General features: G+C 63.3%; 48 protein-coding genes and 2 pseudogenes (2 of these 50 cut by a window edge). 35 read left to right on the top strand and 15 right to left on the bottom strand.

Annotated elements, in window-relative coordinates; genetic code table 11:
* The 10 genes and pseudogenes from JD971_RS00470 to JD971_RS00425 form a co-directional block, all read left to right on the top strand.
* Positions 1-1,702 (top strand): annotated as a pseudogene (locus JD971_RS00470) (chemotaxis protein CheA) (it extends 299 nt beyond the left edge of the window).
* Positions 1,703-1,852: 150 nt separating this feature from the next.
* Positions 1,853-2,200 carry a chemotaxis protein CheW gene (locus JD971_RS00465; RefSeq protein WP_236672180.1) on the top strand — a complete coding sequence of 116 codons (348 nt, stop codon included), beginning with the start codon at positions 1,853-1,855 and terminating at the stop codon, positions 2,198-2,200.
* Between the two features lie 58 nt (positions 2,201-2,258).
* Complete coding sequence (locus JD971_RS00460; RefSeq protein WP_202085170.1) at positions 2,259-3,959, top strand: methyl-accepting chemotaxis protein; 1,701 nt, start codon at positions 2,259-2,261, stop codon at positions 3,957-3,959.
* Complete coding sequence (locus tag JD971_RS00455) at positions 3,956-4,435, top strand: chemotaxis protein CheW (RefSeq protein WP_202085168.1); 480 nt, start codon at positions 3,956-3,958, stop codon at positions 4,433-4,435. The genes JD971_RS00460 and JD971_RS00455 overlap by 4 nt, the downstream gene beginning before the upstream one ends.
* 87 nt (positions 4,436-4,522) lie before the next feature.
* Positions 4,523-5,380 carry a protein-glutamate O-methyltransferase CheR gene (locus JD971_RS00450; protein WP_202085166.1) on the top strand — a complete coding sequence of 286 codons (858 nt, stop codon included), beginning with the start codon at positions 4,523-4,525 and terminating at the stop codon, positions 5,378-5,380.
* Between the two features lie 4 nt (positions 5,381-5,384).
* A complete protein-coding gene (locus JD971_RS00445; RefSeq protein ID WP_202085164.1) occupies positions 5,385-6,467 on the top strand; it encodes a chemotaxis response regulator protein-glutamate methylesterase in 1,083 nt (360 codons plus the stop codon).
* Positions 6,464-8,245: a hypothetical protein gene (locus JD971_RS00440; RefSeq protein WP_202085162.1), complete on the top strand. Its 1,782-nt coding sequence runs from the start codon at positions 6,464-6,466 to the stop codon at positions 8,243-8,245. Before JD971_RS00445 ends, JD971_RS00440 begins: the two co-directional genes overlap by 4 nt.
* A 684-nt stretch (positions 8,246-8,929) precedes the next feature.
* Positions 8,930-9,124 (top strand): hypothetical protein, encoded by a 195-nt coding sequence (locus JD971_RS16365; RefSeq protein WP_236672179.1) that lies wholly within the window; start codon positions 8,930-8,932, stop codon positions 9,122-9,124.
* A 349-nt stretch (positions 9,125-9,473) separates the two neighbouring features.
* Entirely contained in the window at positions 9,474-10,802 is a 1,329-nt protein-coding gene (locus tag JD971_RS00430; protein ID WP_202085160.1) for a TrkH family potassium uptake protein, read from the top strand.
* Complete coding sequence (locus JD971_RS00425; protein ID WP_236672178.1) at positions 10,792-11,451, top strand: TrkA family potassium uptake protein; 660 nt, start codon at positions 10,792-10,794, stop codon at positions 11,449-11,451. The genes JD971_RS00430 and JD971_RS00425 overlap by 11 nt, the downstream gene beginning before the upstream one ends.
* Before the next feature lie 163 nt (positions 11,452-11,614).
* Here JD971_RS00425 and JD971_RS00420 read toward each other — a convergent pair whose 3' ends face one another.
* From JD971_RS00420 to JD971_RS00405, 4 genes are all read right to left on the bottom strand, one after another.
* Positions 11,615-11,803 (bottom strand): hypothetical protein, encoded by a 189-nt coding sequence (locus tag JD971_RS00420; RefSeq protein WP_202085158.1) that lies wholly within the window; start codon positions 11,801-11,803, stop codon positions 11,615-11,617.
* Positions 11,804-12,544: 741 nt separating this feature from the next.
* Positions 12,545-14,914: a TonB-dependent receptor gene (locus JD971_RS00415; RefSeq protein ID WP_202085155.1), complete on the bottom strand. Its 2,370-nt coding sequence runs from the start codon at positions 14,912-14,914 to the stop codon at positions 12,545-12,547.
* Between the two features lie 3 nt (positions 14,915-14,917).
* A complete protein-coding gene (locus tag JD971_RS00410; RefSeq protein WP_202085153.1) occupies positions 14,918-15,874 on the bottom strand; it encodes a FecR domain-containing protein in 957 nt (318 codons plus the stop codon).
* A gap of 37 nt (positions 15,875-15,911) precedes the next feature.
* On the bottom strand, positions 15,912-16,412 hold the full coding sequence (locus JD971_RS00405) for an RNA polymerase sigma factor (protein ID WP_236672177.1): 501 nt from the start codon (positions 16,410-16,412) through the stop codon (positions 15,912-15,914).
* A gap of 341 nt (positions 16,413-16,753) precedes the next feature.
* On the opposite strand from JD971_RS00405, the gene JD971_RS00400 reads away from it, so the two are divergent.
* The 11 genes from JD971_RS00400 (at position 16,754) to JD971_RS00350 (ending at position 28,801) form a co-directional block, all read left to right on the top strand.
* Entirely contained in the window at positions 16,754-17,992 is a 1,239-nt protein-coding gene (locus tag JD971_RS00400; protein WP_202085149.1) for a glycosyltransferase family 1 protein, read from the top strand.
* Positions 17,993-18,006: 14 nt separating this feature from the next.
* Entirely contained in the window at positions 18,007-19,119 is a 1,113-nt protein-coding gene (locus JD971_RS00395; protein WP_236672176.1) for a hypothetical protein, read from the top strand.
* A gap of 2 nt (positions 19,120-19,121) precedes the next feature.
* Positions 19,122-19,928, top strand: a complete 807-nt coding sequence (locus JD971_RS00390; protein WP_236672175.1) for an ABC transporter permease — start codon at positions 19,122-19,124, stop codon at positions 19,926-19,928.
* On the top strand, positions 19,925-21,322 hold the full coding sequence (locus JD971_RS16950) for an ATP-binding cassette domain-containing protein (protein WP_202085145.1): 1,398 nt from the start codon (positions 19,925-19,927) through the stop codon (positions 21,320-21,322). The genes JD971_RS00390 and JD971_RS16950 overlap by 4 nt, the downstream gene beginning before the upstream one ends.
* Positions 21,319-22,623, top strand: a complete 1,305-nt coding sequence (locus tag JD971_RS00380; protein WP_202085143.1) for a glycosyltransferase family 1 protein — start codon at positions 21,319-21,321, stop codon at positions 22,621-22,623. Before JD971_RS16950 ends, JD971_RS00380 begins: the two co-directional genes overlap by 4 nt.
* A complete protein-coding gene (locus tag JD971_RS00375) occupies positions 22,623-23,783 on the top strand; it encodes a polysaccharide biosynthesis/export family protein (protein WP_202085141.1) in 1,161 nt (386 codons plus the stop codon). The genes JD971_RS00380 and JD971_RS00375 overlap by 1 nt, the downstream gene beginning before the upstream one ends.
* Positions 23,784-23,787: 4 nt before the next feature.
* Complete coding sequence (locus tag JD971_RS00370; protein ID WP_202085139.1) at positions 23,788-24,945, top strand: glycosyltransferase family 1 protein; 1,158 nt, start codon at positions 23,788-23,790, stop codon at positions 24,943-24,945.
* A gap of 60 nt (positions 24,946-25,005) precedes the next feature.
* Entirely contained in the window at positions 25,006-26,100 is a 1,095-nt protein-coding gene (locus tag JD971_RS00365; protein WP_202085137.1) for a CDP-alcohol phosphatidyltransferase family protein, read from the top strand.
* Positions 26,101-26,102: 2 nt separating this feature from the next.
* Positions 26,103-26,927: a CDP-alcohol phosphatidyltransferase family protein gene (locus tag JD971_RS00360; protein ID WP_202085135.1), complete on the top strand. Its 825-nt coding sequence runs from the start codon at positions 26,103-26,105 to the stop codon at positions 26,925-26,927.
* A 64-nt stretch (positions 26,928-26,991) separates the two neighbouring features.
* Positions 26,992-28,083, top strand: coding sequence for an inositol-3-phosphate synthase (locus JD971_RS00355; RefSeq protein ID WP_202085133.1), 1,092 nt, complete (start codon positions 26,992-26,994; stop codon positions 28,081-28,083).
* On the top strand, positions 28,049-28,801 hold the full coding sequence (locus JD971_RS00350; protein WP_236672174.1) for an NTP transferase domain-containing protein: 753 nt from the start codon (positions 28,049-28,051) through the stop codon (positions 28,799-28,801). Before JD971_RS00355 ends, JD971_RS00350 begins: the two co-directional genes overlap by 35 nt.
* A 202-nt stretch (positions 28,802-29,003) precedes the next feature.
* Here JD971_RS00350 and JD971_RS00345 read toward each other — a convergent pair whose 3' ends face one another.
* On the bottom strand, positions 29,004-29,237 hold the full coding sequence (locus JD971_RS00345; protein ID WP_202085129.1) for a hypothetical protein: 234 nt from the start codon (positions 29,235-29,237) through the stop codon (positions 29,004-29,006).
* Here JD971_RS00345 and JD971_RS16945 point away from each other — a divergent pair.
* Entirely contained in the window at positions 29,208-29,414 is a 207-nt protein-coding gene (locus tag JD971_RS16945; protein ID WP_371809681.1) for a hypothetical protein, read from the top strand. The genes JD971_RS00345 and JD971_RS16945 overlap by 30 nt on opposite strands.
* Before the next feature lie 281 nt (positions 29,415-29,695).
* Here JD971_RS16945 and JD971_RS00335 read toward each other — a convergent pair whose 3' ends face one another.
* Positions 29,696-30,781, bottom strand: a complete 1,086-nt coding sequence (locus JD971_RS00335) for an aldose epimerase family protein (protein ID WP_202085127.1) — start codon at positions 30,779-30,781, stop codon at positions 29,696-29,698.
* Between the two features lie 589 nt (positions 30,782-31,370).
* Here JD971_RS00335 and JD971_RS00330 point away from each other — a divergent pair.
* The 6 genes and pseudogenes from JD971_RS00330 (at position 31,371) to JD971_RS00310 (ending at position 38,674) form a co-directional block, all read left to right on the top strand.
* Positions 31,371-33,062 (top strand): bifunctional diguanylate cyclase/phosphodiesterase, encoded by a 1,692-nt coding sequence (locus JD971_RS00330; RefSeq protein ID WP_202085125.1) that lies wholly within the window; start codon positions 31,371-31,373, stop codon positions 33,060-33,062.
* Positions 33,063-33,206: 144 nt separating this feature from the next.
* Positions 33,207-33,575 (top strand): annotated as a pseudogene (locus JD971_RS16940) (TonB-dependent receptor plug domain-containing protein); the annotation flags it as partial.
* Positions 33,576-33,665: 90 nt separating this feature from the next.
* The gene (locus JD971_RS00325; protein WP_371809760.1) at positions 33,666-35,144 is read left to right on the top strand and encodes a TonB-dependent receptor plug domain-containing protein; all 1,479 of its coding nucleotides are present in this window, start codon (positions 33,666-33,668) and stop codon (positions 35,142-35,144) included.
* Positions 35,145-35,154: 10 nt separating this feature from the next.
* Positions 35,155-35,682: a YfiR family protein gene (locus JD971_RS00320; RefSeq protein ID WP_202085123.1), complete on the top strand. Its 528-nt coding sequence runs from the start codon at positions 35,155-35,157 to the stop codon at positions 35,680-35,682.
* Positions 35,682-37,955 carry a response regulator gene (locus JD971_RS00315; RefSeq protein ID WP_236672415.1) on the top strand — a complete coding sequence of 758 codons (2,274 nt, stop codon included), beginning with the start codon at positions 35,682-35,684 and terminating at the stop codon, positions 37,953-37,955. Before JD971_RS00320 ends, JD971_RS00315 begins: the two co-directional genes overlap by 1 nt.
* Complete coding sequence (locus JD971_RS00310) at positions 37,952-38,674, top strand: PleD family two-component system response regulator (protein ID WP_202085121.1); 723 nt, start codon at positions 37,952-37,954, stop codon at positions 38,672-38,674. Before JD971_RS00315 ends, JD971_RS00310 begins: the two co-directional genes overlap by 4 nt.
* A gap of 107 nt (positions 38,675-38,781) precedes the next feature.
* Here the strand turns inward: JD971_RS00310 and JD971_RS00305 are convergent, their stop codons facing one another.
* From JD971_RS00305 to JD971_RS00280, 6 genes are all read right to left on the bottom strand, one after another.
* Positions 38,782-38,970 carry a hypothetical protein gene (locus JD971_RS00305; protein WP_202085120.1) on the bottom strand — a complete coding sequence of 63 codons (189 nt, stop codon included), beginning with the start codon at positions 38,968-38,970 and terminating at the stop codon, positions 38,782-38,784.
* Between the two features lie 14 nt (positions 38,971-38,984).
* On the bottom strand, positions 38,985-39,260 hold the full coding sequence (locus JD971_RS00300) for a hypothetical protein (RefSeq protein ID WP_202085119.1): 276 nt from the start codon (positions 39,258-39,260) through the stop codon (positions 38,985-38,987).
* Between the two features lie 358 nt (positions 39,261-39,618).
* Entirely contained in the window at positions 39,619-39,768 is a 150-nt protein-coding gene (locus tag JD971_RS00295) for a hypothetical protein (RefSeq protein ID WP_202085117.1), read from the bottom strand.
* Positions 39,765-42,905, bottom strand: coding sequence for an MBG domain-containing protein (locus tag JD971_RS00290; protein WP_202085115.1), 3,141 nt, complete (start codon positions 42,903-42,905; stop codon positions 39,765-39,767). Before JD971_RS00290 ends, JD971_RS00295 begins: the two co-directional genes overlap by 4 nt.
* On the bottom strand, positions 42,815-43,582 hold the full coding sequence (locus JD971_RS00285; RefSeq protein ID WP_202085113.1) for a filamentous hemagglutinin N-terminal domain-containing protein: 768 nt from the start codon (positions 43,580-43,582) through the stop codon (positions 42,815-42,817). The genes JD971_RS00290 and JD971_RS00285 overlap by 91 nt, the downstream gene beginning before the upstream one ends.
* A 196-nt stretch (positions 43,583-43,778) precedes the next feature.
* Positions 43,779-45,266, bottom strand: coding sequence for a ShlB/FhaC/HecB family hemolysin secretion/activation protein (locus JD971_RS00280; protein ID WP_202085111.1), 1,488 nt, complete (start codon positions 45,264-45,266; stop codon positions 43,779-43,781).
* Positions 45,267-45,750: 484 nt separating this feature from the next.
* Between JD971_RS00280 and JD971_RS00275 the strand changes: the two genes are divergently transcribed.
* From JD971_RS00275 to JD971_RS00245, 7 genes are all read left to right on the top strand, one after another.
* Positions 45,751-46,329, top strand: a complete 579-nt coding sequence (locus JD971_RS00275) for an ANTAR domain-containing response regulator (protein WP_202085109.1) — start codon at positions 45,751-45,753, stop codon at positions 46,327-46,329.
* On the top strand, positions 46,329-47,543 hold the full coding sequence (locus tag JD971_RS00270; protein WP_202087177.1) for an ABC transporter substrate-binding protein: 1,215 nt from the start codon (positions 46,329-46,331) through the stop codon (positions 47,541-47,543). Before JD971_RS00275 ends, JD971_RS00270 begins: the two co-directional genes overlap by 1 nt.
* Before the next feature lie 323 nt (positions 47,544-47,866).
* A complete protein-coding gene (locus JD971_RS00265; RefSeq protein ID WP_202085107.1) occupies positions 47,867-48,814 on the top strand; it encodes an alginate export family protein in 948 nt (315 codons plus the stop codon).
* Between the two features lie 61 nt (positions 48,815-48,875).
* Positions 48,876-49,028 carry a hypothetical protein gene (locus JD971_RS00260; protein WP_202085106.1) on the top strand — a complete coding sequence of 51 codons (153 nt, stop codon included), beginning with the start codon at positions 48,876-48,878 and terminating at the stop codon, positions 49,026-49,028.
* A gap of 16 nt (positions 49,029-49,044) precedes the next feature.
* Positions 49,045-50,529 carry a NarK family nitrate/nitrite MFS transporter gene (locus tag JD971_RS00255; RefSeq protein WP_202085103.1) on the top strand — a complete coding sequence of 495 codons (1,485 nt, stop codon included), beginning with the start codon at positions 49,045-49,047 and terminating at the stop codon, positions 50,527-50,529.
* 41 nt (positions 50,530-50,570) lie between these two features.
* Positions 50,571-51,041, top strand: coding sequence for a PP2C family serine/threonine-protein phosphatase (locus tag JD971_RS00250; protein ID WP_202085101.1), 471 nt, complete (start codon positions 50,571-50,573; stop codon positions 51,039-51,041).
* Positions 51,042-51,139: 98 nt separating this feature from the next.
* Positions 51,140-52,354, top strand: coding sequence for a protein kinase (locus tag JD971_RS00245; RefSeq protein ID WP_202085099.1), 1,215 nt, complete (start codon positions 51,140-51,142; stop codon positions 52,352-52,354).
* On the opposite strand, the gene JD971_RS00240 is transcribed toward JD971_RS00245, so the two are convergent.
* The 3 genes in view from JD971_RS00240 to nirB are tightly spaced (each overlapping or abutting the next) and all read right to left on the bottom strand, a layout consistent with a single transcriptional unit that may run on beyond the window.
* On the bottom strand, positions 52,334-54,970 hold the full coding sequence (locus tag JD971_RS00240) for a nitrate reductase (protein ID WP_202085097.1): 2,637 nt from the start codon (positions 54,968-54,970) through the stop codon (positions 52,334-52,336). The genes JD971_RS00245 and JD971_RS00240 overlap by 21 nt on opposite strands.
* Entirely contained in the window at positions 54,970-55,302 is a 333-nt protein-coding gene (nirD, locus tag JD971_RS00235) for a nitrite reductase small subunit NirD (protein ID WP_202085096.1), read from the bottom strand. The genes JD971_RS00240 and nirD overlap by 1 nt, the downstream gene beginning before the upstream one ends.
* Positions 55,299-57,671: the 3' portion of a nitrite reductase large subunit NirB gene (gene nirB, locus JD971_RS00230; RefSeq protein WP_202085094.1), read on the bottom strand. The gene runs 63 nt beyond the window's last position; the window shows 2,373 of its 2,436 coding nt (coding positions 64-2,436); its start codon lies off the right edge, out of view — the gene reads right to left on this strand; it ends in the stop codon at positions 55,299-55,301. The genes nirD and nirB overlap by 4 nt, the downstream gene beginning before the upstream one ends.

Raw genomic sequence — 57,671 nt, 5'->3', positions numbered from 1 at the left:
CGCGCTTGTGGACGGCAATGTCGACGAAGAGCGGCAGAACGCCATCATTGCGCAGCTCACCGCCGCCGTGGAGGCCGCGTCGGGCGATGGCGGTGCTGGCGGGGGCGGTGCTGACGTGCCGCCTCCCGCGCAGGACGACGGGTGGCGCGTGATGTTCCGCCTCCCGCCCGAATGCATGGCGAACGGCACCAATCCGTTATTCCTCCTCGACGAACTGCGCGACCTCGGCGCGTGCGAGATTACTGCTTCCACCGACAAGCTTCCCTCCCTCGCCGACCTCGATCCGCGGGAATGCCATATTGGCTGGGATGTCGTGCTTCGGGGCGCGATCGATAAAGACGATATCGAAGATGTGTTCATTTTCGTGATGGACGACATGGAACTGTCGATCCAGCCGCTCGCCTCTCACGCCACCGACGGCACGTAGGCCGAAGCAGGAAATGCGCTGACCGCACCGACGCCGGAGGAGGCTGGACCGTCGGCGCAGATCGGCGGCACCGATGGCAGGACGGCGTCGGGAAAGCCGGCGAACGACACGCTTCGCGTCCCGGCGGAGCGGCTCGACGAATTGATGGACCGTGTGGGCCAGCTGGTCATTGCACAGAGCCGCCTTTCGCAAATCGCGCATAGCGACGTCAATCTCGCCCTCCGCTCGGTTTCCGAGGAGATCGAACGCCTGTCCGGCGAATTGCGGGATACCATGATGGTGCTGCGCATGGTGCCTGTCTCGACCCTGTTCGGACGGTTTCGCCGCCTCGTCCACGATCTTTCGCAGGAGACCGGAAAGGCGATCACGCTGACGACCGACGGGGAGGGCACCGAAGTCGACAAGACCGTGATCGAGCGCCTTTTCGATCCGCTCGTTCACATCATTCGCAATTCCTGCGATCACGGGCTCGAACCGCCCGAGGAGCGCATTGCCGCCGGCAAGCCGGAGTCCGGCAATGTCACGCTTTGCGCGCATCAGGCGGGCGGCGAGGTGGTCATCACCATCCGCGACGACGGACGCGGGATCGACCGGAACCGCGTTCGTGCCAAAGCCGAGGAAAATGGCCTGATCAAACCCGATCAGGTGCTGAGCGATCAGGAACTCCTTCAGCTTATCTTCCACCCCGGATTCTCCACCGCGGCAAAGGTCAGCAACCTGTCCGGGCGGGGCGTCGGCATGGATGTGGTCAAGCGCACGATCGACAGCCTGCGCGGAACGATCGAGGTGGCGAGCGAGCCGGGCGCGGGATCGACGATTGCATTGCGCATACCGCTCACGCTGGCGATCATCGAAGGGCTGCTCGTCCGGGTCAGCGAGGAACGCTATGTCATCCCGCTTTCCAGCGTGGAAGAATGCATCGAACTCTCGCTCGAGGACGATCTGCGCCATCGGGGGCGAAGCCTCATTTCCCTTCGCGGTACGCTTGTGCCCTTCCTTCGGCTTCGCGAACTATTCGCGAGCAGGATGAGGCCCGATCGCTTTCAGAAGATCATCGTGGTCTCCACCGGATCGGAAAGGGTCGGATTGGTGGTGGATCAGATCATCGGCAACCATCAGACGGTCATCAAATCGATGTCCGCCTTTCACCGGGGCGTGGCCTCGTTCGCCGGTGCGACCATTCTTGGGGACGGCACGGTCGCGCTGATCCTCGATGTGCCGCAACTCGTCGCGCTGACCCAGAATACGGAGGAGCGGCTTCAGGCCGCGGGATAGACCGATGACCGGACAAACCATCAAAACAGACAATGGCGAGGAATTTCTCCACTTCGAGCTTCAGGGCGAAATCTTCGCACTGGAAGCGATCGTGGTGCGCGAAATTCTCGACGTCATTTCCGCGACGGCCGTACCGGCGCGCCGGCGCTCGTGCACGAGGTCATCAATTTTCGCGGCAAGATCATCCCGCTCGCCGATTTGCGGCTGGCGTTCGACATGGAGCCGACCGCGCCGACCATCGAGAGCCGGATCGTGGTGATCGAGATCGAGCTCGACGCAGAAGAGATCTGGCTCGGCTTCCGCGCCGACAAGGTGCTCGAAGTGGCGAGCATCGCACCGTCCTCCTGCGAGGAGCCGCCGATGGTCGGGCTGCGCTGGAACCGCGATCATGTCCGTTGCCTGGCTCAGCGGGGCGACGACGTCATCATCATCCCCGACCTTCGGGCAATCTTCGAAAAAGCGTTGCACGCATCCTCCGCCAGCATCGCCGCCGCCTAGCCGGCCCAGTTCCTGAACCCGCTTATACCCGTTTTCTCTTTCGATCAGGTAGAAACCCATGAACATGTCACTGAAGATGAAGTTGGCAGCCGCCTTTTCTGCCATCCTTTTGCTGACCGCCACCCTCGGGTGGATCGGCGTCACGCAAATGCGCAATATCAACGACCAATCGACCATCATGGCCGAAAACTGGATGCCCAGCATCGATCGCATCCACAGGATCAACACGGGTGTCGCGGATCTGCGAATTCGCGAATATCGTTATGTCGAGGCTGGCGATGCTGCGAGCAGGGCCGACGACGAACGGCGCATTTCCCAAGGGCTCGAACAGCTTCAGGACCTGAGGACCGACTACGAGGCGCTGATTTCCTCCGCCGAAGAGCGGGCGGCCTATCAGGAATTTTCGAGCGATCTTGACCGCTATCTCAACATGCACGAGCAATTGATGGCCCTGTCCGCGCAAGGCCAGCAGGAGAGGGCTTCGACCGTGCTGAAGAACTCGGTCGAAATGTATCGCGAACTTGGCGATACGCTCGATACCATGGTGACCATGAACGTCGAGGGCGGGCGCGCCGCCAGCGACGCCGGCGACAGCACCTATGCCAGCGCGCGCACCCTGTTTCTTGCGCTGATCGCCATTGCTCTTGCGGTGGGCGTCGGCGCGGCGCTGCTGGTGATGCGCTCGGTGCTCAAGCAACTCGGTGGAGAGCCCGCCGCGGTTCGCGACGTGGTGCGCCAGGTTGCGGATGGCGATCTGACCATCAAGGTCGATCTCAAGGCGAACGATCGGGACAGCCTGCTCGCGTCGGTGGCCATGATGATCGACCGGCTGCGAAAGGTGATCGGCGACACGACCACCGCCGCCGATACGGTTGCCTCGGGTAGCCAGCAGATGTCGGCGAGCGCAGAGCAGGTCTCGCAGGGCGCGACCGAGCAGGCCGCCGCCGCAGAAGAGGCGTCCGCCTCGATGGAGCAGATGGCGTCGAACATCAAACAGAACGCCGATAACGCCGCACAGACCGAGAAGATCGCGCGTCAGTCTTCGACCGATGCGCAGGAAAGCGGCGTCGCAGTGGAGAAGGCGGTCGGCGCGATGCGCACCATCGTCGAGAAAATCGAAATCGTTCAGGAGATCGCACGTCAGACCGATCTGCTCGCGCTCAATGCCGCGGTCGAAGCGGCACGGGCCGGTGAGCACGGTCGCGGCTTCGCCGTGGTCGCCTCCGAAGTCCGCAAGCTGGCCGAGCGAAGCCAGGCCGCTGCGGCGGAAATCGGCTCCATGTCGACCGAAACCGTCACCGCCGCCACCGAAGCGGGCGAGATGCTGACCAAGCTGGTGCCGGACATTCGCCGCACGGTCGAACTCGTCTCCGAAATCAGTGCCGCCTGCCGCGAACAGGACATCGGGGCGAGCCAGATCAACGAAGCGATCCAGCAGCTCGATACGGTGACGCAGCAGAACGCCACCGCATCGGAGCAGATTTCCAACACCTCCGAGGAGCTGGCCAGCCGGGCCGAAAGCCTGCAAACGGCGATCGCGTTCTTCCACGTGGCCGCGGACGATGCAGCCGCTGCCATCGCCGCGCCGAAAGCGAAAAAGACCGCCCCCAAGGTCTCCGCACCCAGGGCAAAGGCGCAGGTCCGCAAGTTCAAGCCGAACAGCGTAGCCGACCAGCAGGACCGCGCGCGCGGCTTCGCGCTGGACCTGTCGAGCGGCGGGCCGGACGAGGACGACGCCAATTTCGGTCAGGCCGCATGACCGCCGCGGCCGAAACGCAGGTCGTCACCTTCGGCCTGGGGGATGAGATCTTCGCCGTTTCGGTCGGCATGGTGCGCGAAATACTGGACTATGCTCCGGTGTTTCGCGTGCCTCAGGGGCCGGAATGGCTCCTGGGCCTGACCGAGGTGCGCGGGACGGGCATTCCGACCGTGGACCTGAGGACGCGAATGGGGCTCCCGGCGCAGGATCCTACGCTTGCCACCCGCATATTGATCGTCGACCTCGCTCTGGCGGACCGCGCGGTCACGATGGGGCTTGTCGTCGATCGCGTTCTGGCCGTTCGCGCGCTTGCGTCCGAACAGATCGAGCCGGCCCCCGATATCGGGATGCGATGGCGGTCCGATTATATCCAGGGGGTGGTGAGGCTCGACGAAGGCTTCGTCATCCTGATGGACCTGGCCGCAGTCTTCTCGAACGCGGATACCGCCATGCTTCCGGGGCTTCAGATGGCCTGACCTGACTGTCCTCCTTTCGTCGACTTCGACAATTCCTGACCCGGCGGCCTTGAGGGCTCGTCGTCCGTCACCTTCGGATTTAGCGCCATGTCAACAGCAGCTCGCGCAGAACAACCGGTCTTCGACGACCAGATATCGTCGCGCAATTTCGCGCGGCTCTCCGCTCTTATCCATCAGCTTGCGGGCATCAAGATTCCGCAGACGAAGAAAACCATGCTCGAGGGTCGCCTGCGCCGCCGCGTGCGGGCCATTGGCGCATACAATCTCGATGCCTATTGCGATGCCCTGTTCGACGGCGCCGCGGGAGAGGAGGAGACGGAGCACCTCCTGAACGCCGTCACGACGAACAAGACCGACTTTTTCCGCGAGCCCAAGCATTTCGAATACATGCAAAGCACCATTCTGCCCGCGATCGGAGCGGCGGGAACGCGGCGCCTGCGGGCATGGAGCGCGGGATGCTCCACCGGTGCCGAACCCTATACGATGGCCATGGTGTTCGACGATTACGCAACGCGGAACGGTGGCCCCGAATATGGCATCCTGGCGACCGACCTCGACAGCGGCGTCCTCGAAATTGCGCGCCGCGGCATCTATCCGCGCGCGCAGGTGCAGCCGGTCCCGCCCGCCATGCGCCTGCGCTACGTGATGGAACCGCTCGACCCCGCAGCCCCGGATGTCCGGATCGTTCCGGCGCTACGGTCCGCAGTCGGTTTTGCGCAACTCAACTTCATGGATGCCTCCTATCCGGTGGGTGATCCGATGGACATCATCATGTGCCGCAACGTGCTGATCTATTTCGACCGGCCAACACAGGAGGCGGTGCTGAACCGCCTTTGCCGCAAGCTGAAGCAGGGCGGATGGATCATGATCGGTCATTCGGAAACCATTGCCGAAATGGATCTGCCGCTTCGCCAGGTCGGCAACACCACGTTTCAGAAGGTCTAGCGCAATGCCCAGCAAACGGATTCGCGTTCTCGTCATCGACGATTCGGCCAGCGTCCGGCAGGCGATGACATCCATCCTCGCCGCCGACCCGGAGATCGAAGTGATCGCCGCGGCCTCCGATCCCTTCGCCGCCGCACGCCATATTCAGGCAGAGATGCCCGATGTGGTCACGCTGGACGTCGAGATGCCGCGTATGGACGGCATCACCTTCCTGCGCAAATTGATGAGCCAGTGCCCGGTGCCGGTCGTGATGTGCTCCTCGCTGGTCGAGGAAGGGTCCGAAACCCTGCTGCAGGCGATGGAAGCGGGCGCCGTCGACGTGATTTTGAAGCCGCGCATGGGGGTGGCCGATCATCTTGTGGAATCGCACATGCGCATCCGCGAAACCGTCAAGGGCGCGGCGCAGGCGCGTCTGCGGCGCCGCTCCGCCCATCGCAAGGATGAAGGCACACAGCCGAAACTGACCGCCGATGCCATGATGCCGCCGCCGGGCGCGGGCGCGATGCGCCGCACAACCGAGATGGTCGCGTGCATTGGCGCCTCCACCGGCGGAACGGAGGCGTTACGCGAAGTGCTGGAGGCGTTGCTTACCAATTCTCCGGGCATCGTGGTGGTGCAGCACATGCCGGAAAGCTTCACGAAGGCTTTTGCAAAGCGGCTCAACACGCTCTGCAAGGTCGATGTGAAGGAAGCGCAGGACGGCGACACGGTCATGCGCGGCCATGTCCTGATTGCGCCGGGCGGCCTGCGCCACACCATGCTGGAGCGTCAGGGCGCGCGCTATTACGTTTCGGTGCGGGAAGGGCCGCTGGTGTCGCGCCACCGGCCATCGGTGGACGTGCTGTTCCGCTCCGCCGCCCGGACCGCCGGTTCGAACGCGGTCGGGATCATCATGACCGGCATGGGCGACGATGGCGCGCGCGGCCTGCTCGAAATGAAGGACGCCGGAGCGCGCACCATGGCACAGGACGAGGCAACCTCGATCGTGTTCGGCATGCCGAAGGAAGCCATCAGCCGCGGCGGCGCGCAAAAAATCGTGCCGCTCGGCCATATCGCCGGTGAATTGCTACGGGCGTGCGAACGATGACGCCCCAGATGTCCACTCTCGACGTCGAAACCCTGCCCCAGAGCGCCAGCGTCGCCGACGGAACGGGGGCGGTTTTGCGCGTGTCGAACGAGCTGGCGGCCCTTGCGGCAGGTATGGACGCCCGCTTTCTCGACGCGGGCAAGACCCTGATGAAAGCAATCGAGACGATCGATCGGCTGGTTGCGATCCTAAAGGGAATCAGCGGTGCGCTCGACGGCAATGCCGTGGTCGATGCCGTGACCACGATGAGCAGCTTGGCCGAACGGCTGAGCGGTCTGCCGGAGGCGCTGACGATACGGGAAGGCGACCTCGACGCGGCGCTGACCAATTCCGCCATGCTCAAGGATCGGGTCGACGAGGTACAGAAACTCTTCGATGTGCTCCAGATCTACGGCGTCAATACGAAGATCGCGGCCGCAGGCGAAGCGGCGTTCGTCAATTTCGTCGACGATATTGACGGACGGGTCGATCACGGCCGCGGCAATCTTCGTGAAATCTCGAACATGGTGACGGCACTGGTCCCGAGCCTTTCGGAAGCGGGCGAGGCGGTCGGGCCGCTTCGCCGCGAATGCGCGCGCATCCCGCCCACCGTTCCGGAACGCCTCGCCGAAAACGCGTGCATCCTTCGCGACCATATGGACGCCATGGGGAAGCTGGCCGAAAGCGTCCTGACCATCGCACAGGAAATACAGGGCCAGGTCGCTCTCGTTCTCGGTGCGCTTCAGGTCGGCGACAGCACCCGCCAGCGTATCGAACACGTGGTGGAAGGGCTAGGAATTCTCGATGCGCATCTCCGCCGGATGGAGCTGGATAGCGCGACGGAACGCGCAGTAAGAGCGCATGTTTACGCGCTTCTGGCCGACTTGCTGGGCCGGGCCGCGGAAGACTTCGCAGAGGGTGCCAATACGCTGCTACAGGCCCTGCGCGGTATCGGGCCCCATACCGAACGTCTCCTGTCGCTCATCGATGATCAGGCCGCAACCGAGGCGGATAGCGCCGAAGAGCGTACGATCCTGCAGAATGTCGAGCATAATATCATCGAGATGGCGGAACTCACCGACCGCCTCCATGCAACGGACCAACAATCGAACCGCCTCATCGATACGATCGCCAGGACGCTCGTCGAACTCGGGCGGAAGCTTGAAATGTTCGCCGATCTGCGGATCGACGTGCGCAACATCGCCATGAATACCTTGCTCCTGTGCCGCCGCATGAACAGCACGGGGCGCGCCGTGTTCGTAATCGCAAAGGAGATCGACCGGCTCTGCAGCGATCTCGGCATGGTTCTCGATGGCATGATCGCGTTGATCGACGATCTGTCCGAAAACAGCGTGGCGATCCAGGCCACGACCGACATGGGGGCACATCCCAGTCTCGAAGATGCACTGGCGATTGTGCGAAAGGGGTGCGACACGAACGAAACCGGGATTGAGCATGGACGCAGCGAAGCGCGCGAGTTGATCGACCTGCTTGGTCGTACCGGGACCGAACTCGCGAATGAGCTTGCGCTGGAACGCGACATGATCGCCGCGAGCGAGACACTGGCCACGGCGTCGCCGGCCGTGTCTGCCATCGATGTGGCGGAATTGTGCCCCGAAGCGCAGGACGGGTTGACCGCGATCCTTGCCGAACTCGCGCAACGCTACTCCATGGCGCAGGAACGCGAAATTCACCGCCGCCACGCCCTGCGGGGAGCAGAACATGGCGATCTTCAGATCGACACCTGCGATCCCGTAGCCGAAGAGGAGGACGATGATGATGATGACGGCCTGTTCTGACGCTCTTTAGGATGTGTTCCGGCCCGACCGGTACGGAGCCCATTGGGTATAAAGACGGCACAAGCGTATTGCGGGCGCTGTCGGCGTCCCGCTGCCGCCCGGACCATCCGGGACATCGAAGACGGTAGACAGTTCGAATCGAGGCTTTAAAAGCTGCTGAATAAAGGCCTCTAAGTATTTAAAAATATTGAAGCTTATGAAGGGAATAAAACCCTCGTCGTCAGCTTGGGAAGCTACTGCTCCATCATTGAACTACGCCCGCGTCCTATAGGGCTTTGCTGCTTGCGGAACGCCTTTCACGGCGATGGCACTGTCAGAAGGATGGCACCGCCAGCCAACTTAGTGGGCGAGGCTAGATGAGTTGCATGACGCGCCCTCGCGAACCAGCCAACCCGCTCCGGTATTCCATTCGTCGCCGGACGCAATCTGCCTGCGCGTAACGATCTGTGTCCGATTTCCGCGCCAAGAGACGCCGCGGCTTTGCCGGAGCAGGTTCGGCCCGTTGTGCGCACCAGACATTCGTGGTGAGGGGGGCAATCGGATGCGCGGCTTCCGGCATTGGAACTGGTATCTCGATAAGATCTACGTCCGCATAAACGGTGAGATGATGTACCGTCGGCGTACTGTCGATCGCGAGGGTGAGGCGCTTGAAAGCTACGGCGACAAGCCAGCCGCCTGCGCTTCATGAAGAAAAAGCGGAAACGTCACGGATCGCCGGAGGTCATCGCGACTGATGGTCTCCGCGCGTCCAAGGCAGCGATGTTCGACCTTGGCTGCGAGCCGGCGCAAGAGACAGGCCGCTACGCGAACAACAGGGAAAAAACTCACATCCGCCATTCCGAAGACGAGAGCGGGCACTGCTGCGCTTCAGGCAAATGAAGTCATTATACAAGTTCGCCTCGGTTCACAGACCCTTCCACCACCACTTCAATTCCGAACGCCACCTCGTCGACCGTCGGGCTCACAAGACCCGCCGCCCAACCGCACTGGCCCGGCGGCAAAACCTCATGGTCTGAAAAATACGCGAGGAACGGCGCACTCTGCGAAGCGGAGAGCGGTTTGCGTCCGACTGACATCTCCCATCTCGGACAAAACACGGAGAAAACGCCTAGGGAAAGAACCAAATCATGGACCGATTCAGGTGACGAGGAACGGTCACATGGCCTGAACAATAACGGATCGATCATGGCTTGATTGCATTGCAAACCGGGTGCATGGGCCGCTCGCTATGAAGGCGTTACGCAATCCGATCCGGTTGATTCCGTTGCTATTCATAGGCGCGATCGCGTTGGGCACGGCGGTGCTATGCCTGCCCATCGCAACGGCGGACGGGACACCTGCCCCCTTCCTGACCGCGGTTTTCACTGCGACGTCCGCGGTGGCGGTGACCGGGCTTATCGTGGCCGATACGCCGACCTTCTGGTCGCCGCTGGGACAGGCCGCGATCATGATCATGTTCCAGATCGGCGGACTGGGCATCATGACGGCCGCGACCCTGTTCGGCCTGATGGCGGGGCGCGGTTTCGGTCTGCGCGACCGGATGGCGACGCAGGTCGAACGCAGCCGGCTGAACCTGCTGTCGGCCTCGTCAGTCATCAAGATGATCCTGACGATCACGGTCGTCGTGGAAATGGCCGTGGCTATCATGCTGACACTCCGCTTTGCGACGCGGTGGGACATGGCTTTGGGGCAAGCGGCCTGGCATGGCTTGTTCCATTCGGTCAGCGCGTTCAACAATGCCGGGTTCTCGACCTTTTCCGACAGTCTCATGCGTTTTCACGGTGATTGGCTCATTTTGACGCCGATCGCCCTGTCGGTCGTCATTTCCGCGCTGGGTTTCCCGGTGATGGAGGATTGGCGCGAGCATGGCTGGCGCTGGCGGCAATGGACGTTGCACTCGAAGATGACGGTGGCTGGCACGCTCATCCTGCTGGCCTGCGGTTTTGTCGCGTTTGCGGCCATGGAATGGACCAACCCCGATACGCTTGGCCCCATGTCCGTCGGCGACAGGCTGCTTAATGCGGCGTTTCATTCGGTCATGCCGCGAACGGCCGGCTTCAACAGCCTCGACCTCGGTGCTGTTCGGGAACAGACGCTGATGCTCAATTACGTTCTCATGTTCATCGGCGGCGGCAGCGCGGGGACGGCGGGCGGCATCAAGATCACCACTTTCATGGTCCTGCTCGCCATCGTCCTGGCAGAGGTGTTGACGCGCCGCGACGCAGGCATGTTCGGGCGGCGTTTTGGCCATTCGATAGAGCGTCAGGCGCTGACGGTCGCCTCGCTCGCGCTTCTTCTCGTGCTATCGGCGACGGTATTCATCACCTCGGTCACGCCTTTGCCCTTGCAGGACGTGTTGTTCGAAACGATCTCCGCCTTTTCCACGGTGGGACTTTCTACCGGCATTACCGCAGACCTTCCCCCGTCCGCGCTGATCGTCCTCATATTGCTCATGTTCATTGGCCGGGTCGGCACCATCACTTTCGCGACGGCGCTGGCGATCACTGCGGCTGAACGGACCTATCGCTATCCCGAGGAGAACCCGATTGTCGGCTGATCGACGCAAACCCGTTATGGTCATCGGCCTTGGCCGTTTCGGCAGTGCCGTCGCCGGCACGCTCGAACGCATGGGGCACGAGGTGCTGGGGATCGACGTCGATCCCGAACATGTGCGCGAACACAAGGATATTCTCACCCAGGTGGTCGAGGCGGATTCGACCGAGATTTCTACCTTACGCCAGCTTGGCGGGGCGGATTTCGAAACGGCGGTGGTGGCCATCGGCACCAATCTCGAGGCAAGCCTGCTGACAGTGCTGGCGCTGGTCGATATGGGCCTGCCGAACATCTGGGCAAAGGCCAATACCGACCGCCATGGCCGCATCCTGGAACGGACCGGCGCGCACCATGTCGTTTTTCCCGAAAAGACGATGGGCGAACGGGTCGCGCATATCGTGAACGAGCGTTTGCTGGACTTTATCGCTTTCGACGGTGAATTCGCGATTGCCCGGTTGAAAGTGCCCAAGCCGATCGCCGGTCTGTCCCTGATCGGCAGCGAATGCCGCAAGAGGTTCGATGTCACGGTTGTCGGTGTCAAGCGGGCGGGCGAGGACTTTATTCACGCGGTCGCAGACACGATCGTGTTCGCGGATGACGAGCTTGTCGTGTCCGGGCGGATCAGGGACATCGAACGCTTTTCCGCGATCTGACCGGCCAAGGGCGAGCGGGTGGCACCGTCGGGGGGAGCGTACCTCCGGCAGGAGCTGCACTGTCGGAGTCGCAGAACCCCATGGCCTGAAAATAAGCCGGGAAGGGCGCACTTTGCAAAATGGAGAGCGGTTTGCGTCCGAGCTTACAGCTTCCAGACTCTCCCTAATCGGCGGGCTTCTTCCATTGCGGCAGACCAAACGCCAACGCGGCACACGTCCAACCAAAGTGTTCCGGCGTACCCTCGGCCTTGTATTTGACCACGGTGTTTCGGCTCATGCCGAGCAGGCGCGCGGTCGCGGCATCATTCAGCTCCATATGCGCAAGCCATGCGGTAAAATCTTCACCAGTCATGACAATCAAACTCCCTTTTGGTTATTGAGAAGGAGGGCAATGGTCAGTCCAGCGACACTGGCCGTCGATCCGGCGCTATCGACAGGATCGAAGAGCAAATCACGATTTTTCATCCTGCGTTCTCCTTTGCCTTGAGACAGTCGCTTGAAATCCCTTCGAGCCTATACTTTAGGCTCGATTTCGAGCAGTTGTGCAAGTCGCAAATGTTAAAATCGGAGCATTTATTTCGGGGCGATCTGAAGCGGCCCGGCGCTTCATCGCGTTAGACCTTTTCATTTGGCTGGTGCTCTTTCTGAACCAGCAAGCCCACCACACAGGTCACCGACGCAGCCCTTAAGCAGTATAGTGCATCGACCGGTCGGAGCCGTTCGTGCTTCGCAGGTTGGTTGACTATCCCGAGGCAGTAAACCAACCAAACCGGTCCGGTATTTTCGCTCTTCGCCAGACGCGATTCCATTGGTCGTCACGCTTCACCGGATGTCATTACGACAGATGGACTACGTTCCTGCAAAGCTGCGATGTCCGACCTTGGTTGTGCGGAGGCGCAGCACTACGCCAAGACCCGCGCCGAAAACCCTCAGTTGCCGTTCCGACGAAGGAACGGGCAATACTGCGCTTCAGGCGAATGGAGCCGCTACAAAGGTTTGCCTCGGTCCGCTTGGGAGCTGACCGAAGACGGGCGCAGTTAAAAAACGGAGAGCGGTATGCATCCGGTCGATATCTTCAGCCACTACAATACCGTCAGAAGGCGAAATTCACGCCCACCCGAACCGTTCGCGGGCGCAGGGGTGTTTCCTGCGCGCGGATCACCGCAAACGGGGTTCCGAAGGCAAAGCGATTGCCCTCCGTATCGGTCAGATTCGTGATCGACAGCGTACCGGCGATGTCGCCCGAACCCACACGCACGATCAACCCGCTATCGAAATAGTCCCCCTGCAGGTCGCCGAGATCCGGCCCGATTCCGAGCCTGGATTTCCCGACATAGCTGCCCCAGAGCCGCGCATCGAGATCGAGCCGCGCCGTGATCGGCCGGGAAAGCTCAAGGCCCAGCCGGCCCGAGAATGCCGCGATATTGGGGACATGGCGGGTGGCTGACGCGGGCAGGAAATAGGCCTCGTCGATCCGGCTTCGGTTGACGGTGGCCCCGCCATTCAGCCTCAGACCGTCGCCCAGCCTCACGCTTCCCGATCCGCTTGCGCTCCAGACCCGGTAGTCGCCGATATTCGCGGTGCTCGGCAGGCCGGATGCGTCGATGAAATCGGCCTGAATGTCGCTCCACCGCGTATAGGACAGGCTGGCGCCGAAATCGAAGGGGCCGCGGCCCGGTTCCCCGTGCCGTGCACCAATTTCCACGGTGGCGGTATCGTCGCGGCGGAACCGGCGCACGAACTCGTTCTCGATGCTCAGCCCGCCCGTCCGGAACCCCTCTTGATAGCGGATGTAGATACTGTCCCTCGGGGTCAGCTTTGCGAGGAGCGAGGCCGAGGGGAGAAAGGCCGACTGGTTACGGCTGACGGTGATCTGCGCGCGTTCGGCGGTCAGGGCGAAATTGGGGGAAATATCCTCCGCCCCGCCGGCGAGGCGCGCGATGGTGTAGCGTGCGCCGACCGTCCCGATCAGCCTGTCGAGCAATGCGAAGGATTTTTCGCCATAGACGGTCGCCTCGGTCACCGCGTTGGTGACGCCCGCGGTCGGACTGCGTAACGCACGCTGCTGCAACGAACGGCGCAGGGTGGTCTCATTGTCGGTCACGCTGATACCTGCGAGCCATCCTGTGCCGTTCGCCGCCTGATGCCACAGGCGCGTTTCATGCGCGATCATCCGCGTGTCGTTGCTTTGCACGAACAATCGGTCCGGCTCGCCCGGCATGGTCGCGTCGTAACGTTCCTCCAGATCCTGTGTGGCGATGGCGGTTGAGGACCGCAGGCGCGCACCGCCAAGCGTTCCCTCCACAACCGTTTGCGCATGCAGATATTCCGCGTTCGAGCCTTCCTCCACGCGGGCGGCGCTGTCGTATCCGGGGCGGTTCCGCATGGAATACTGGCTGTCGGCGACGTCGGTGAATTGACCGATGCCGATGACATCCACGGTCCAGTCATCGGCGATTTCGCGGCGCATCATCGCCCGGCCCGACAGGATCGACGTGCGGTTCACGTTCTCGCGGTTGAGGAAGGGTTTGTCGATATACCCCCCCTCGCTGATCGCATCGAGCGTCACGCGCAGCGCGGTGCGGTCGTCGATCACGGGCAAATTCGCCATGAGGGCGAGATCGCCGCTTCCCGCGCCGTGGGCGGTAACGGCGGCACCCATTGCGAGGGTTCCCGATGCGATGCCGAATTGCGGGGCGTTGGGCACCAGCCTGATGATCCCGCCGAGCGACCCTGCGCCGTAGAGCGTGCCCTGCGGCCCTTCGAGCACCTCGACGCGGTCGAGATCGGACAGGCGCAGATCGGGATCGGGCGCATTATAGCTGAGCCGGATATCGCCGAAATACTGGCCGACGGTGGCCTGTGTCGGGCCGGTGAAGCTGGAATCCGCGATTCCCCGAATGAAGAGCTTGTTGCGCCCGCTGCCGAGAGAGGTGGAGGAGACCGTCGCGACCCGCTGCGTAATTTCCTCCGTACCGCCCCTGCCGCCCATCGTCAGTTCCTCGCCATCGAGAAGCGAAACCTGCACCGGCGTATTGAGAAGCTGCAGATCGCGTTTCGTCGCGGTCACGATGATCGGGGGGGATGGGGTCGGGGCAGGCTGCACCCGCGGTCGTTGCGGAGCCGCCTGTGGGCGGAGCGCAGGGGTGCGGGGCGCGGCGCGGCGGGTGGGCCGCGGCTCCAGACGCCAGCTTGCCGAACCGATGCGGATCGCGTGCGCATCCGCCGCCTCGGCAAGGCGGAGGACCGCGGCCTCTATGCTCATCCTGCCGCGGATGCGCGGGATGCGGCGGTTGGCAAGGCGGGAGCCGGTGACGATGATGCTTGCATCGGTCTGCCGCGCGAGGGTGATGGCGGATTGCGCGGCGGTGCCCGGCGGTACGTCGACGACGCGTTCGCGCGCCTGTGCCGGGACGGCAACACTGGCGGCGACGATCGCGATAAGGGCGGGCGCGCGCCGCATGATCTAGCTCCGGTCGAGCAACCAGATATCGCCCTCTCGCCGCACGTTCAGGCCGAGAAGCGGGCCCGCCGAAGCAGGATCGCTGCGAAGCGGGTCGATCGTGACGCTCCCCGAAACGACATGGCCGTCCGCACCGCGCCCGACGCGATAGATGTGTCCCGTGGCGCGGGAAAGATCGTCCGCCACGCGGGAGAGGGGGGCGTCCTGAAACGTCAGCCGTCCCGTTGTCCATTCCCCGATCTGCGCGACGGGCATGGTGCCCCTGCGGATCGAATGTCCGTCCCTGGCGAAGACGAGCGTTTGACCGGCCTCGATCCGGGCGCCCTGTCCCGCAGGGTTGTAGATGACCGCGCCCTCAGCCACGGCGACGTCGACCTCCGCGTCCCGGACAGTCACTTCGAAAACCGTGCCGGCATCGACGAGACGTGCGCCGCCGATCTCGACCTCGAAGGGATTGTCCTCGTCATGGCGAATGTCGAAAACGGCCTGCCCCTGTTCGAGCCGGGCATGACGCGTTTCGCCCGCGTCGAGCGCGAGCCGCGTTGCGCCCGCCATCCGGATCGTGCTGCCATCCGCAAGCGCGATGTTCCGCATCTCGCCCGCTTCGGTGTGATAGACGGTGGCCCGGTCGAACCATTGCCACAGCCACAGCGCCGCAACGACAGCGAGGCAAGCCGCCATCGCCGGACCCAGCCAGCGGCGCGGAGCACGGTCGAAGACGGGCTCGAAATCGTTGGCCGGAACCGGGGGCGACACCGATCCCGGTGCGGTGGACCGCAGCTCCGCGGCAAAAGCCTGTGCGCCATCGGCCGCCGCCGCCATCGTCAGATCGTAGGCGCGCGCATGATCGGGCGATTGTTCGAGCCACGCTGTGAACGCGCCCCAATCGTCGAAGTCGTCCTCGACCGTGCGGACCGCCCAAGCCGCCGCCTCGTTCCGCACCGTGTCATCGATCGTCATAGATTGTCGCTCCTGCCATTAGACGGAGTCCCCCCGATCAATCCTCATTCCAATGCTCTTTCAGATCGCTCAGGGCGCGGTAGGCCGCGCGCAGATCGCTTTCGACCGTGCTGATGCTCACGCCGAATTCTTCGGCAATGACGCGCTGCTGAATGCCGTCGACGCGGCTGCGCCGAAAGATCGCGGCGGTTCTTTCCGGCAAGGTGGAAAGCGTGTCTTCGACCTTGCGTGCAAAATCCTGCCCCGTGACGATCCGTTCGATCGAAACGGCACCGCCCGCCGCGAAATCGCCGCCCGTCTGGCTTTCCGCCCAGGCGGCCTCGCGCACCGACGACTGCCGCCGGGAACGGTAACGGTCGATCATGACCGAGTTTGCGGCACGATAGAGATAGGCAAGCGGTGTGCCCACCGGCACCTTCTGCGCCCGGTCGATCCTGAGCCAGACATCCTGAAGCACATCCTCTGCATCATCGCCGGCCCCGCGCGCCCGGAGAAAGCGCAGGATCGTATCGCGATGCGCAATAAAGACCGCTTTCAATCCATTATGAGGATGACCGGAGTTTGCCACCGCCAACTTTCATTCGCTTGCGAACCGAACATCGACCGTGCGCCATGCGCATTCCCTTGCGGGCATCGAACGTCGTGGTGCCGAAACCGCCCTGCACACCGGGCGGCCTTATGAGACATGGCCGATGGGTGCAAGAGCGCAGATGGCTCACCCGCGTGATGGCCGCGTGGCCGCACCGTCGCAAAGTGCATGTCCGCATGTATCGCGATCGTTGAGATTCGCACTGCGCGGTTTTCGCTGCTGGAGATCAAGGCTTTCGGCAGCCGTCTCCGTCATGAGTTTCGATGCTACCGCAAAGATCCCCGAACCGCATGGGCGGTGATGTCCCGCTGCTGTTCGACGTAACACGTCTCGTGGCACTGCGCTGGAGCGGGCGGCCCGCGAACGGGATCGACCGCGTAAGCCTTGAATATCTCCGCCATTTCGGGGGGCGGGCGCGGGCCGTTGTGCAACATCGCGGTGTCGTGCGGACGTGGGACGCGCGAGGTTCGGCGCGCCTGTTCGAATTGCTGGGCGAGCATCGGCCCCGCTCGCCGCGCGGTCGTATCGCCATGCATATGGCCAAAGGTCTCGCACGATCGCACGCCGGTATTGGCGGCGGCGTGTATCTCAATGTCGGCCATACCGATTTCGACCTTCCGGCCCATGTCGCGTGGACCGGGCGACACGGCTTGCATGCGATCTATCTGATCCACGACCTGATCCCGATCCGGTTTCCCGAACATTGCCGCCCCCATGCGGTGCGCCGCCATACGGAACGGGTTCGCATGGCGTTGCGGCACGGGGCGGGGATCATCGTCGGCAGCGCGGCGGTGGAGCATGACCTGCGCGAACAGGCCGCGCGCTGGCGCCTGACGCCACCGCCGATCCTGCGCGCGCCGCTGGCGGGCGCGCCGCTTGCCGCCACGGTGCCGTCAACCGATGCGACTGCCGGTCATTTCCTATGCGTCGGCACCATCGAAAGCCGCAAGAACCATCGTCTGCTGCTCGACCTTTGGGAGCGGCTGCGGGCCCGTTTCGGCACGGCGGCTCCGCATCTGATCGTGGTCGGGCGCTTCGGGCATGGGGCGGAGGCGTTTCGCCGCGGTCTTGCCATGTCGGGCCATGCGGGCGGCCATATCACCATCGTCGAAGATTGCGACGATGCCCGGCTCGCCGCGTTGATGCACGGTGCGCGCGCAATCCTGATGCCGACCCTGGCCGAGGGGTTCGGCCTGCCCATGGCCGAGGCGCTGGCGCAGGGCGTGCCTGTCATCGCCAGCGATCTGCCCGCGCTGCGCGAGGTGGGGCAGGGGCTGGCCTGCCTGATCGCGCCCGACGACCGCGACGCCTGGGAGGCGCGGATTGTCGCCTTTCATACGGATGCGGACGTCCGCAAAAGCCATGCCGATGCCCTGCGCGCCTATCGCCCGACCCGCTGGACCGATCATTTCGACGCGGTGGAGCGCTGGATGCCCATGATCGCGGCGCGTGCGGTTGCAAACCCGTCCGCCGGTCGCGCCGGGATCGGCCCGCGCACCGCTTTCGCGCCCAGCGGCCAACCCTTTTGAACCGAGACCGACACGTGCCCTTTCGTTTGAACCAGCCCCGGCCCTTTTTCCTTGCGCCGCTGTTCCTTGCCGCCGTGGTCGTTCCCACGATGCTGGCGTTCGTCTATTTCGCATTCCTCGCCAGCGATATCTACGTGTCCGAGGCGCGGTTCGTCGTGCGCAGCCCGGCCAAGGTGGCGGCAACCTCGCTCGGCCAGATGCTCAGCGGGAGCGGCCTCGGCGGGGCGAGCGAGGAAAGCAACGCGGTCGTCGAATATCTGGAATCGCGCAGCGCACTCGACGACGCGAACCGCGACGGGCTGCTGAGCCAGGCCTATACCGCCGGCGATATCTTCCTGCTCGATCGGTTCGGCGGGCTTCTGCCGCCCAATCAGGAACGGTTCTTCGATTATTACCTCGATAAGGTGGAGCTTGAACCCGATCCCACGACGCAGGTTCTGCATCTGCGGGTGAGCGCCTTCGGGCCCCAGGATTCGCAGCGCATCGCCGAACGCCTGCTCGAACGTTCCGAGGATCTGGTCAATCGATTATCCGGAAGGGCGCGTGCCGACGCTCTGCAAGTGGCCGAAAGCGACGCGCGCGAGGCGCAGGAACGGGCGCGGGCGGCGGCGGTCGAACTGGCCAATTATCGCAGCCGCACCGGTATCATCGACCCGGAAAAAGAAGCGATCGCAAGGCTTGAAAGCATCGCACGGCTCGAGGACGAGATGATCTCCGCCCGCAGTCAGCTCGACCAGTTGCGGCAATTCACGCCCCAGGCCCCGCAAATCCCCTATCTCCAGAGCCAGGTCGAAACGCTCAACCGGGAAATAGAGCGGCGCCGGTCGGGCGTTGCGGGACGTCGCGGCTCGCTGTCATCGGCGGGCGCCCGTTATCAGGTGCTTCAACTCGACAGCGAGCTTGCCGCCAAGCAACTGGCCGCGGCGATGGTGTCGCTCCGCGATGCGCAGGCCGAGGCGCGGGGCAAGCGCGCCTATGTCGAACGGATCGCCCCGCCCAGCCTTCCCGACTACCCCATCCGCCCGCGGCGGATCGGCGGGGTGCTGGCGGTATTCGTCCTTGGCCTGCTTGCATGGGGCATCCTGACCGTGCTGCTGGCGGGCGTGCGCGAACATCGCGAGGGTTGATCGTGGCGCCGCCTGTATCCCCGCCATCCTCCATTCCGCCGGGCAGCTGGCGCGTGCAGGGCCGCGTGCTGAAGGCATTGCTCCTGCGCGAAATGCTCACCCGCTATGGCCGTCACAATATCGGCTTTCTCTGGCTGTTCGTCGAACCGATGCTGTTCACGCTGGGCGTGGCGGCGCTATGGACCGCGGCGGAGGCGTATCATGGCAGCGACCTGCCCATCGTCGCCTTTGCCCTCACCGGATATTCCAGCGTGCTTTTGTGGCGCAACATGCCCGGACGCTGCATCGGTGCGTTGTGGAGCAATCTTTCGCTGCTCTATCACCGCAATATTCGCGTGCTCGACATCTATGTGGCGCGCGTGTTGCTTGAATTCGGCGGCGCGACGATCTCGTTCGCGGGGCTGTCCCTGCTGTTCATCGCCATCGGGTCGATCGATCCGCCGCGCAATATTCTGGAGGTGGTAGGCGGCTGGCTGCTGATCGCGTGGATCGGGGCGGCCGTCGCGATATTCCTCGGCGCGCTCAGCCATGAAAGCGAGCTGGTGGACAAGTTATGGCACCCGGCGTCCTATCTCATCTTTCCCCTGTCGGGCGCGGCATTTCTGGTCGATGCGCTTCCGCCCGTGGCGCGCGAATACGTGCTTTACATCCCCATGGTCCACGGGACGGAGATCGTGCGCGAAGGGTTCTTCGGCACGCGCATCACCGCCCATTACGATCTCGGCTATGTGGTGCCGTTCTGCCTTGTGCTGACGCTTCTGGCGCTGATGACCACGCGCCGGGTCGCGCGGCGGGTGGTGCCCGAATGATCCGCCTCGACGACGTGACGAAAATCTATCGCACCCGTTCGGGCGACAATGTCGTGCTCGACAAGGTCGGCTTCGAACTGCGCATGGGGGAGCGTCTCGGCATTCTGGGTCGCAATGGCGCGGGCAAATCGACGATGGTCCGCCTGATCAGCGGGGCGGAACGGCCCACGGCGGGGCGGATCGAGCGGGAGATGTCGGTATCCTGGCCGCTGGCGTTCGGCGGCGCGTTTCAGCCGACCTTGTCCGGCATCGACAATATCCGCTTCATCAGCCGCATCTATGCGCAGGATTTCGAGCGAAATCTGGCGTTCGTGGCGGATTTTTCGGAACTGGGCACCTATCTGCGGGAGCCGGTGCGCTCCTATTCGTCGGGCATGCGGGCGCGGCTGGCCTTTGCCATTTCCATGATCATCGAGTTCGACTGTTTCCTGATCGACGAGATCGGCGCGGTCGGCGATGCGCGTTTTCACGATCGCTGCAATGACGAGCTGTTTCGCAAGCGGGGCGACCGGGCAATGGTGCTGATTTCCCACGATCCCGGCTATCTGCGCGATCATTGCAACCGGTTCGCCCTTCTTCACGGCGGAGAGCTGGCGTTGTTCGACGATTTCGATGTGGCCTATGACCGGTTTCGCGACGTCATCGGCCTCAATGCGGCATCGGCGGTCGATCGCGGCGCTGCACCGGACCGCGCCGCCCTTATCGAAGTGGCGCAGCACCGCGCGCTGGCGGACGAGCAGTTCCGCATGCTGGTGCGCGACGGCGACTGGGCGCGGGATGCGGGCAGGTGGGAGGAGGCGGAGCGCCATTACGCCGCGGCCCTCGCGCTCCACCCGTTTCAGCGTTCCTATTGGGTGCAACACGCCCACATGGCCAAGGAAAGCGGGGCGTATGCGCGGGCCGAAAACTCGTATCGCACCGCATGCGCGCTCGGCGAACCTGCGGCGGATGTGGAGGCATTCCTGCGCTTCACAGTGGCACAGGGCGGCGATGATCCGGATGCCTGGCCGATCCACCCCTATGCCAAGGGGGCGGCCAGTGCGCAGGTTCCGGGCCGCGCGGATGCGGAGGCGCTGGCGTGGCTCATAAGGGGCGAAACCGAACTGTCCGACGATATGTTGCGCGACCTGTTGCGCCGCCATGGCAGCTGCGATGCGCTGGCCGCCGCGATGGTCGGTGACGGGCCGAACGCGGCACGGACGGGCGCACGCCCCGCGCCAACCGGCTTCGTTCACAAGGATGCGATCCGGGTTCTCGCCTTTGCACACTTGCCGCCTGCCACCGGCGAGCAGCGTGTCGAGCAATTGAGCGCGCCGGATGACGATGCACCGGACACCGCGATTGCCGATGCCTTTCGCGACTGGCCCATGACGCGAAAGACGTTGGACCGATGAAACATGTTCTGATCGACGGTTATAACCTTAGCCTGGAGAAGGGCACCGGGGTGGCGACCTATGCGCGCAACCTGTGCCGCGAGGCGGGGCAACTCGGCCATCGCGTATCGGTTCTTTATGGCAATGGCGCGGCACCGTCGCGCGATCCCCTGTTGCAGGAAATCGCGTTTTTTGACGAGCAGTCGCGCGCCCGGCGCAGTGCGCTGCGCGACGGGGCGGCGATCCTGTCCCCCCGCGCGACCCGTGCGATGCGCATTCCCATGAGCGGGCAGGTGTTGCGACGGCAATTCGACGCGCGGCTGCCCGCACACGATACGCTCTATAACGCGCTCGATGTCTTTCGCCGCGCGCATGGCCGTTACCATGCATGGGGGCAATTCACGCCGGTTCGCATGGGGGATACGCACGACGCGCCCGATATCGCACACTGGACCTATCCGCTGCCGGTGACGGTGCCGGGGGCGGCCAATATCTACACGCTGCACGATCTGGTGCCGTTGCGGCTGCCCTATACCACGCTTGATGACAAGCGCCGCTATCTCTCGCTCATCCGGCGGATCGCGGGCCGGGCGGACCATATCGTCACCGTGTCCGAATGTTCGCGCCGCGACATCATCGATCTTGCAGGCGTCGCGCCCGACCGCATCACCAACACCTACCAATCGGTCGAGATTCCGGCGCATTATCGCGGCAAGGCCGAAGACGCCGTCGCGCGCGAGGTCGAGGGCGCACTCGATACAGGGTTCAAGGATTATTTCCTGTTCTGGGGCTCGATCGAGCCGAAGAAGAATGTCGGCCGCATGGTCGAGGCCTATCTGGCGAGCGGGGTGACGACGCCGCTCGTCATCGTGGGCGCACGGGCGTGGCGCAGCGAAGAGGAATTGAAGCTCCTCGATACGCTGTCGGCCCGCAAGGAGCGCGGCGCAAAGGCCGCACGGCGCGGGCGCATCATTCAATTGCCCTACGCACCGTTCAGCCTGCTCGTCAGCCTGATCCGCGGGGCGAAGGCGGCATTGTTCCCCTCGCTCTACGAAGGGTTCGGCCTGCCCGTGCTGGAGGCGATGGCGCTGGGCACGCCGGTCTTGTGCTCCGACACGGCCTCGCTTCCCGAAGTGGCGGGGGGTGCCGCATGGCAGGTGGACCCCTACGACACTGCGCAAATCGCAGAGGGCATTCGCATACTCGACGCCGACGCCGATCTTCGCGCCGAACTGTCGGCGAAAGGCCCGGTGCAGGCGGAGCTGTTTTCGGCGGAACGCTACCGGGCGCGTCTTGCCTCTTTATACGAAAGGGTTTCGTGATGAACCTCCCCGCGCGCGCCGTCGCCGCCTGTCTTCCCATCGTCATCGCCGGGTGTTCCACGCTCGGCGCGTCGGGACCGTCGCCGGATGCAATTGTGGAGGCGGGGCAAGCCGGCGGCGAAGAGCGCCAGATCGTGGTCGTCCCGCTCGATGAAAACAGCGCGCGTCGCACCGCCGCCGTCGTTGAGGCGCAGCGATTTTCCGACGTGTTCGGCAACCCGCAGCCTGGCGATACGACGATCGGGGTCGGCGACGTTCTCGATATCGCCATATGGGAGGCGCCGCCCGCCACCTTGTTCGGCGTGACCGCGCCCGGCACGCCGATCGGCAATTCATCCGGCCAGAATGTCGGCATCCCGCAACAGGTCGTGGGCGAGGATGGGGCGATTGCCGTCCCCTTCGTCGGGACGGTCGCGGTGCGCGGGCAAACGCCTAGCGCGGTCGCCGCGGCGATTGAACGGCGCCTGCGGGGCAAGGCGCACGCGCCCCAGGCCGTGGTCAGGATCGTTCAGAACGAAAGCCGCGCGGTGACAGTCATCGGCGAGGTCGGCGCGACCCGGCGGCTGCCCCTGACCGCGCGGGGGGAAACATTGCTCGACGCGATCGCCGCGGCGGGCGGAACCCGGCAGCCGGTGGGCAAGATCACGATGCAAATGACGCGCGGCGGACGTACCGCGTCCATGCCGCTCGACACGATCGTTCGCGATCCGGCGCAGAACGTCACGCTGCAGCCGGGCGATGTGCTGACCGCGATCTTTCAACCCTACAGCTTCATCGCGCTGGGCGCGGTCGGGCAGAATGCGGAAATACCGTTCGAGGGCGTCGGCATCTCGCTCGCACAGGCACTCGGCCGGATCGGCGGGCTCAGGGACGAGCGCGCCAATATCCGGGGCGTGTTCCTCTTTCGCATGGAGCAGGCCGGGGCGCTTCCCATCTCGATCGCCGCGACAGCCCGACAGACCGCAGAGGGGCGCGTTCCCACGGTCTACCGGCTGAACATGGGCGAGGGTTCGGCCCTCTTTACCGCACAGGATTTCGGCGTGCGCGACGGCGATGTCATCTATGTCTCCAATGCGCCAGCGGTCGATCTGCAGAAATTCCTGAATATCGTGTCGAGCGCGGCATTCTCCGTCACCGGTATCGGCAGTGCGGTGCCCTGAGGGGGTGAAAAGGGTGCCGGAAATCTGTATCGATTGCCGCTATATCGGCCCGCGACCGAGCGGGATTGCCGAGGTCGTGCGCGGTTTGATCGACCATTTGCCCGCGCTCGCCCCCGATCTTCGGTTTCTGCTGTTGAAAAACGCGGATTTTCACGGACGATTGAGCGCGGCGCCGAACACGCGGGAGCAGGTGGTGCAGCGCCCCGCCAACGGGACGGCAACGATGTGGTGGCTACCCCATGTCGCGGACCTGCGCGGGGTCGATCTTTTCCATGCGACGTTCAACATCATGCCCGCCGGCCTGCCCATGCCCAGCGTCGTCACGATTCACGACATCATGCGCCTGACCCATCCGGCATGGTGCCGGACGGGGCCGGCCGGCATGGTCGAGCGTGCCTTTTACGGCCATGGCCTGCGCCGCGCGATCCGCCATGCCGCCGGCATTGCCGCGATCAGTGCGGCAACCGCGCATGAGATCGCCGCGTGGCATCCTTCTGCGGCGGCGCGAACGGCGGTCACGTTGTCGGGTGTCGCGGACCGTTTCCGACCGCTGTCCCACGGGGCGGCCCATGCCACGCTCGCCGCACGGGGCTTTGCGGGGCGGGGGCCATTCGTCCTGACCGTGGGACAGGATGCGCCGTATAAAAATCACGACGGGGCACTGCGCGCCTTTGCCGAAGCATTTCCGGACGATACCGGCATCGAACACATCATGGTTCAGCGTCAGGGTCCGGGCCGGAACCGGCTCCGGGATCTCGCCGCCGCACTGGGCGTGGGGGAACGGGTGCGATTCCTCGGTACGGTGGACGATGACGCGTTGGTCGCGCTCTACAATGCGGCCAGCGTGCTGCTGCACCCCTCCTTTGCCGAGGGTTTCGGCAATCCGGTTGCCGAAGCGATGGCCTGTGGCTGTCCGGTCGTGACCAGCGACGGATCCGCCATGCCGGAGGTCGCAGGCGGTGCGGCGCTGCTGGCCGATCCGCACGATACCGGTGCCATTGCGCGCCGCCTTCGTCAGGTGATCGGCTCGCCATCGCTGGCGGCGCGGATGCGGGATGCGGGGCTGGCGCGCACCCGCGGCATGCGATGGCGCGATTTCGCCGCCGCGAACCTCGCCCTTTATCGCCAGATACTGGCGCGCGCGGGAAATTCGCAAGGCTGATCAAGGGCGGGGGCGGTCTGCTCCGTCTAAGGCCATAGAGGGAACTCCGGACAACCGCGCATGGCTGACATCATTCTCACCTTTTCCGGCACGACGACGGCACAATATCGTGTGGCGGGCCTGCCTGCGGTGGCGCGTGCGCTTCATGCGGTCGCGCGGATTGAGGGGTTTAACGGCACGTGTCGCTGCATCGCCTTGGCCGATCCGGACTGGACGCCGGACGAACGGACACGTGCCGAATGCGCGCGTCTGGCGCCGCATGTCGCGGTGACGTTCGACGGGTCTGCCGCCGCCGCGGTGGGCGGCGATGTCATTGATGGTGAAACGCTGGTCATGGCGTTGGCGGAAGGGGTGGCGGACCGCGCTGCATTCGCACAGGCGCGATCGCATGCGGCGCGAGGGCAGGCAGCAACCCTTCGCGATTTGCGGCGGGCGGGGCGGCGCATCGTCGCCGCCACGGGTAAGGCGGGAGACGGCATCGTTTCGCGCTATCTCAACCGCCCGATGTCGCAGGCGATCACCAATTTCCTGCTCCGCATGCCGGGATTGTCGCCGAACCACGCGACCCTGGGCACGGCGTTTCTCGCGCTTTGCATGTTTGCGGCGCTGGTCGGCGGCGGCGAAGCGGGTGCGATCGCCGGTGCCGTGTTGTTTCAGGCGGCATCGGTCTTCGACGGTGTCGATGGGGAGATGGCACGTGCCACCTTCCGCACCTCCAGACAGGGCGCCACTCTGGACAGCATGGTCGATGCCATGACCAATCTTGCGTTCCTGATCGGGCTGATCGTCGCGGCGCGCGGGGCGGGCGATGTGGAGGGGGCGGTCGCGGGCGGCATGACGCTCATCGCGCTCGCCCTCGGGCTCGCCCTGATGGGTGGGCGTGCGCGCGCCAATGGGGAGCCGATCCATTTCGACGTCGTGAAAAAGGCGCTGCGCCATGACGGCAAGTCTTCCTTGGTGGTCGAGGCGGCGATCCGGCTGACCATGCGGGATTTTCTTGCGCTGGCCGGCGCGGTCATGGTGCTGGCAGGCTTCATGCACGCGCTGTTGATCGGCGCGGCGGTGGTTGCGCTCGTCTGGCTGGTGGTAACTCTCGCCGTGTTGGTGGCGGGTGTTCGGGGGGCAAGGCCGCGCCCATCGCGGTCCGCGGCCTGACGATGAACGCCGCGCTGCCTATGCCGACCCCGTGCGACGTTCGCGACCCCCGGATCGAAGCGCCGTCCAATCGCTGGCTCATCCATCCTCTGGGTCGGATGCTGTTGCCGCTCGCGTTACGGGCCGGCCTTTCCGCGAATTGCGTTTCGATCTTCGGGCTGTTACTCGGGGCAGCGGCAGCGCTGGCCTATGGGATGGGGCGGTCGTCCGCCGCCTTGCTTGCGGGATTGGCGCTTTCAATAGGCTGGCTGATCATGGACGGGCTGGACGGCATGGTGGCGCGCGCGCGCGGAACGCAGAGCGCGGCGGGGCGGCTTCTCGACGGGCTGTGCGATCATGGCGTGTTCGTGATGATCTATGTCGCGCTGGCGCTGCGCCTTGGCACGGGGGAGGGGTGGATGCTGGCGATCGCGGCCGGTGCCGCCCACGCGATTCAGTCGAACCTTTACGAAGGGGAGCGCGCCCGTTTTCACAGGCGGGCGGCGGGGCGACTTGATCCGCCATCGCCCGCATCCGGTGAAAGCCGCATCCTGCGCCTTTACGACCGGCTTTCCACCGCTCCGGATCGCGGGCCTCGTCCGTTCGAAAACCGCCTCGCCGCCGCGACGGACCGGGCGGCCATGATCGCGCTTTATACCGAGGCGGCCACCGGGCCGATGCGGCTGATGTGGTCTCAAACCGCGAATGTGCGCGTATTTGCGATCTTCGTTGCGGCCTCGCTCGGCGATCCGCGGCTCTTCTGGTGGTTCGAGATCGTCCCCCTTTCCCTCGCCGCGGCGGCCGCAATGATCTGGCACCGCGGGATAGAGCGCGCCCTCACGAAATAGGAGGCGACCGGAACAATACCGCCGAACCGCCCCCCAATGAAAACACCCAAGGACAGGAAGAAAAATGAATAAAATTCGCGTCGCCATCGTCGGTATCGGAAATTGCGCGAGCAGCCTTGTCCAGGGGCTTGAACATTACCGTCGCGGGGCCGGGGATGCGGTCGGGCTGATGCATGCCGAGCTCGGCGGTTACCGACCCGAGGACATCGCCATCGTCGCGGCATGGGACATCGACCGCCGCAAGATCGGACGCGATGTTGCCGAAGCGATCGGTGCCAAACCGAACTGCACCGCCGTGTTCTGCGACAACGTACCGCCGACCGGCGCGGTCGTGCGCATGGGCGCGGTGCTCGACGGGGTGGCGGAGCATATGGCGGACAGGGGCGAGGACCGCAGCTTCGTCATCGCCGACGCCGACCAGCCGGATGCGGACGAAGTCGTGGCCGAATTGAAGGCATCCGGCGCAGAGGTGATGATGAACTACCTGCCGGTAGGGAGCCAGAAAGCGACCGAGTTCTACGCCGAATGCGCCCTGCGCGCGGGCGTCGCCTTCGTGAATGCGATTCCGGTGTTCATCGCCTCCGATCCCGAATGGGCGGCCCGTTTCGAAGCGGCGGGGGTGCCGATCATCGGCGACGATATCAAGGCGCAGCTGGGCGCGACCATCGTGCACCGCGTCCTGACCGACCTGTTCGCCAAGCGGGGGGTCACGCTCGACCGAACGTATCAGCTCAATACCGGCGGCAATACCGATTTCCTCAACATGTCCAATCACGGGCGCCTGGCGGACAAGCGGCGTTCCAAGACAGAGGCGGTGCAATCGGTCGCGGCCCGCCCGCTTGCGCACGACGATGTCCATATCGGGCCGTCCGACTACGTGCCGTGGCTGAACGACAACAAGGTGTGTTTCGTGCGGATGGAGGGGCAATTGTTCGGCGGCGTCCCGATGAACCTGGAACTGCGTCTTTCGGTGGAGGATCTGCCCAATAGCGCGGGTGTGGCCATCGACATGATCCGTTGCGCCCGGATCGCGCGGGACCGCGGGCTGAAGGGGGTGATCGATCCGGCTTCGGCCTATTTCTGCAAGCGCCCGCGGACGCAGACGACGGACGATCTCGCGCATGCCGCGCTCGAACGCTTTATCGTCGATGCATGACGGCGCGGCGGCCGCGATGATCCGGACAGGCATCCTGCTCGCGGCCGGCTTCGGAAGCCGTTTGCGCGCCGCCGCCCCGTGCAAGCCGCTGTGCCGAGTCGGGGGCAAGGCGCTGATCGATCATGCGCTCGACGGGATGGAGCAGGCGGGGATCGTGCGGGTGATCGTGGTGGTTGGCCACGAAGCCGATGCCATCCGGCGGCATCTTTCCGGGCGCCATCGCGGCCCGTGGGTGGAGGTGGTGCCGACGCCCGATCCCGCCTTGCCCAATGGCATGTCGGTGCTGGCGGCGGAGGAGGCGCTGGGGGGGCAGGATGGTGTGCTGGCCATGTGCGATCACCTCGTCGTGCCCGAATTATACGCGCGCATGGCGCGGCACGGTGCCGGAGGCGGCGCATGCCTTGCGGTCGATCGGCGGCTCGACCATCCCTGGATCGACAAGGATGATGTCACATGCGTGCGAACACATGGGGGCATCATCACCGATATTGGCAAGGGCCTGACCGATCCCGACTGCTACGACATGGGGGTGTTCGCCATTGCGAAGGGCCTCTTCGACGCGTTGCGGACGCAGGGCGCCCCTTCGCTGAGCGATGGCATGCGTGCCCTTTACCGGCAGGGGCTGGCATCCACCCTCGATTGCAGCGATCTCGACTGGATCGATGTCGACGATCCGATAGCACTGCGCAACGCAGAAACATGGCTGAATAGCACCTGATGATTTCGGGTCAGGCGAGTGACGCAGCCGGACATTGTGCGAAAGTAGCCGGTCCATAGAGGGGCGGTCTTAGGATGGCTCGCGTCGGCACTGTGGGACGGATTGTGCCTCGGGCAAAATGTGTGGCGCAGAGGAGGGGGGACGAATGCGCCGGGTGAAGAAACCTGCAAACCTATCCGCTTTTTCCATTGTTCGCCGTAAGTCATTCTTTTCGTGGCGTTTTACTTCGCTGCTGCATCGACGGCCTGCTGCCCGAACGCGGCCTCGAAATTTTTTCACGAAACGGGTGCGGCTTTGAGGTCTGATGTTCGCGGCAGATATTCGCCGTCAACGGTTGAATTGAATACGCGGTTTTCGCCAATGGCCATGGCAGCTCGACGAGATTTACGTCCGCATCAACGGCGAGATGATGTATTTGCGGCGCGCCGTCGGTCACGACGGTGAGGCGCTCGAACGCTACGTCATCAGAACAAGGGACAACGCCGCCGCTCGAGCGTCATGGATCGCCGGAGGACACAACGACTGGCGGACTGCGCTCCTGCAATGCTGCGATGTCCGAACGCGGACATTCGCGAGCGCAAGGGACGGGTCGGTGGGCGAACAAGAGGGCTGAGACTTTGCATCGGGCATTCCGACGGCCAGAGAAAGCGATGCTGCGCTTCCGACAGATGAAGGCGGCGCGCGGGCGATCAAGGCGGTGCGAACGGTGCTACCGGACGCGACGCTGCCCCTTCCCCTCGGCGGGATCGACGTGCAGTTGACGGGCCGATGGCACGAGGTCGGCGCCGCCGGATTCAGGAGCGGCTCCTCGCTTTACAAACCCTGCCGGGGTGCGGAGGACATTGGGGAAAGAGTCCGCGCCCTGATCGAGGTATGGGTCAAGCGGCGTGACGCTCAATCGCAATAAAACCGCCAGATCATGCGATGGCGATAGGTTTCGCCCGGTTCGAGAAGACCCGAACCGAAAGCGGGGCGGTTCGGCGTATCGGGAAAAAGCTGCGGTTCGAGAGCGATGCCATCATGGGGGCGATAGACACGCCCGCACTTGCCCGGTGCGTTGCCTGAAAGAAAATTGCCGCCGTAGAATTGCAGGCCCGGCTGATCCGACCACAGATCGACGGCGCGGCCCGAATGCGCATCGCGCAGCGTCGCCACCTTCCGCGGTTCCTCCGCCTTGCCGTCACCCAGGATCCAGCAATGATCATAGCCACCGGCAAGCCGCAATTGCGGATCGTCGGCATCCGCACGCGACAACGGCGCGAGCGGTGTCCGAAAATCGAAAGGTGTTTCCCGGACCGCGCGAAATTCCCCGGTCGGAATGAGGCCGGCCCGGGTGGGGAGAAATCGATCCGCATGGATGGTCAATTCCTGCTCCCGCGCGTCGCGCGCCGACCCTTCACCGGCCAGGTTCCAATAACCGTGATGCGTGAGGTTCATTATGGTGGTCCGGTCGCTCACCGCTTCGTAGGTGATGCCCAGACGCCCGTCGGGATCGAGCGTGAACATCGCCTTGGCCCGCACCTCGCCCGGAAAGCCTTCCTCGCCCTCCGGGCTGAGCAGCGAGAGTATGGCACAGGGCGATGGCCCCCCCGACACGTGCTCAATGCTCCAGAGCCGGGAATCGAACCCCTGCGTTCCACCATGCAACGAGTTTGGTCCGTCGTTCGTGGCAAGGACGAAAGGCTGGCCGGCAAGGGTGAAGGTCGCATCCGCAATGCGATTTGCCCACCGCCCGACCGTCGCGCCGAGATAGGCCGGGTCCGAAAGATAGCCATCGATACCCGGATAGCCAAGCACCACGTCCGCCGGTTCACCATTCCTGTCGGGCATCACGAAACTCTGGACCCGCGCGCCATATGTAATCACCCGCGCAGTCAACCCTCCGCCGTTTCGAAGGGTTATGACATGAACCGGGCGTCCGTCGGGGAGGTGATCGAAAATCCCGATCTCGACATTGTCGTTTTCGGCGGTGGTTTTCATGAGCGCGGCTTTCGAAATAATCGGAGTATTGATCGCGTGCGATATGGTGTTCTCGTCGCGATTGAAAGGGGCACGAGAGCGTTCGCGAAGATCCTGTCGGAGCAAATGCACTTGATCGAAAACTGCGTGGGCGCGGGGAGGGGGTGTCCATACCCGGACGGCGAAAACGAGCCAGCCCGTTCCGTCATTTCAACTCCTCGCCCCAGATCATCCGCCTGGCGATGATGATGTATGTCCATATTCCGCTCCGCCTTCGGAAATGTCGAGGATCTGCTGGCCGAGTGCGGGATCGGCATCTGCCGCGAGACGGCGCGGCACTGCTGGAAGCAGTTTGGACCACTGCTTCGCGCACGTGTCTCATTTGTTCGTCATTGAGATTGGCGGCCAGTCCCGCGCGATGGAGCAAGGGCCGTCATTGCGGAACACATGAGGCCCGCGCAGACATTTGGCATGATCACGGCCTGCGCCTTCAAGCGCCATATCGAACGTGTCGGTAACCCTAATTGCCCGGGTGAAAGCATAAGGGCTCTTGGCAAAGTCGAATAACTTCGTGTTTACGGCTTCCTGTCAAAGCTTTGCCATGGATAGGATGGCTTCAGGCAGAGGGACGAAGGCGCTACCGGCTTTGGCAAGGCGTTTGATCGCGCGCAGCGAAGCACATGCCGCGCTTGCAGTTATCGCGGTCGGTCTTTCTCTCCTGTCTGGCGCACAAGCTCTTACGATGATCTCGATCGGTGTCCTCGGTCTGATCGTCGGACGGTGGCAACGGCGAAATCCGGAATCACGGCATATCCGCAACCCGCTCGCGGCCGACCGGAACTCGGACGATACTGCCCATTCGAAAAGTGGCAGCGATGCGTCGGTTTCAGACCGCGACGAACAGCTTGCGAAGCTTCAGTCGATCGCCGCTCGAGATCCGCTGACCGGGCTCAACAATCGCGCTGGGCTGGAAGCCTTTATCGAGCATCGCCTGCGCGAAGGCGGATCTGGTTCTTCGCATTGCCTGCTGTTCATCGACATGGACGGTTTTAAACAGGTGAACGATGCGATGGGCCATAGCCAGGGCGACAAGCTTCTGATTTTATTGGCGGAACGCCTGAAGATGGTGGTACGCCACGACTTCTCCGGCCACCTGGAAGCCCATGCGTCGAATGTCGCACTCGCCCGGTTCGGAGGCGACGAATTCGTCATCTTCGTCGCGCAAACCGGCTCGGCTGGCGTGGCGCAGAAAATAGCAAATCGCATTCTTCATATTCTGTCCGATCCTTTTCAGATCGGAACGAAATCGGTGCGGATCGGCGCGAGCATCGGCGTCGCGTTTGCGCCCGAACACGGTACCGATTACCTCGATTTGATCCGCAAGGCCGATGTGGCCATGTATCAGGCCAAGGCTCTTGGAAAAAACCGGTGCGAATTCTACCGGGAATCGCTCCTCGATGCAGCGCGCAAGGCGGAGCAGGAAGAAAACGAGGTTCGCGACGCCATCGCACGTGGCGAGCTTGAGCTTTATTTTCAGCCGCTTATCGATGCGCGAACATTGGATATCTGCTCCGCAGAAGCCTTGCTGCGGTGGAACCATCCCACGCGGGGGGTGCTGGCGCCAGCTGATTTCTTTCCGGCCATTCAGCGATCCAACCTGTCAGCGGCCATCGACGAATGGGTCATCAACGACGCAGTTTCGAAGGTCGCGGAGCTTGAACGGGATGGCATGCCGTTGATGATTGCTGTCAACGTGTCCCCCCACAGGCTTGAGAAGATTGAGTTTCCCTCGCTCGTTCGATCGTTGATCGGGCGGTGGGGATGTTCGCCCGACCTGCTCCAGATCGAGGCGACCGAGGACGCAGCCGTATCCAATCCCCAGGCCAGCCTCAGGAACCTCAACAAGCTTGCAGAGCTCGGCGTGACCGTTGCCATCGACGATTTCGGGACCGGCTATTCCAACCTTGCCAATCTCCTCATGCTGCCGGTTTCCCGCCTTAAAATCGATCGATCGCTGTTGAAGGATATCGAATACAGCACCGAAGCGCATGTGCTGGTTCAAACCATCATCAGCCTCGCCAACAGTCTCGGATTCCACTCGGTGGCAGAAGGGGTCGAGAACAAGAACCAGATGCAGATTCTTCAATCGATGGGCTGCGATGTCCTTCAGGGCTTTTTGTTTTCACGTCCGGTCACGTTCGAAAAACTCAAGCGACTGTCCGCCAGTTACCAGCGGCGTCCACGTAGGGCCGGATTGACAGAAGAACAATCCAAAGCCGCCAGAAGGCATGAAGCCGCCTAATCGGTCAGCAGGATCATCATGAAAAAATTCGCTACCATCTTGCTCGCATCGAGCTGTCTGGCTGGGGTGTCCATGCTTACTCATGCGCAGGTTGACCCGTTACTTGAGGCGACATCGGGTGATGACCTGCTGAGCACCGATCTGGAAGATCTGCTGGTGCTTGAATCGACCTCGGTCGCCAAGAAGCGGCAGAATGTCGACGATTCTGCCGCCGCGGTATACGTGATTACGCAGGAGGAAATCCGCAATTCCGCCAGTTCCAACATTACCGATCTCCTTCGCGTGGTTCCTGGCGTCGAAGTCGGCCAGATAACCAATGGCGTGACCGCCGTTACCATCCGCGGGTTCAATGGCCGGAACTCGGGATCCATGCTTGTCATGGTCGATGGCCGGTCGGTCTATGTGTCGACACTGTCGGGCGTTTTCTGGGATCAGCTCAACATCCCGCTGCACGATATCGAACGGATCGAGGTCGTCCGCGGGCCCGGGTCCACCTTATGGGGTGCGAACGCGGTCAATGGCGTCATCAACATCATCACCAAGAACAGCGCGGATACGCTGGGTATTCGGACAAGCGCCCGTGCAGGTTTGCGCGAACAACTCGTGGAATTGTCTTCCGGCAGCGAAATCGGGGCGGATTCGACGATCCGCATCAACGGCGTATATCGCCGCGATCAGGGCTTGCAGTCACTCAGCGGCGATGACCTCGGCACAGCCGCGAATGAAGGCGCGGTGGGTGCGCGCTTCGACTGGCAGCCAACCGCCCGCGATGCAATGACGCTTCAGGCCGATTACAAGATCGGCGCCCGCGATACGACCACTTTCAACATAGATCCGGCCCAGATCGATCCCACCCCGATCCCGGTGCTGACCGCGGTCGATTACAACGAATTCAGCGTTCTGGGGCGCTGGCGGCGCGAGCATAGCGAACAGCTCGATTACTCGTTTCAGGCCTATTATACCACCGTAAGCCGCGAGGAACTGGGCTATTTCGATTTTGAGTGGTCGATTGCGGATCTGGATTTTGGCGCCAATTGGCGGTTAAACGAAACGCATGACGTCAATTTCGGCCTGAGCCTGCGGGCGATGTCGGATCGCTTCGTGCTGATCGATCCGCGGGTCGATTTCCTCGACCGGGAAGGAACCGATTACTGGATCAGCGGATACGTCCAGGACGATATCACCCTCATCGCCGAGACACTGCGCCTGACGATCGGGGCCAAGCTTGAATATAACGATTTTACCGGGGTGGAATTTCAGCCCGGTGTCAGGATGTTCTATCGGCCGAACCAGGATCTCGCGATCTGGGGCGCGGTATCACGCGCGGTCCGCACGCCATCGCGGTTCGAACGTTACGCGGATTTTCAACTTGCCGCCCTGCCGCCCAATACAGGGAGAAATCCGTCACCGCTCCCCATTTTTACGAGCTTTCTTGGCAAGCCCGATGCCGAGGCTGAAAACCTTTTGGCATACGAGGCGGGTTTTCGGGCAAATATTGCACCCCAATGGAGCATCGACGTCGCAGGCTACTATAATTTCTACGATAGCCTGGCGGAACCGACCGTCATCGCGGTCGAGCCCAATTTCATTCCCAACGTTCCGTTCCCGCTCAGTCTCACGACCACGGCGCAGTTCCAGTTTCGCGGCAAGGCCGAGACCTGGGGGCTGGAAGCATTGATCAAAGGGCAGGTGGCACCGTGGTGGCATAGCCAGCTGGGCTATTCCTATTTCAAGGGCCGAACCGGAACCGACAGGCTGAGTGGCGAGCGTTTCAACGGGTTCCTGCCGCTGGACGGGTCCCCCGAACATCAGGCTACGCTCAGCAATAATTTCCAGTTGAGCACATCCCTCGCGCTCAACACGCAGCTTCGCTTCGTGGACGAACTGATCGGCGGGCAAGTGCCGTCCTATTTCGATGGCGACGTCCGCCTCAGATACGAAGCACCCAACGGGCTCGAACTGTCTCTCGTGGGCGAAAACCTGCTTGAACCGCGCCGATTTGAATTCCTGTTCGATACCTATCCCGCGCCGCGCTCCACTGTCCCTCGTAACGTAGCGCTTGAGCTACGGTACCGGTTCTGAGGGGGTCGTCATGTTCAAGCTTTCAACCCTTTCGAAGCTGTCCGGCCTGGTCGCTGTGTGCGGTCTGGCGTGGGCGACGACGATCACGCTTACCAGCGCAAAATCCAGCGACGTCGATCAATTGCGGGCTGCGATCGTGTTCAACGTGCTGCGCTTTATCGAATTTGCCCCGGAACAAAGAGGGACGATCGATTTTTGCGTCGCGCCGGACGCCGACGGATACGAAGCGTTCCGCTCGTTCTCCGGCCGCCGGGCCGGGTCGCGCATCGTATTGGTCCGAACCGCGCGCGATGGTTCCTATTCCGGCTGTGATGTGGTCTATCTCGATTCCAGTGGCCGCGATCAGATTCAGCGCGCTTCGGCTCGTGGGCGTCTGGTGATCGGGGGTGGCCGCCGGTTCATCGACAATGGCGGCACGGTCGGTCTGGTGCAAAGCGGCGGTCAGGTGCGTTTCCAGCTGAACCTGGTCGCGGCATCGAACAGCCAGCTCACAATCAGCTCGCGCCTGATACGATTGGCGTCAAAGGTCGCCCGGTGATGGAGGGCCCGTCGCGCGGCAGTCTCGCGAACATGCGATTCAAGACCAAGCTGACCGTGACAAGCGCCATGCTGGTGTCCGTGGCGTTGTTGCTGGCGAGCCTCGGCCTGATCGGGATGCAATTTCTCACAGAGGGCCGTCTGGCGTTGCAGCGGCACAATCAGATCACGCAGGTCATCGCATCCAACACCGGCCCCGCGTTGATGTTCGCAGATCCGCAAGCCGCGCGCGAGAACCTGATGTCGATCAAGGGGATCGAGGATGTCGCATCGGTGTCCGTCTTTGCGAACGATGGGACGCTGTTCACGTCTTATGAAAATTCCGCGGCCGGTCTTGGCGATGATACCGATCAACTGGAAACCGTTCGCAGAATGGTGACGGTCGATGGAGAGCGGCTCGGCTGGGTTGAAATGAAGGTCAGATTGCGGTCGTTCAGCGATATCGTCGCCGAAACCTGGACGGCGATCCTCGTCCTGTTTTCGCTGTGTCTGATGATATCGATGGTCGTCGCGCGAAAGATGAACAAGGTGGCATTCGCGCCGATCGGCCGATTGAGCGACGCTATCCAGAAGTTCACGATCTCCAATGACTACACCATGCGGCTCGAGGCGGAACTGGACCCGGATTTTTCGCTGATCACCGATAATTTCAACCGGATGGTGGAGACCGTTGCAAGCCGCGACGAGGCCCTGGTCGAAAAGGCCGACGAGCTTACCGTCGCACTCGATCAGGCGGAGGCGGCGAACGTCGCCAAGTCACAGTTTCTTGCCAATATGAGTCATGAATTGCGCACGCCCCTCAACGCGATCATCGGATATGCCGATGTTCTGCTTGAGGAATTGCAGGGGGCGGACAATCAACGATCGCTCGAAGATGTCGGCTGGATCGCGAGCTCGGCACAGCAATTGCTGGAACTGATCAATTCCATTCTTGATTTGTCCAAGATCGAAGCGGGTCGGATGGATGTGGATATCCACGAGTTCGATGTGGCAAGTATCATGGGCGAAGTTACCAAGATGCTGGAACCGATGGCCGCCCAACGCGGCAATCGTATACATTTGCAGATTGCCGAGGACATAGGGATTGCGAAATCGGATTCGGTCAAGCTGCGTCAGTCGCTGCTAAATCTGGGATCGAATGCTTGCAAGTTTACCGAAAATGGCCGGATATTCATTCTGGCGCGGCGAGATAGCAGCGATCTGGTCGTTTCCGTTTCGGATACGGGCATCGGGATGAGCGAAGAACAGGTCGACAGGCTGTTCCAACCTTTCAGCCAGGCCGATGCATCGACCACCCGCCGGTTTGGTGGCACCGGGCTCGGTCTGACCATTACCCAACGGTTCGCCGAATTGCTCGGCGGAACGATCGAGGTCGAATCCAGCGCTGGCGTCGGTTCGACCTTTACCATCAGGATAAAGGCCGACCTCGATAGCGTGCAAGCACTGACCGATTCCGGTAGCGAACTGGCCCCCGCCCGTGTCCCCGAAGATGTTGTCACGTCCAACACCGCCGAAGTCGACGGCTCAAAGCTGCTGGCTGTGGTCGTCGACGATGAACCTAGCGCTGCCAAATTGCTTGAACGCATGGCCATTCAAGCCGGTTACGCCACGGCGGTGGCAAACGACGGGGAAAAGGCGTTGGCTCTTATCCGAAAACATAATCCCGCGATCATTCTCCTGGACCTCGCCATTCCGCAGGTGAACGGGTTCGATGTGTTGAAAGAATTGCGCAGCGATCCGCAGCTTTCCGCGACGCCTGTGGTCATCGTGTCGGTCAATGACGATCGCAGGGCCACCATCGACGCGGGCGCGTGCGAACACCTCATCAAACCGGTCAGCCGTTCCGAGGTGACCGGGGTGCTGGCGCAATATGCCACGCGCCGGTCGGGCAAGATTCTGATCGTCGATGACGATGAGGCAACGACGCGAATGTACGGCCGCGGCATGGAGCGAGCGGGATACACGGTCAACGTAGCCGTGAATGGCCGGGACGCGCAGGCTTTATTGCGCGCCAAGGATTATGATTTCGTGATCACCGATCTGCGCATGCCGGAATTCGATGGTCACGATCTGATCCAATGGATCGCGGAATTTTCCGATCGTCCCAAACCGCTCATCTTCGTGGTGACCGGCAAGGCGATGAGCAACGAGGACGCAAGCGAACTGCAAAGCAAGGTGCAAAGCGTATTGTTCAAGCACGGCCTCAGCCCCAGCCATCTGGCCAGGACGCTGTCGAATTTCGATACCAGCAGACCCAGAGGAGTGGCGGCATGACCAAGACATCACTCAGCGAAGCGGATCGCCAGAAGGTGATGGTGCTCGTGGTCGACGACATGGCGGCCAACCGTTCGGTCCTGTGCCGCCAGCTGGAATTGCACAAATACAACGCCATGAGTGTCGACAGCGGCGAAGCGGCTCTGGAGCTGCTGACCCGCATACGGCCCGATATCATGCTGCTGGATTACATGATGCCGAACATGAACGGCATCGAGGTCCTGCGGCACCTGCGCGCGGATCCGGCGACGGTCGATCTGCCGGTCATCATGGTCACTGCCCGCGCCGAAAATCAGGCAACGGTAGAAGCGCTCGAGGCAGGGGCGGATGATTATGTCACCAAGCCGATCGATTATGTGGTGCTGCGGGCCAGGATCGATTCCCAGCTGCAGAAACAGGGGAATGCCTCAGATCTTCGCATGTCGAACGCGGCTCTCGATGAGAAGGTGACGATGCGAAACCTTGTTCTCGCCGATCTGGAAAGCGAACTGAAATCCGAAATTGCGCTGCGGCTGAAGCACGAACAGGAGTTGGCAAAGCGATCGGCGAGATCCATTCAGAGCCCTCCGTCCAAGACCCTTGCCGATCTTCCGTTGGTCGAGATCAATCAAAAATTCAATGTCGTGTTCGATAGCGTCGTGGCCGGAAAAACGCCCAATCTTGCGTTGATTTATGAGCTGAAAGAGCTTTTGAATCAGCTTGTTATCGAAGGAAGCTAGTCCGGAGGGTCACCTCTGGCGCACCGTTGCACTGCGAGAGGGATGTTGCCTCTGGAAAAATTGCGCGGTGGGGGGCAGGGGGGGGGTGGGTGCGCTGAGCAAGCAAATCAGCCTACCCGTTCCGGTGTTTCCATGCGTGGCCGGACGCAATCCGTCTGCTCGTGATGATGGATGTCCGTTTCCGGTTGTTTTTGCGGAACGTCGAAGAGCTCCTGTCGGACCGTGGGGGCGACATCTGCCATGAGGCAGTAATGCTTCGGTGGAGCAGCTTTGGCCGCGATATCCTCGGTGGACATTCGTCTCCAGCGGATCAGACGAATGCAAGGTTTTCGCCATCGGGGCGCGCACTGTCAGGATGCTCGACATCCGTGGGGACTGGATTTCTGCGAGCGAAATCGGACATTCGCGGAAGCAGAACACGGGCCGCTACGCAAACCAGCGCGCCGGAAATTCGCACTCGCCATTTCGACGAAGAGAGCGCGCAATGCTGCGCTTCAGAAAAATACAGGCGCTTCAGGATTTTGCCTTTCGACACGCAACGTCCCAATCTTGGTTTAATTCCGAACGTCATCGTGTCGGTAAGCAAATATGAAAGACCCGCCGCTCAGCCGTTCTGGTCGATTGGCCGAACCTCATGGCGCAAGAACCGAGCGGGGAAGGGCGCACGCCGCAAAACGGAGGGCGGTTTGCGTCCGACTGACAGCTCCGATTGCTTTGTTATCTGGATTTGGAAGGCCGGGAATCCTGGGTGCCTTGTATTGCGGAGCGGGACGAATTGGGGCGCGGGAAGCCTGCCTGATCGCTTTCTGCTTCACCTAATCGGCATCGCCCGCAGCGGAGGCGCAGGGGGCAAGCGTGTTGCAAAAGTCGAGTGTATCCGGATCATTCGCAGGTGACTGACCGATGTGCCCGTGGCTCGCAACCTCCCGCGCGGGGATCGTTGCTTACCGGGCCAGCACGGACAATGTGCCGGCGCTGAACTGCAGATCGTAATTCTCCGAAACCATCAACGTGCCGCGAAGGATGGCGTAATCCCCCTTGCGCGCGGCCATCGGATCGGTCGTGAGCGCGCCGGTCATCACGTCGCCGTTCACCAGATTGCCGCGGTGATCGTGTAGCCGAGCGGCGGAATGCCCGCCCCTTCGAGGCGGATGCCATCATCCGCCGCCACGTAGAGCACGCGCTTGTTCACGGTCAGGGCGCGGTCGTTTCCATCCGCCTGTAATTGAGTCACGCTATAATTGGCGCCTGCGTCGAGGCCGGCGCCCGTCACGCGGAACTGTCCGACATCGCTCCGTATTCCCGCATCACTCGTCCAGTCCGCCGTTCCCGACAACCGATCGCCATTGGCAAGGCCGATGACCGTCACATCGCCGGAAAGCAGGGGATTCGCGTCCCCGTAAATCCGCTCTGCCGCATCGGCGCCATACACAATGGTGAGCGGACGCGGGGCGATGCGCAACACGCCGTTGCCGATGGTCAGATCGTAATTTTCGCCGGCGGACAACGCGCCTGCGTCGATGACATATTGCCCGACATCGCTTCGGACGTTCGCGTCTGTCGCGAGTGCGCCGTGAAGCGTGTCGCCATTGACCAGGCCGCCATGGATCACGCTATAGCCGAGCTGCGGGTTCGCATCGCCGTAAACGCGGAACTGGTCGTCGGCGACCACCGTGATCGCGCGTTTGGCGATGGTCAGCGCGGTCGCATTGCCCGCGGCCTGAACGGTGTTCAGCACGTAATTGCCCCCCGCCGACAGCCCCGATCCGGTCACTCCATAACGGCCCACGCCGGACAGGTCGGTCGCATCGCTGTGCCATACGGCCGTGCCCGATAGTGCATCGCCGTCAAGAAGGCCGCCCACCGCGACATTCCCGCCGAGCGCCGGCCCGGCGTCGCCATAGATGCGGCTTGCCATGTCGGCGGTATAGGTCACGGTGAGCGCACGCGGGGTAATGGTCAGCGTCCCGCCGCGAAACAGAACCGCGTAATTCGGCCCCGCCGTGAGCGTACCCGCGCCGATGGCATAGCGGCCCACGTCGCTATCGCCGCGGGCGGAGGTAAAAAGCGCACCCCGCAAAGCCTCGTCGGCAACAAGGCTTCCTTCGGTAATGGCATAGGTGAGGGCCGGATTGCCGTCGCCATAGATGCGCGTGATGTCGTCCGCCGTGATAACAAGCGGGCGCGGGGTAATGGTCAGGCTCCCCACCGTCCCGCCGATCAGATCGTATCCCAGCTGTCCGGAATAAAGGCCGTCCATCCCGATGGCATAGGTGCCGGCATCGGTCCTGCCGATCAATCCGCCCTTTACCGGCCCGGCGCTCAAACCGCCTCGCAAGGCGTAGCTTACCCCGGCGAGCTGGGCCGTGCCATCATAGACGGCGGAGCCTTGGCCCGTGACGTCGACCACCGCGGGCGTCAAAAACACCTTGAGAAGCGGGGCCGTATAGCCTTCGTAAATGCGCCACACCGCGTCCTGCCCGCCGACATTGTCGAGGCTCCAGTCGGCGAAGGTCGCCGCCTTCTGCAATTCCGCCGTGGTCTTGCCGACCCCGCCCTGCGACGCACTTGCCGCGATGCCGCTCGTCTCGGTGTTCCAGTACGAACTGGCGATCAGGCGCGATGCGTCCACCCCGACGAGCCCGCCTGTATCGCTTTGCCCGTGCACCCTCCCGCTCGCATAGCTGTTGATGATCGCGGCATTATATGCACCGCCCAGCAGGCCGCCGAGCCGCGACGTGCCCGACACCGTCCCGGAGGCGTGCGCATCGGCGATGGTGCTGCTGTCGACGAGGCCCACGATACCGCCGAGATGGGCGCTTCCGCTGGTCGATCCGGTGGACAGCACCTCCGACACGAAGGCATTGATCGCGCCGCCCGCAATCCCGCCCGCAGCTTCGCCTCCCGATGTGGCGACATCGCTCCACGCCGCGCGAATGGTGCTGTCGCTGAACGCGAAACCGACCAGCCCGCCGACAAAGAAATTGCCCGATACCGAACCCGAAGCATGGGCATTGCGCAGGGTGGAGTTGAAGAACCGCCCCACCAGCGTGCCGACCTGCTCGTTCCCCGCCACTTGCGCATTGATCAATCCGACATTGCCAATCGCCGCGCGTGCCGCCGTGCCGAACAGGCCAACGTTGCTCTGATCGGGGCGTTGAATGGTGAGGCCGGATATCACATGGCCCAGCCCGTCGAACTTGCCGGTAAATTCCGCCGCGCCGCCGCCGATGGGCGCAAATCCTGCGCCGCCGTTCCAGCCTGCGGTGGCCGATGCATCGAGATCGGCACCCAGGGCGTAGAACCCGCCGGGCCGCCCATCGATACCCTGCAGATCGGTTCCGGTCGCCGAACCTGCCTCGCCCAGTGCGGTGATGATCGTATAGGCATCGCCATTGATCGACAGGCCGTTGTCCGTGCTGGTGAAATCGACCCGCCCCCCACGCACGTTCAGCGCGCCATTTTCGGTCAGTACGGCAAGCTTCGCCGTGCCGCCGGCGGTCATCACCGCATCGACGTTCACACTTCCCGCGGCGAGGAGCGTGAGCGTGTTCGCATCCCAGGCAAGCGGAACGGCCACGGTAATATCGCCGGCCTGCGTCCCGCCGCCGCGGGTGGAGATCGTGACGCTCGCGGTCTCCAGCTGATTTTCGAGCGTCGTTGCATTGATGATGCTGTCATTGCCGGGACCGGTGTTCGGGCCGTTCGAAATGGTGATATTGTAAGGGTCGAGGAGGAGATCGCCGGTGCGCCCCGCGACCGCCCGCAGATCGGCGGCGCCGGTATAGGCGAGCAGACGCCGGCCCGACACCTCCGCCATGCCGCCATCGCCGCCGACCCCGCCGCCGCGCGCCGAGATCGTGCCGGCGAAATCGGTGCGGCCGTCGGACCACAGGACGACGCTGCCGCCATGCCCCGTACCGGCGGCGTCGGCGCGAATGACGCTCCGCCCGTCGACCGAGAGGTTTTCCGCCCGGAGCATCGGTCCTTCCCCGTTCCAGTCGCCGCCGATGCGCACGGCCCCGCCGTCCTGCGCGCCGCGAGCCTCCATCCCCGATACGTCGATCGACACGGCGTTCAGGGTGATCGTGCCCCCGCCGGCGACGGTGACGGTGCCGCCGCGCGCCTCGACCTGCCCCATCAGCACGATATTGCCGTCGCTACCCCCGACGCTCGTGGCCTCGCCCGGAAGGTTGACGATATTGCGGGCAAGGTTCTGCGCCTGCGCCATGCCGATCGCGACATGTGTCCCGCGGCAGCAGGAGCAGCAGGCACGCCCAGTTGCAGAAAACCGTCCCCGTGAATGTCGAGGGTCGCGACGCTCGCAGCCCCGATGGTAATGCTGCCGAGCGGTGCGACGATGGTTCCGTCACTGAACACGCTATGGCCGAGCAGGCCTACATATCCACGTTCCCCGACCGTGATGCGGCCATGGTTGACGATGGCGCCGGCCCCCTCGCCGGAAAGCGTTCCGCCGCCCGACATGAATGCCTCGTTCGCGAGGTCCAGCGTGGAGGCGACGATCCCCCGTGCCGCGTGAACCCGTCCGGTCGGCGACAGCCGGATGCCATTGGGATTGACGATGAAGACAGACCCGTTGGCCCGCAATGTCCCGGCGATTTCGCTTCCCGCCGAACCGGTCACGCGGTTGAGGATCATGGCATCGACGCCCGGTTGGTCGAAAACGACGCCGTGACCCTGCGCGATATTGAACCCGGTCCAGTCGATAACGGCCCGCTCGCTTGCCTGCGTGATCGTCATCGTGCCCGACACAGGCGTCCCGATCACGGCATCGCCCGCGACGACGGTGCCGCCGGTGGGCAGGTCCTGCGCCGCGGCGGCGGGCACGGCCATCGTGGGCCACAGCGCGGCGGATACGAAAAGGCGTGCGGTTCTGCTCGGTATCATGATCGGGTATCCATCAAAGCCCGCCGCGCATTCAGAAGCTGCGGCCAAGGCTCGCGGTGAGGCGGACGCCGCCCGCATCGCGCAGCGTGTCCCTGGCATAGGCGACCTCCGCCATGCCGTTCAGCGATCCGGGCAGGACCGCGCGAACGCCGGTACCGATGGACCATGCATCGCCGCGACCCCGTTCCAGCGCGGTCTACCGTTTGAGCCGCCCATGCCCGTATGCGGCCAGGAGATAGGGCGAAACGGCGAAGGACCGCTCTTGTAAAACCGTCCGAGCCAGTTCGCCGCGCACCGTCGTGCCCTCATCGACGTTCAGCGCGCCAAGGCTGTATCCGGCCACCGCATCCTGCGCATCGAGCGAAAATTGCGCAGCGGCGGGAAGCGGGCCGCTCGCGCTGATTTGAGTGCGAAGAAAGAGGCTGCCGCGAAACCCTCTGCCCAGGGGGGAGGAAAGCTCGCTCTCGGCACGCAGCGCCGTATAGTCGGGCCTTGCACCGAGCCGCGACAACGGGATACCGGACGCCGACGCATCGACCGTGCGCGCACCCAGCGCGTCGAGACCTTGCGCAAGGCCGATGCGCAAACCGGCTTGCGTCGCTGCGCCCCGCGATCTGCGCCAGTTCACCGCGAGCGACACCGTGCGCAGCCGATCGCGGCTGAGATCCGTCGCGAATTGCGGCAAGGTCTGTATCTCGCGCACAGCCTCCAGCGACAGATCGACGTCGAGCTGTTCCCGCCGCCGCAGCACCACCGGATAGCGCAACCCCGCCCCGAACCGCTCGAACGTCCCGATAAGCCGTGCGACGTTCGCAGGGGTGCGCGGATTGATATCGGCGGTAATCCCGTCAACATGGAACACCAGCCCGCCGCCACCGATCGGCATGTCGAAACCCGCGCCGAAAATGCGGCGCAGCGGCGACGCGGAGGTCAGCGCCAGATCCGGCGCGGTCGAGAGATAGCCATAGATCCGCTCGCCCGTACCCAACACGCCGTTTATCGCAACAAGGCCGTCGATTTTCGCATTGTCGTAAACATCGCCCGGCCGATTATCGATCGTCACAGTGCCGGAAACAGGTTTCCAGCCTGCCTCCAGAACGAGGCGCGTGCCGCCCGCCTCCTGACCCGCGACAAGAGCGGACCGCAGCGTCACGCCAGCCGCGCGCCCGGCGAGGAGAAGCTGCCGCTCGATCTCCGGCAGCGTGATGCCGGGCCGTTTCACAAGGCGGGTCAGCGGCGCGGACACGGCTCCGCGCACACGGCGAGGCAGTCCGCCGGTATCGATGCCTTCGATAAAGCCTTCGACGATTTCGAGCCGCAGATCCCCGCCATCGGCAAGCGCTTGCGGCGGCACGACGACGCGGGTCAGAATATGGCCGTCACGCGCGAAAATCGCCTCGATCTCCCCGGCGAGCGCGTACAGCCTCGACACTTTGACGCGCACATCGACAAGCGGCGCGACAAGAGCGTCGACCTGTTTGCGATAACGCGGCCGGAGCCCGGCGACATGGATCGAGGACAGCGTGACCGAAAGATCGTCCGCCCGGCCAGGCAACCCGACGATGTCGGCACGTCGCGGATCGATCGTGTCGCGCCCGATTTCCGGTAAAGGCGGTGCGATGGCTTCGGGCACGACCCTGCTCGGCGCGGGGATCGATTGCCCGGTGGCCGAGGATAAGGGCACAGCTGTTCCAAACACCGCGACCGCGAGGGCGGCGGGGCCTCTGTATTGGCGTTTCAAGCTTATCGTCCGTCTTTTTGTCGGCGCCGCTGTATGCCCAAGACATAAAAAACTCTTTATCGTCAGATTAGGGGAGCGTCGGCGGCCGCCACGCATTTCCGTTGTTCACGTATCCGGGCACTGTGCCGAAAACATGGTATTGGCAGGACATCGCAGGGTGCAGGGTTCGACATGCACAGCGCTAATGGGGGAAGCGGGAGTGCTATTTCGCAAGGGCCGCTTTTGGACAAAGCCGCAAATCCCGATGGCCTGAAGAATAGATCGGGACGAGGCCAATGCGCAAAACGGACAGCGCTCCACTTTCGACGAACAGCTCCATTCGACAGGTTCTCCGCCGCGGTGCGTCATCGAAACCACCCCTTATTTTATGAGGCGTCTCTATCTGAGTTTTCTTGCTTAATCGGATGCTGCGCTGCACAATCCCGGCATGCGAATAGTCGTGATCGATGAAAGCCGGGCGAGGGCTACGATAATCGAGGAAGGGTTACAGGCGTTCGACGATGCCGAAATCTTCGTCCTCACCGACCGGCTGGCTTTGCTGGCGCGGATTGCCGAGATCGACCCCGACATCGTGATCATGGACCTCGGCAATCCGGCCCGCGATGTTCTCGAAGAGTATTTCGCGGTCAGCCGCGCGCTGGCCCGCCCCATCGCCATGTTCGTCGACGAAAGCGACGACGACGCGATTGCGGCGTCGATCGATGCCGGTGTTTCGGCATATGTCGTCGATGGCCTGTCGGCGCCGCGCATACGGCCGTTGCTGGATCTCGCGGTCAGGCGGTTCGATGCGTTCTCTCGTCTCGAAGACGAGCTCGCCCAGGCGCGTGGCCAATTGCACGAGCGCGAGGTGGTGGATCGGGCCAAGCGCATCTTGATGAACGAGAGGCGATGCTCGGAGCCTGAAGCCTATGCCGAATTGCGCCAGAAGGCGATGAGTTCGAACAGGAGGATCGCGGCCATAGCAGAAGCGGTGGTCACCGCGCACGAGTTGATGAAGGGCGGATGATGAGCGAAAAACTGACGATTGGATTCCTGCCGCTGGTCGATGCCTGCCTGCCCATTCTCGCACGTGAACTGGGCTTTGCCGAGGCCGAAGGGCTCGACCTGACGTTGACGCGCGACGTCACGTGGGCGACCGTGCTCGACCGGCTTCTCTATGGCCATACGGATGCAGCCCATTTGCTCGCGCCTCTTGCCATTGCCACGACGCTCGGCCGGGGACGCCCGGCGCGCCCGATCGCCGCACCATTCGTGCTCGGCCTCAACGGGAATGCGATAACCTTCAGGACGGATCTGGCCGATGCCGTGTGGCCGCAGCCCGGGCTGGGTGAGCCTGCGCAATTGGGTGCAGCACTGGCGGAGGTGGCGCTGGAACGATGTGCGCAGGGGCGGCCCTTGCGCTTTGGCGTGGTCCATCGCCATTCCTCGCACAATTACATGCTCCGCTACTGGCTGTCCGCGTGCGGCATCCGCCCGGACAAGGTCGTGGAGATCGTGACCATCGCCCCGCCTTTCAGCGCGGATTCGCTGGCAAACGGGGAGATTGACGCATCGTGCGTGGGCGAACCGTGGAATTCGGTCGCGGTCGAACGCGGTGCCGGCCGCATCGTTCTTGCCACCGCGCAGATATGGCGGCGCGGTGTGGAAAAGGTTCTCGCAATGCGGGAGCCGCGCCTTGCCGACCGCCAGCCAGCGATCGAAGGGTTGATCCGCGCAATGCGCCAGGCGGGCCGGTGGTTCGTCGATCCGGCAAACCGCCAGCAGGCCGCAGCCATTCTCGCCAGGGCGGAATATCTCGATGGGTCGGCCGATATCGTGGGCCGGGCGATTTCCGATCAATTGGTCCTGACGGTCGGTGCTTCGCCGATTTCCTACCCGGATTTCATGTACCAGTACGATGAGGCCGCCAATTTCCCGTGGATCAGCCAGGCGACGTGGCTTTATACCCAACTCGCGCGTTGGGAAGGGCTGGCCTTCGATCCCGTTCAGGCAGGCAGGGCGGCCGCGGTATTCCGGCCCGATGTTTATCGCCGCGCCCTCGAAGGCACGGGCGACCTTCTGCCCGGCGCGAGTTCGAAGGTCGAGGGTAGTCTGGTGAGGCCGCTCGCTGTCGGCGCGCAGCAGGGACGAATAACACTCAGCGCGAACGGTTTTTTCGACGGAAACATCTTCGACCCGGACCGGGCGGAGGACTATCTGCAGAAGCAACTGCACATCTGAAAGCAATATTGCCGGCCCAACCGGCCAACAAGGTTTTTGTTGCATCGCAATATCGAATCGCGTAATATTGTGCGCAAGCCGGTGGTGCCCAATGTGCGGGCATCGTTTTATCCGGCACGAAACTCCGAAAATGCGTGGCAACGATGCCGCCCGACCGATCCGATCCGGATCGCACGTCGTGGCGGTTTTTTTGCGTGCGCTGCCGGCAGCATCGCCGGGTGGAGTGGGGAGAGATCGACCGAAGTGACAGGCTGCAGGAGGGATGTCCGTTGCGAAGCACTATTCTTGGAGTATCATCGGCCGCGCTACTCGCGACGCCCGCCATGGCCGAGGAGCAACCGCTCGGGCCGGTCGCGATTGCCGAGGGAATAACGTTCGATCCGATCCTGACCGCTCTGCTTCGTTACGAGGGTGTGGAGCAGGATAACGTCCCGAACGATGCCGATGCGGTGACCGTCCGCGTACGGGCCGGGGCGGAGGTGAAGGCGGGAATCGTGTCGGTCCTGGCCGAAGCCGAGGGCACGCTGGCGCCCGTCGACAGGTACAACGACACATTGCCCTTCAACGGGATCGAACCGTATCCGGTGGTCGCGGATCCGGAAAATTTCGAACTGAACCGCCTGCAGATTGCGGTGATGAAGGAGGGAACCGGCGCGATACTGGGCCGCCAGCGCATCGTTCTGGACGACGCGCGCTTCGTCGGCAATGTCGGCTGGCGCCAGAACGAGCAGACGTTCGATGCAATCCGCGCACAGACGCGGGCGGGGCCCGTCGCGCTCGATGCCATCTACGCCATCAGCCAGCGCACCATTTTCGGCGTCGACAGCCCGAACGCGCATTTCGATGGCGATTTCGTCTTTCTGAATGCCGGAACGAATATGGCGGGTGTCGACGTGGGCGGGTTCGCCTATCTGATCGATTACGATACGCGCCCGGTCTTTTCCAGCCAGACCTACGGATTGCGGGTCGCCGGCAAGATGTCCCTCTCCGGCCTCGATCTTTCAGCCGAAGGGAGATTTGCCAGCCAGTCGGATTATGGCGCGAACCCCGTCGCTTACTACGGCCGAATTCTACAATGTCAGGCTGGGCGCGAAGATTGCGGGTGTCGGCGTGGTTGCCGCTTACGAGGAATTGGGAAGCGACGGGGGGATCGCCGCATTCCAGACGCCGATGGCCACGCTCCACGCGTTTCAGGGATGGGCGGATATCTTCCTCGTCACACCCGCGAACGGCATTCGCGACTACCATGGAACGCTATCATACGATTTTGACGGGATCCTGCCGGTTCCGGGCGTGAGGGCCGCGCTTACATACCATCGGTTCGAAAGCGATTTGGGCGGTATCGACTACGGCTCCGAATTCGATGCTTCGCTCGGCGTAAAACTGGGCGCCGTCGCGCTGCTGGCGAAATACGCCGATTACCGTGCCGACGCTTTTGCCGTCGATACCCGCAAAGTCTGGCTGCAAGCCGAAATTTCGTTCTGACTGAGGAGGGCCAATCATGTCGACATCGTTCAATCTGTTTTCATTCACAGGCAAGATGCGCACGCTGCATTTTACCTGGTTCGCGTTCTTCCTGACGTTCGTCGTCTGGTTCAACCTCGCGCCGATGCTTCAGGCGATCCAGGAGACTTTCGACCTGACCAAGGATCAGGTGACCACGCTCCTGATCCTCAATGTCGCGCTTACCATACCCGCGCGCATCGTGATCGGAATGCTCACCGATTTCTACGGCCCGCGAAAGGTCTATTCGGCGCTGCTGGTCGCCGCGGCGATACCGTGCTTCGCCTTTGCGCTCGCCGAAACTTTCGTTCAGCTTGCCGTGGCGCGTTTCGCGCTCGGCTTCATCGGCGCGGGCTTCGTCATCGGCATCCGAATGGTTTCCGAATGGTTTCCTGCCAACGAGCTGGGGACCGCAGAGGGCATTTATGGCGGATGGGGCAATTTCGGTTCTGCCGCCGCGGCCTTTACCCTGCCCACCATCGCCCTGCTGTTCGGGGGCGAGGACGGATGGCGCTGGGCGATCGGCCTGACCGGCGCGATGGCGATGGTCTACGGTTTCATCTATTATTTCAGCGTGCGGGACGTGCCGGAGGGGTCGAAATACTTCAAGCCGCGCAATGCCACCGCGATGGAAGTGACGTCGCAAGGCGATCTGTGGCTGCTGCTGGTGATGAAAATCCCGCTCTACCTCGCCCTCGGCGCGACGGCATGGCGCCTGACCAATGTCGGCATCTTCAGCGACAGCACCGCACTCGCCGTCTATATCGGCCTCGCCATGCTGTATGCGTATGACGCGATCCTGGCCATCCGCGCCAACAGCAGCCTCTTCACTGCGGAGGTTCCGGAATTTCAGCGGTACAAGTTCAAGCAGGTGGCGATCCTCAACGTCCTCTATTTCGCGACCTTCGGGTCGGAGCTTGCCGTTGTCTCGATGCTTCCGCTGTTCTTCGCCGACACGTTCGCCCTGTCGGCGGTGGTCGCGGGGATGGTCGCATCGGCCTATGCGTTCATGAATTTGATGTCGCGCCCCGGCGGCGGCCTGTTGTCCGACCGGTTCGGCCGCAAATCCGTGCTGCTGATCCTGACCGGGGGCCTTGCGATCGGCTATGCCTTGATGGGCATCATCGATGCGGCCTGGCCGCTATGGCTGGCGGTCGTTGCTGCCATGGCCTGCTCTTTCTTCGTGCAGGCGGGCGAGGGCGCGGTGTTCGCGGTGGTTCCGCTCATCAGGCGTTCGCTGACCGGGCAGATCGCGGGCATGACGGGCGCATACGGCAATGTGGGCGCGGTCATCTATCTTATCGTCTATTCGGTGGTGGACGCCTCGACCTTCTTCTTCGTCATCGCCGGCACCGCGGTTGTCGGTTTCATCGCGCTTCTCTTTCTGGAAGAACCGACCGGTGAGATTGCCGAGATTGACGAACACGGGACGGTGACCATGATCCAGGTCGGGCGAACCGTGGGCGAACCGCAGGCCGTGTGACGTTTCGCGGATGATGTAACGATTGCGAGAGGGAACGGAGTTTGGCCAGCACAGACCTGTCGGCAATGCCGGACCAGTTCCCCTCGCAGACTTTGCGTGCCGTCATCGGCGGTTACAGTGCCGCCGGTTCGAAGCTGCGCAACGACGACGCGATCGCCGGAAAAGTGCCGGACGGGGCTGCGCAGCGGCACTTCAAGGGTATTGTCGCCTGTATTGCGGACGGCCTGTCGAGCGCGCGCAACGCCGATCGCGCGGCGCAGCTCGCCGTCCTGCAATTCACGCGCGATTATTATGACGCGCCGGAAAGCTGGACGGTTCAGAATTGCGCCGCCCGCCTGCTCGCGTCACTCAGCAGCTGGTTCCATTCGCAGAACCGCTCCGGCAATGCCGACAGCGAAGGCTTCGCAACGACCTTCACCGCCATTGTGGCGCGTTCGACCACCGCGCATATCGTGCATGTCGGGGACACGCGCTGCTATCGCCTCAGGGGCGGCTACGGCTCACCCTGCTGAGCGAAGATCATACCGCGCCCTATCTTGGTGAGACCGATGTCCTGACGCGGGCACTGGGTCTCGATGCGAACGTCCGCGTCGATTATCGGCAGGAACCGATGCGCGCGGACGACCTGTTCGTTCTCACCAGCGACGGCGTCCACGGTTCGCTTTCCCATGATGCCATTGAAAACATGCTGCGCGAAGCCGCCCCGCGAGACCGGGCGGAGATAGAACGCGCGGCTTCCGGCCTGTGCGACGCCGCGCTGAAGGCGGGCAGCACGGACAATGTCTCGTGCATCATGGTCCGCATCGAGGATCTGCCTTCCGAAACCCTGTCGGAGGCGTATGGCCGGTTGACGCGCCGGGCCATTCCGCCGGTCCTGGCAATCGGCAATCGCCTCGACGACTGGCGTGTCGTGGAGGTGCTCCACAGTTCGGCGCGCAGCCATGTCTATCTGGTCGAGCGCCCGGATCGTGAGGGTCGCTACGTCCTCAAGGCACCATCGGCCAATTTCGCCGACGATTTGCGCTATCTCGAAGGTTTTGCCGTCGAACAATGGGTCGGCCGCCGAATTCGCAATACGCAGGTCATGCAGGTGCTTCCCGCGCAGGATACCCGGTTCTTCTATTTCGTCGCGGAACATGTCGAAGGGCGGACGCTGCGGCGCTGGATGATGGATCGCCCAGAGCCGGCGTGCGACGACATCCTGCCGCTCGTCGCGTCGATCGTTTCGGCCGTTCGGGTGTTCCACCGGATGGAGATGGTCCACCGCGACCTGAAGCCGGAAAATATCATCGTGGCGGAGGATGGCACGGCGAAGATCATCGATTTCGGTTCCGTCCAGGTTGCCGGATTCGCCGATCTTCAATCGGCGGAGATCGCGCAATGGCCAGAGGGTTCGTTGAACTATATCGCGCCCGAAGTGCTCGCAGGGGAGGCGGCCCAGAATCTCTCGGACCTGTTTTCGATTGCCGCGATCTGCTGGGAAATGCTGACCGGCACCGTGCCTTTCGATCGCGAAGCGAGTGGCAAGCCGCTCGTTTCGGAGCGTGAAAGGACGACGTCCACATTCGCCCGACTGCGTCCGGACATGCCCCCTGCGGTCGGCACGGTCCTCGCGAGGGCACTGTCGCCAGAGCCCGGTGACCGGCAACAGGCGATGTCGGAATTTGTCGGCGAATTGCGCAAGGCGAGCCGCAGTTCCGTGCGCCCCACCGAATTCGTCCCGCTGATCGAACGGGGGTCGAAGGCGATGTGGCGCAACTGGGCCCTGATCGCGACGCTCGTATCGATGGTGATGGCGGTGCTGCTATTCGGCAGGTTCGGTTAGCGCGATCTTCGCGAGGATCTGCCGCAGTTCCGCCTTGCACGATCCGCAATTGGTGCCCGCCGACGTCGCCGCGCCGATGGCCTCCACGCTCTTCAGCTTTTCCGCCTCGACGGCACGCGCGATGGTATTGCGTCCGATGGAAAAGCACGCGCAAACGACGGGGCCAGGATCGGGAACGTCGCCGCGCGCCTGTCCCGCGAGCGCCCAGTTCGCCTCGCTCCCCGGCAGCCCGACGAGGAAATCCCGCATCAAGGCGATCGGCTTTCGCGCCACATAAAGCGCGGCGAGCAGGATTTCGCCGTCGAGGAAGGCGATCCTGCACGAACCGCGTGCCGCATCCTGCATGATCTGCGCATCCGCACCGGGAAGTTTGAACAGGCTTCGCGCCCAGTCTTCCCATTTCTCCGGCGTTTCCACACCGGCAAGCTCGGCCCTGTAGCCCGCGCCCGTGCGCGCCCGGGCCCAATATTCGCAATCGGGCGTGAAGCGCTCCTGCGCGATCGCGAAACCATGCCAGCGCGCATCGAACCTTTCGGCACGCACCGTGGCCGCCTTCGTCTCCGGCTGCCCCGAGAGCGGATCGGTTATCGACGGGACCAGCGCATCGATCCGTGACGCGGGCGCGTTTTCCCCTGTCCAGTGCATCGGCGCGAAGAGCGTGCCGGGTCGCACCTCGTCATTCTGACGCAGGCGCAGGATGGCGCTGCCGCAATCGTTCGACAGGCGCACCAGATCGGCGGGTTTCAGGCCGAGCCGTGCGACGTCCTCGCGGTGCACATCCACAAACGGTTCGGGCAGATGCGCCGAAAGCCGAGGCGACAGCGCGGTGCGGGTCATGGTGTGCCACTGGTCACGCAGGCGCCCGGTATTCAGCCGGAACGGCCGATCGGACGACTCGGCAATTGCAGGCGGGCGATGGCGCACCGCGACGATCCGCGCGCGTTTGTCCGCGTGAAAGAACTGACCATCCGCAAAGAAGCGGTCGATCGCGCCGCTCCCGTTTTGCGGCCAGCGCGTGGGGGCCATACGGTCGTAGGCAAAAGCATCCATGTCCGCCATCGCGGAGATGTCGAAGTCGAGCGCCATGCGCCCCGCGATGGCCGACAGACGTGCGTATTCGCCGAAGATTTCGTCCGGACCATTCCACGCGAATGCGTCCGCCCAGCCCATGCGGCGGCCGACCTCTGCCATGATGTGCCAGTCGGGCCGCGTGCTTACCGGCATGGGCAGCGCCGCCCGTTGCCGGCTGATCGTGCGGTCCGAATTGGTGACCGTGCCGGATTTTTCCCCCCATGCCGCAGCGGGCAGGAAAACGTCGGCCAATCGTGCGGTATCGGTTCGCAGCGTGATGTCGGAGACGACCACGAACGGACAGTCGGCGATGGCGCGCCGGATGCGGTCGGCGTCGGGCATGGTCACCGCGGGGTTCGAATGAACGATCCAAAGCGCCTTGATCCGGCCGTCGGCCACGGCATCGAACATGTCGACGGCTTTCAGGCCGCCTTGCGTGGGGAGGGAGCGCGTGCCCCAGAAGTCGCCGACCGCCTGTCGATGCCGGGAATCGGACAGCTCCATGTGACAGGCAAGCGTGTTGGCGAGGCCGCCGACTTCGCGCCCACCCATGGCATTGGGCTGGCCGGTGACGGAAAACGGTCCCATTCCGGGTCGGCCGATGCGCCCGGTCGCCAGGTGACAATTGATGATCGCATTGACCTTGTCGGTGCCGGACGAGGATTGATTGACCCCCTGGCTGAATACGGTGACCGTTTTTTCCGTGCCGATCCACAGATCGTAAAAGGCGGCGAGGTCTTCGCCAGACAGGCCGGTCGCGGCCGGGCTGTCCGCCTTGGCAGCGGCCAGAGCCTCGTCGAGCCCGCGGGTATGGGCATGGACATAGGTGTGATCGACGGCGCCGCGGCGCCCGATTTCGGCGAGCAGGCCATTGAACAGCGCCACGTCGCTGCCGATGGCGAGCGGCAGGTGCAGATCGGCATCGTCGCAGGTCGCGGTACGGCGCGGGTCGATCACGACGAGCTTCATATGCGGGCGCGCCTGCCGTGCGGCGGCAATTCTCTGGTAAAGCACCGGATGGCACCAGGCGAGATTGGAGCCGACCAGCACCACCAGATCCGCCTCTTCCAGATCGTCATAGACGCCCGGCACGGTGTCGGTGCCGAAGGCGCGCTTGTGGTAGGCCACGGTAGAAGCCATGCAGAGCCGCGAATTGGTGTCGATATTGGCGCTGCCGATGAAACCCTTCATCAGCTTGTTGGCGACGTAATAATCTTCGGTGAGCAATTGCCCGGACACGTAAAACGCGGTGGCGTCCGGTCCATGTTCCGCGCGCACATCCATGAAACGGCGGGCGACAAAGTCCAGAGCCGCGTCCCAGTCCGCGTCCTTCCCGTCGATCTGCGGGAACAGCTGCCGCTCGGCCAAGCCCACCGTTTCGCCCAGTGCCGCGCCCTTCGAACACAACCGCCCGCGATTGTTCGGATGCTCCGGATCGCCGCGTACCGACAGTCCGCCATGCCCATCGGGGTTGAGCAGGACGCCGCACCCGACCCCGCAATAGGGGCAGGTGGACCGAACCTCTCCGGCTTCGGGAGGAAGCATCAGGCGGCGGCTTTCTGCGCCAGCGCGCTCACGTCCAGCAATACGCGTCCGGCTTCGATCCGCACGGGATAGGTGGCGATGATGCCCTCATCCGCGCCCTGCGCCTCCCCTGTCTCGAGCGAATAGGTCCAGCTGTGCAGCGGGCAGGTGACCATGCGTCCATGCACGATCCCCTCGGCCAGCGGGCCTTGCCTGTGCGCACAGCTGTTGGACGTGGCGAACAGCTCTTCCTCGCCCGTGCGGAAAATCGCTACGCAGCCCTTCGCCGTCTTCACCATGCGCGCACCGCGCAGGGGAATGTCGCTCAGCGCGCCTACATCGGTCCAGCTCATTCGGCAGGCTCCATCGTCAGATCGGCAAGGGGTTGGAATCTGGCCGCCTCGGGCTCGGTCGCCCGTTCAGCCCAGGGGTCCTTGCGGTAGACCGATTGCGAGAGTTCGAAGCGTTCGTTCAGCGCAGCGCGCTCCGCCGGGTCGGAAAGCACCTCCTTCACCCAGTCCAGCCCGACCTTGTCGACCCACTTGTACGGCCGGTCGAGATATTTGGCGTGCTCGCGGTATAGCTGGACGAAGGCGGCGGTCCATTCGATCGCCTCGTCCTCCGTCGCCACGTCCACGAGGCGCTGCGTCTCGCGCAGGTCCATGCCCGCCGCGCCCGCAACGCCGATCTGGTAGCCGGAATCGACGCAGACCACGCCCACGTCCTTGCAGGTCGCCTCGGCGCAATTGCGCGGGCATCCCGACACGCCGAGCTTCACCTTGTGCGGCGTCCACGATCCCCAGAGCTTCTTCTCCAGCTTGATGCCGAGGCCGGTGGAATCCTGTGTCCCGAACCGGCACCAGTCCGTGCCCACACAGGTCTTCACCGTGCGCAGCCCCTTGGAATAGGCATGGCCCGAAACCATGCCGGCCGCATTGAGATCAGCCCAGATGGCAGGCAGGTCTTCCTTCTTCACGCCCAAAAGGTCGATCCTCTGGCCGCCTGTGACCTTCACCGCGGCATCGTATTTCTTTGCCGCGGCGGCAATCGCGAGCAATTCGTCGGGCGTGGTCATCCCGCCCCACATGCGCGGCATCACCGAATAGGTGCCGTCCTTCTGAATATTGGCGTGGTTGCGTTCATTCACGAAGCGCGACTGCGCATCGTCCTGATAATCGAGCGGCCATTCGGCCAGCAGGTAGAAATTGACGGCCGGGCGGCAGGTGGGGCAACCGTTGACCGTCTTCCAGCCCAGTTCCTGCCACACGGTAGGCTGGCTGCGCAGCTTGCGCGCCTTGATGAGGCGGCGAACGTCCTCGTGCGTGAGATCGGTGCAGGCACAGACCGGCCTGGCGCCGCCCGCGTCGAAACTGTCGCCCAGCGTCACGGCGAGCAATTGTTCGACAAGGCCGGTGCACGTGCCGCAACTGGCCGACGCCTTGGTCCTGGCGCGCAAGCCGTCGAGCGTGTCCGCGTCCGCCCCGATGGCATCCACGATCTGTCCCTTGCATACGCCGTTGCAGCCGCAGATCTCCGCTTCAGGCGGCAATGCTGCAACGGCTGCCAGAGGGTCCGCGTAAGCAGCGCCACCCCCCTGGAATGCCGGGCCGTAGATCAACGTATCGCGCATGTCGTCGATATCGGTCTGATCCTTGATGAGACCGAAGAACCAGTTGCCGTCCGCGGTGTCGCCATACATCACCGCGCCGACCAGGCGATCGTCCTCGATCACGAGACGTTTATAGATCCCGCGCGCCGGGTCGCGGAACACGATATCCTCGCGTCCCTCTCCCTCTGCGAATTCGCCCGCGCTGAACAGATCGCACCCGGTCACCTTCAGCTTGGTCGAAAGTTCGCGCATGGCAAACGCATCGTCCTGCCCCATCAGCGTCCGGGCCAGCACCCGGGCCTGATCATAGAGCGGCGCGACGAGACCGAACAGATTGCCGTCGAACTCGACGCATTCGCCCACGGCAAAGATATCGGGATCGGAGGTCCGCATCTGTGCATCGACCGTGATCGCCTTTCCGCAGCTCAGCCCCGCATCCGCGCCGATCTGCCCGGCCGGACGAATGCCGACCGCCATGCACACGATGTCCGCATCGAGCACGGTGCCGTCTTCGAGCACGACCCGTTCGACCCTGCCATCGCCTTCGATCGCCTTGGTGGATGCCTTCAGCAGCACCGCGATGCCCCGTTTTTCGAGATCCTTCTTAAGTAGATAGCCCGCCGCCTCGTCGAGCTGGCGTTCCATGAGATGACCCATCAGGTGCAGGACGGTCACGTCCATCCCGCGCAGCCGCAAGCCCGCTGCCGCCTCGAGCCCCAGCAGCCCCCCGCCAATGACGACGGCCTTTGCGCCCGGTTTTGCCGACGCTTCGATCATCGCGTTGGTATCTTCCAAATCGCGATAGGCGACCACGCCCGGCAGATCGTGTCCGGGCAAGGGGATGATGAACGGGGCGGAGCCGGTCGCGATGATCAGCTTGTCGTAAGGCACTTCGCCATTCTCGCCGGTCACGACCTTGCGGGCCCGGTCGATCGCCGTAACCTTTTCGCCAAAGCGGCAGGTGACGCCGTGTTCTTCGTACCAGGCCTCGTCATGGGTGACGATTTCGGCAAAGCTTTTCTCCCCCGACAGGACGGGGGAAAGCATGATGCGGTTGTAATTGCCGCGCGGTTCGCCGTTGAACAACGTGACTTCGTAGGGCGCGTCCGCTTC

Source organism: Croceicoccus sp. YJ47 (assembly GCF_016745095.1).
Classification (GTDB): Bacteria; Pseudomonadota; Alphaproteobacteria; order Sphingomonadales; family Sphingomonadaceae; genus Croceicoccus.
This window is presented reverse-complemented; position numbering and strand designations above follow the sequence as displayed.

Bases quoted from the DNA above. Each gene is read 5' to 3' on its own strand.
- JD971_RS00460 (WP_202085170.1), top strand. From the start codon at position 2,259: ATGAACATGTCACTGAAGATGAAGTTGGCAGCCGCCTTTTCTGCCATC.
- JD971_RS00455 (WP_202085168.1), top strand. From the start codon at position 3,956: ATGACCGCCGCGGCCGAAACGCAGGTCGTCACCTTCGGCCTGGGGGAT.
- JD971_RS00450 (WP_202085166.1), top strand. From the start codon at position 4,523: ATGTCAACAGCAGCTCGCGCAGAACAACCGGTCTTCGACGACCAGATA.
- JD971_RS00445 (WP_202085164.1), top strand. From the start codon at position 5,385: ATGCCCAGCAAACGGATTCGCGTTCTCGTCATCGACGATTCGGCCAGC.
- JD971_RS00440 (WP_202085162.1), top strand. From the start codon at position 6,464: ATGACGCCCCAGATGTCCACTCTCGACGTCGAAACCCTGCCCCAGAGC.
- JD971_RS16365 (WP_236672179.1), top strand. From the start codon at position 8,930: ATGAAGAAAAAGCGGAAACGTCACGGATCGCCGGAGGTCATCGCGACT.
- JD971_RS00430 (WP_202085160.1), top strand. From the start codon at position 9,474: ATGAAGGCGTTACGCAATCCGATCCGGTTGATTCCGTTGCTATTCATA.
- JD971_RS00420 (WP_202085158.1), bottom strand. From the start codon at position 11,803: ATGACTGGTGAAGATTTTACCGCATGGCTTGCGCATATGGAGCTGAAT.
- JD971_RS00415 (WP_202085155.1), bottom strand. From the start codon at position 14,914: ATGCGGCGCGCGCCCGCCCTTATCGCGATCGTCGCCGCCAGTGTTGCC.
- JD971_RS00410 (WP_202085153.1), bottom strand. From the start codon at position 15,874: ATGACGATCGATGACACGGTGCGGAACGAGGCGGCGGCTTGGGCGGTC.
- JD971_RS00400 (WP_202085149.1), top strand. From the start codon at position 16,754: ATGGGCGGTGATGTCCCGCTGCTGTTCGACGTAACACGTCTCGTGGCA.
- JD971_RS16950 (WP_202085145.1), top strand. From the start codon at position 19,925: ATGATCCGCCTCGACGACGTGACGAAAATCTATCGCACCCGTTCGGGC.
- JD971_RS00380 (WP_202085143.1), top strand. From the start codon at position 21,319: ATGAAACATGTTCTGATCGACGGTTATAACCTTAGCCTGGAGAAGGGC.
- JD971_RS00375 (WP_202085141.1), top strand. From the start codon at position 22,623: ATGAACCTCCCCGCGCGCGCCGTCGCCGCCTGTCTTCCCATCGTCATC.
- JD971_RS00365 (WP_202085137.1), top strand. From the start codon at position 25,006: ATGGCTGACATCATTCTCACCTTTTCCGGCACGACGACGGCACAATAT.
- JD971_RS00360 (WP_202085135.1), top strand. From the start codon at position 26,103: ATGAACGCCGCGCTGCCTATGCCGACCCCGTGCGACGTTCGCGACCCC.
- JD971_RS00355 (WP_202085133.1), top strand. From the start codon at position 26,992: ATGAATAAAATTCGCGTCGCCATCGTCGGTATCGGAAATTGCGCGAGC.
- JD971_RS00350 (WP_236672174.1), top strand. From the start codon at position 28,049: ATGCCGCGCTCGAACGCTTTATCGTCGATGCATGACGGCGCGGCGGCC.
- JD971_RS16945 (WP_371809681.1), top strand. From the start codon at position 29,208: ATGATGTATTTGCGGCGCGCCGTCGGTCACGACGGTGAGGCGCTCGAA.
- JD971_RS00335 (WP_202085127.1), bottom strand. From the start codon at position 30,781: ATGAAAACCACCGCCGAAAACGACAATGTCGAGATCGGGATTTTCGAT.
- JD971_RS00330 (WP_202085125.1), top strand. From the start codon at position 31,371: ATGGCTTCAGGCAGAGGGACGAAGGCGCTACCGGCTTTGGCAAGGCGT.
- JD971_RS00320 (WP_202085123.1), top strand. From the start codon at position 35,155: ATGTTCAAGCTTTCAACCCTTTCGAAGCTGTCCGGCCTGGTCGCTGTG.
- JD971_RS00315 (WP_236672415.1), top strand. From the start codon at position 35,682: ATGGAGGGCCCGTCGCGCGGCAGTCTCGCGAACATGCGATTCAAGACC.
- JD971_RS00310 (WP_202085121.1), top strand. From the start codon at position 37,952: ATGACCAAGACATCACTCAGCGAAGCGGATCGCCAGAAGGTGATGGTG.
- JD971_RS00305 (WP_202085120.1), bottom strand. From the start codon at position 38,970: ATGTCCACCGAGGATATCGCGGCCAAAGCTGCTCCACCGAAGCATTAC.
- JD971_RS00290 (WP_202085115.1), bottom strand. From the start codon at position 42,905: ATGGCGCAGGCGCAGAACCTTGCCCGCAATATCGTCAACCTTCCGGGC.
- JD971_RS00285 (WP_202085113.1), bottom strand. From the start codon at position 43,582: ATGATACCGAGCAGAACCGCACGCCTTTTCGTATCCGCCGCGCTGTGG.
- JD971_RS00275 (WP_202085109.1), top strand. From the start codon at position 45,751: ATGCGAATAGTCGTGATCGATGAAAGCCGGGCGAGGGCTACGATAATC.
- JD971_RS00270 (WP_202087177.1), top strand. From the start codon at position 46,329: ATGAGCGAAAAACTGACGATTGGATTCCTGCCGCTGGTCGATGCCTGC.
- JD971_RS00265 (WP_202085107.1), top strand. From the start codon at position 47,867: ATGGCCGAGGAGCAACCGCTCGGGCCGGTCGCGATTGCCGAGGGAATA.
- JD971_RS00255 (WP_202085103.1), top strand. From the start codon at position 49,045: ATGTCGACATCGTTCAATCTGTTTTCATTCACAGGCAAGATGCGCACG.
- JD971_RS00245 (WP_202085099.1), top strand. From the start codon at position 51,140: ATGCGCGCGGACGACCTGTTCGTTCTCACCAGCGACGGCGTCCACGGT.
- JD971_RS00240 (WP_202085097.1), bottom strand. From the start codon at position 54,970: ATGCTTCCTCCCGAAGCCGGAGAGGTTCGGTCCACCTGCCCCTATTGC.
- nirD (WP_202085096.1), bottom strand. From the start codon at position 55,302: ATGAGCTGGACCGATGTAGGCGCGCTGAGCGACATTCCCCTGCGCGGT.